We start from the raw sequence: 44,624 nt of genomic DNA on the forward strand, positions 1-44,624 counted from the left end.
AAAGTACCGGCCAAAATATTCAGAACCCCATTCCGGCCGGTTTGCGACTTAGCGGAAAAGTGAACAACAACCTGAGGTTGGGGCTATTGAGTATGCAGGCCGGTGAAAACGATGAGGCAGGCTTGCCTTCATACAATTACTCGGTACTTTCATTGCAGCAAAAAGTTCTGGCAAGGTCCAATGTCTCTTTCTTGTTCGTGAACAAACAAACCTTTGCCGATATTACAGAATACGACCCCAGGTTCTACGCCAAATGGAATCGCACGGTGGGAATGGACTACAACCATGCTTCGGCTGACAACGTGTGGAATGGTAAACTGTTCTACCATCAATCGTTCGAAGAAGCAAAAACAGACGATTCCTTTGCCTCCGGCTTTGAGGTAAACTACGATATACCCAAATGGTCGTGGCGAATGTCAGGTCAAATGGTTGGAGCCAATTACAATCCGGAGGTAGGATTTGTAAGGAGAAGAGACATTCGCCAGCTCAATAGCACCGTTCAATATGCCATATTTCCTAAGAAAGGCCCTGTGCAGCGGCACGGGCCGGGTTTTGATTTTGACATGGTCTGGAACGAAACATATGGGTTTTTAGATTGGGACATGAACATTCTTTATGATGTGAATTGGAAAAGTTCGGCCCGTTTCAGTGCTCGCCTTCGCAGGCAGTACACCTATCTTTTCAATGGTTTCGACCCCAGTGGTTCCGGTGGCCTCAGATTGCCCAGTGGCACGGGGTATCATAACAACATGATCATTGCCAGCTACAATTCTGACCAGCCTAAGGTGCTATCGTTCGACTTGCGTACGCGCTCCGGAGAGTACTTTAACGGAACACGGATTAACCTGGAAGGAGGGATTAACTTTCGCTATCAACCGCTGGGCTTTACCAGCCTGAGTTTTGCCTACAACAATATAAAATTACCCGATCCGTATAATGATGCTGTCTTGTTCCTTATTGGGCCGCGTTTCGATTTCACCTTTACCAAATCTCTTTTTTGGACCACATTTATTCAATACAATACACAGATTGAAAACCTAAACATTAATTCGCGTCTGCAGTGGAGATTTGCTCCGGTTTCCGATTTCTTTTTGGTGTATACCGATAATTACCTGGCTACAGACGATGAGGGATTTATTAATCTGGGGCCTTCTAAAAACCGTGCCTTGGTGTTTAAACTTACTTATTGGCTTAATTTTTAGCCGCGTATATTTTTTAACTGGTCTTTGCCGGAGGTATTAAAAACAAAAGAGAACGGACTGTTTTCAGCCCGTTCTCTTTTGATATATCTATTGAGAAACAAGACTCTCTTTAGTTGCCTTTTTTGGCCGGAGTGTTGTACGGAGGTACGGTTACTTTAGGTGTAGGATTGGCCTCAAGCAAGCGCAAAGCTTCTTGCACGGCTTTTTCCAGTTGAAGGTCTCTACCATCAGTAAGTGCTCTGGCCGTCTGCCTTACATTTATGTCGGCAGGAACTCCTTCGTTTTCTGCTACAAATACATTGTTTATGGGGTCAAACACGGCATTGTCCGGTGCTGTGAGGGAACCTCCGTCAACCATGGCGTAGTGGGTCGATGATTTGACCAAACCACCCCAGGTTCTGGCTCCAATGAGTGGCCCGGCTTTTTGCTGTCGGAACACCCAGGGGAAGAAATCTCCTCCTGAGCCGGCCAGTTCATTAATGAGTAATACCTTAGGGCCTAAAATGCCAGCTGGGAGTCTGAAAGGTCGGCCATTAGGAACCTCGTTGGTAAGCCCTGCTCTTAGCGAGCGGGTCATTAAGTCTACCATATAGTCATCGAGCAGGCCGCCTCCATTAAATCGTTCATCAATTACAGCACCTTCTTTATCTTGTTGAGCAAAGAAATAGCGGTTAAAGTTGACGTAGCCACCACCACCGGTATTGGGAACCCACACATAGGCCAGGCGGCCGTTAGAAAGTTCGTCTACCTTGCGTCTGTTATCTTCAACCCAGGCTCGCTGGCGCAAGGCATTTTCACTTCGAATGGGCTCAACCACTTCGGTCCAGGAGCCTTCAAAGCTTGGTTTGTCATTGATATGAATTATCGTCTGTTTACCGGCTGTGCCATCGAGCAACTGCTGTGGGTCCTGGCTGGCATCTAACTCATTACCGTTAACTCCCACCAGGTAGTAGCCGGTTTGTACTTTAATACCCGGCCTATCTAACGGACTGGTAAGCCCTGGATTCCAGCTTTCGGTGGTGTATATACGTTCTATGCGCCAACGGTTTTTGTCTATGGTAAAATCGGCCCCAAGAAGCCCCATACTCGAGCGTTCAATGTCGGGATAGTCGCCACCGCCAACAAAACTGTGTCCTACAGAGAGCTCGCCATTCATTTGGTCGAGAATATAGTTGAGGTCATCCCGGTGTTTTACGAACGGAATTAGTGGAGCATAGCGGTTGTACACCGTGTTCCAGTCGCGGCCATGCATGTTCGGGTCATAGAAGTAATCTCGCTCATACCTCCAGGCTTCTTCAAAAATCTGCTGCCACTCCTGAGAACGATCGAGTTTCATTTCCAGATTGACCGAAAGAGTCTCACCACCTTTTCCGCTTGGGCCACCGGTATTGGTTACAGACCATCGGCCACCAGAGCGAACCAGCATTTTTTTGCCATCGGCCGAAATGCTGAATTGATTTACCCCGGTAAGGAACTCATCGGCCTTTCTTTTGTCAAGAGAGAACTTGTGCAGTGTGAGGGCAAAGCTGCCTGCGGGCCTTTCGGCCAAAAACACGCTGCCGGAAGGGCCTGCGGCAGTGGCCACATAATTGCCGGTAGGTAGCGGGAGGGCTATGGTACGCCTGGCAATATTTTCGAAATCAATACGAATACCTTTGTCTGCTTCAGTTTTCTCTTCTTCTTTCTTACCTGAATCTTCTTTGGTTTCTTTTTTTACTTCCTCTTCATCGCTTTTCGGTATAAATGGCGACTCCTGATCGTTTTGAAGAACTACCACATAAGCGGCATAGCTTGGGTCGGCTGTCATGGAACTGGTGTTAGCCCACCCGGAGCCGAGGGCTACATCGGTGCTGGCCAGGAAGTAGAAGTGCTTCTGGTCGTTGTCCCAGGCCGGAGAAAAGGCATCGGCAAAATCGTCAGTCAGTTGGTTGATGCTGTTGTCCTCACTGTTCCATACCATTATTCTTCTAAAGTTGTTGTTGCCTGATTTGGCATAGGCCAGTTGCTTGGAATCTGGAGACCAAACAATGCCGGTTGAGCCTCTCTCCAGATTATTTCCACCCACATCAATAGTTTTAATCTCTCCATTCTCCACATTCAATACTCTGATTCTTACGTCATCGTCTACAAATGCAATGTGTTTGCCATCGGGCGACCAGGTAGGCTCCCAGGCTAGTTTAGATTCACCAATACTAAAACTGGTGGGGGTTGAAAGTCCGTCCTGATCTGTAAAATAGATGCGGTAACCTTTTCCGTCCATATCAGAAAACCAAGCAATTTTATCGCCTTTTGGCGACCATATAGGTCTCCTGTCGGCAGCATCTGAAGATTGGGTTAAGTTTCTGGGGTCTCCAAATTCAACCGGAACAGTAAAAATTTCTCCTCGAGCCTCCATAACGGCACGTTTTCCGGTAGGGGAAAGCGATACGCTGGTGGCTCGGTTGGTTACATTTTCCCATTTGGTTTCGGCCCAGGGAAAATCACCTACTACAGTAATGTTGAGTTGAGAGGTATTGCCGCTGGCTGGGTCTACCAGGTGTAGATAACCGTTTTGTTCAATAATCAGCTGGCCATTGGCTCCGGCATTCAGGTATTTTACATCGGTGCCGCTAAAACGGGTGATTTGTTTCAGGGCTTTACTGCGCGTGTCATAGGCCCAAACGTTCATGGTCCAGTCTCGGTCGGAAAGAAAATAGATGGTATTTCCTATCCATAGGGGTTGAATGTCTACTGTTCGCTCTTCGTGGGGCAGTAGCTCTTCCGACTGATTGGCGGGGTTAAGAATAATAAGTGGGGTGTTTTGGCCACCTCTGTAGTTTCTCCATTCAGAGTCCCAACGGCTCATTTTGTCTACCACTAATTGTCTGCCGTTGGGTGAGAAGGAGGCATCGTAGCCCCATTGATGAGAAAGCAGGGTAGAAGGACCACCTTCTACAGGTACCGTCCAGAGTCTGTTGTAAGAGGTGGGGGCACTTTCTCTTGAACTGGCATACAAAATCTTGCTGCCATCGGGAGACCAACCCCTTACATAAGCTGCCGAAGGGTGCCAGGTTATGCGCCTGGGAGTGCCTCCGTTTTTAGACACTATATAAATGGCTGTATTGCCCGACCGATTGGAACTAAAAGCAATCCATTGACCATCTGGCGACAGGTGAGGGTTGCTCTCTATGGCCGGGGTACTGGTTATTCGGTTTACATTTTGGCCATTTGTGTCTGCAATCCACACATCGGAACCATAGGTAAATACTATGTGCTGATTGCTCATGGAGGGTTCTCGCAATAGCCTTGTGCCTTGGGCGACAAGGGCGGGTGCCAGGCAAAGCCACAATAAAAGCAGAGTGGCGATGCGGTAGGTTGAGTTTTTCATGGGCTTTTGTTGTCTTGTTTTGATCGATTCTTTAAAGTAATCAATTCTTGGCTCAGTAACCTTAAGGCTATGGCAAGCGGACAACAGAAGTGATGAGCTCGAACCTTTTAGTGGAAGAAGATATAGGAAATAATAATGGCTGCTATAATTCCTGCAAAGTCGGCTACAAGTCCTGCTCCGGCCGCATAGCGCGTGTTTTTAATTTTTACAGCTCCAAAGTAAACAGCTAGCACATAAAAAGTAGTCTCAGTAGAGCCTTGTAACACTGAAGCTACTTTACCGGCAAACGAATCTACTCCCAGAGCTGGGTTATCAAAGATATCGAGCATAGCGGCTCTTGCTCCGGATCCACTGAGTGGCTTCATCCATGCAACTGGCAATGCATCTACAAAGTCAGTATTGATACCCAAAAATTCAAAGAACAGTCTGAAGCCATTATTGATAAACTCAAGTGCGCCTGAAGTTCTGAACATACCAATGGCCACCAATATGGCAATAAGGTAGGGGATAATTTTGATGGCTACATTAAACCCGTCTTTTCCTCCTTCAATCAGAGCTTCGTATACGTTCACTTTTTTACGTATGGCCATGAGTATGAATACCACTACAATACCCAGTAAAATAATGGCTGCGGCTACTCCTGATATGACAGAGACCTGTTCCTGGGGTATGGAGCTAAAGTACCACAAGGCCGCTGAGATGAGTAAGGTAAGGCTTCCTAAGTAGCCTAGAATAACTTTATTGAATAGGTTGATTTTTTGAATAATGGCTACGGTTATCAGCCCTATAAGTGTAGAAAAATAAGTGGTTAAGAGTATAGGAATGAAAACATCGGCAGGGTTTAGTGCTCCCTCGGTGGCACGATAGGCCATAATGGAAACCGGAATGAGGGTGAGCCCGCTGGTGTTGAGTACCAGAAACATAATCTGGGCATTGGTAGCCGTTTTTTTATTGGGATTGAGCTCTTGCAGGCCTTCCATGGTTTTGAGTCCCATGGGAGTGGCTGCGTTGTCCAGGCCAAGAAAGTTCATGGAAAAATTCATGAGCATGGGGCCAAACACAGGGTGATTCTTAGGTATTTCGGGGAAAATACGGATGAATAGTGGGCTAATGAGTTTAGACATTATAGCCACCACACCGCCTTTTTCGCCTACTTTCATGATGCCCATCCATAGGGTAAGAGCTCCCGTGAGTCCAATGGAAATTTCGAAGCCGGTTTTGGCCGTATCGAAGGTGCTTTGAAGAATGGCAGGAAAAACCGTAGTATCGCCAAAAAATATCAGCTTAATGAGGGCAACAACAAATGCAATAAGAAAAAACGCTATCCAAAAGTAGTTAAGAGCCATAGCACAATCTTAGCCAAATAAATTTAAAATATGTACTGCCGCCAGGCCGGCCGTTTCGGTACGCAGACGACTTTCTCCCAAAGTTACTTTTCGATAGCCTGAGCTTATGGCTTGCTGAAGCTCTTGCTCCGAAAAATCACCCTCGGGACCAATAAGCACTACTGAGTGCTGACCGGGTTCGACCAATTCTCGCAAATGAATGGGATTGTCAAAGTCTACATAGGCAATATAGCGGTGGGGAAGGTCACAATGGCTTAAAAAGCTCTGCAGCTTAACCATTTCATCGATTTGAGGGAGCCTGGCTTTGAGCGATTGCTTCATGGCACTGACCGCTTTTTTTATCAGTCGGTCTGTTTTCAGTACGTTGCGTTCAGCATTTTGGCAGAGTACGAAACTGATTCGATCTACCCCAAACTCTACGGATTTTTCAACAAACCACTCAATCCTATCGAGATTCTTTGTGGGAGCTATGGCTATGTGCCGAAAGCCATCACGCTGTTTTTCTTTTTCGGTTTCAAGAACCTCAAACCGACAGCGTCTGAAATTGGCTTCTGTTATGGTAGCCGTAAAGAAATGCCCTTTTCCGTCTACCAATCGCAGTAAATCACCTTCAGTCTTGCGCAGTACCTTTATGGCGTGGCGTGACTCTTCCGGGTCGAGTTCTGTGACTCCGTTCAGTACATCGGGTTGATAAAACAATTGCATGGGTAGTGCGAAAATAGGAAGAGTATCTCGCTAAACAATTATATTCGTTGCAATGCAGCACAAGAAGTTCTTTAGTGCAAGACATTACCAGTGGTTTGTAGTAACCGCCAATCTGGTAATGATTGCGGTTTGGTTTCTGGCCAACAATGGCCTGGCTTTCTGGGACGATTTTACTTACCTAAATTTTGCCAGGCAAATCAATGAAGGTTCGTTTGAGCTGGGTACTAATCACTTTACCAGCAGGGTGGCTTTGCTTTATCCAACGGCTTGGGTTATTGAGCTATTGGGTATTAATGAATGGACCATTACGCTGTACCCTTTGCTTTGTGGTTTAATCATTCTCAACCTTACGCTATGGCTGGGGCATTTGTATCACCACTGGTTGGGTGTTTTAGCAGCGACAATTCTTGTATGTGACTATCACATCATCACCTTTATTACACACCTTTTTCCGGAAATGCCCATGGCACTGTTCATTTTTATGGCTTTGGTGGCCTATGACAGGGTGAACAGACGGGAGGGAGATCACAGACTAGCTGCGCTGATTACTGCAACTGCTTTATTTCTGGCCTATCTTACCAAAATGACGGTGATTTTGATTGTGCCGCTATTCTTGTACCTCTTTTTCAACGATTATAAAAGAAGACAGACCAATAAGAGCTACTGGATGATTACTCTTGTTTTACTGATCTTTTTTGTAGTAGCCAATGGGTTTTGGTATCAGGAGGTATATGGAGACTTTTTTTATCGCTTCAAAAATATTTCGAACAATCACGAGGCTTCGGCTAAGACCTTCTTCGATAAAGATAACCTCACCCTGCTCAAACGGCTGACCTATTTACCATTACTGGGATTTTTAAGAGGAGGTTTTTTTGTGCCGCTCCTTTTTTGTTTGCCGGCATTACTCACTACTCGGAGGAAACACTGGAGGTTGGAAAGTCCGGAGCATTTGTGGAGGGTTTCTGTCATTATGATTTTAGTTACCTGGTGGTTTATGAGTACCAACTGGAGGTATTATAGCCCCATGCCGGTAGACACCCGGCACATTACATTTCTTATTCCGCTTATGCTGATGGCTGGAGGCTTCTACTGGATTGAGACCCACCTGCTAAGTGCTATTCGTTACACGAGAGCCAAATTTCTTTTGGCCATTCTTTTGGTTATTCCGGCCTATAAAGTCAGTAGTTCAGGGGAAAGGAATTTTAGAGAATTAAAAGAGGCGGTGGAGCACAACCTGCTTCCTGATACAGGGAGAGTTCGGGTCTTTACTGACGGACTGACTTCTTATGGGTATCCTTATTTCTACAATTTTCAGGCAACTGACCATAATTATGTTTGGTTTTCTGAGTTGAATGGCTCTGCTCCATTGGCAGGAGACTACTTGTTGCTTAACCCGGCCTTTTTGAACGATCGCTACCATGACCATGAAAACCTGGAAGCACTAAAGGTGATGGCGCGCGAAAGCGGGTTGGAATTGAAACCGCTAAGGAATGGTAAGGTGCAGCTTTGGCGTTGGGTAGAGGAGTAAAAAAAGAAACTGCCTTAAACAGGCCTGATTTCGGCACTGCCTAAAGCAGTTTTTATACGTTTAAGGTTGTTTTTAACCTATTTTTTTCAATTGTGTTTCGCCAGCTTTCATGATGGCGTATTCTTTCCATTGCTCAAATTCATCGTTGCTCAGCACCTTTTCGGCTGCACCGGCATCGGGCGGAATAAAGGTGAACTCAGATTCCCACCATTTTTGAGCATACTCTCGCGCCTGATTTTTGTCTATTTCAAATTGGTTGACCTGACCGTCTCCAACCAACCAGGGTTTTTCCTGAGAGCTGTATTTTTGAAAAATCATGGTACGCATTTTTGTACCCATCTCGTCTTTGCGCTCAAAGTGCGCTTTGGAGTAAGCCAGAGTTTCCGGCTCTACCATTTTGTTATCCCAAAACCGTTTTGATTTGATGATTTGAGAGGAGGTAAGCAAGTAACCTTCTCCGAACTCAAGAAGCGAGCCTTCAAGGTCGCACGAACGAACCGGTTTCTTTTTTTTCTTACCGAAACTGAATAATCCCATTGTTGTAATATTTGAGTTTTATAACCTTTTGCAATATGCAAAGAAATTTGCAAATGCGGTTTCTAATTTTTTGAATACGTGTCGGACACAGGCCTGCTCAAAAAATATTATTGAGCGGATTTAAGACGCTCTATAAGGTCGATATATTGTGTCATGGCCTCTTCTTTACTCATGCCTTCCAGCTTTTTCCAGGCGTTGTATTTGGCAGCGGCCTTAAAGTCAAAGCCTCCCGGAGGGTCCTCCGTATTGTTGCCTTGAGTGGCTTGTTTGTAGAGACTGTATATTTTTAGCAGGTCTTCGTTAGAAGGTCTTTCGCTTAAATTATTTGCCGATTTTGCAGCATTTTCGAAGTTTTCTTGTAAGCTCATCTGAAATTTTAACTATATCTTGATGCGAATCTAGAAAACATTTCTTTTTGGCCTAATGAAACTCCGAGTACTTTGCCTTACCCTGATTGTGATTTTAATGAGCCAGCAACCATTGTTTGGCCAGGAGAGTTACAGCAGATTCTATCAGGCGGGACCGGTGGCTAAATTGCTTACGGCAAAAATGACGCTGGATAATAGTGAGATAGATCTGGCGGAAGGAGGTTCTGAGATAGGCTATCAGTTTGGTTTTTTCTTTCGGGCCAATGTAGAAAATGTATACGTACAACCGTCTGTACTGCTTTCAAAAATCAAAACCCAATTGGTGTTTCTCAATTATGACAATGTGCCCAATTTTAATCCGAGAGCCGATTTTGAATTCAATACGCTGGAACTTCCTGTAGACATTGGCTATCGAATAGGTAATTTACGTCTGCAAATGGGACCCTCTTTCAGTATTCTGCTTTCGGGCCATCGCTCATTCTTAAATGAGATAGAGAAGGTGAGCGATAGCTACAACCGAACCAGCATGATGTGGCATTTTGGACTTGGGGGCGATTTTGACCGCGTAATGATTGATATCAATTACGAGTTTGGTTTAAGCAAAACCGGGGAGAGCCTTGGGCGTTTGTTGGGGCGCGAGTTCATTCCAAAGCAAAGGCAATGGGTGATTAGCGTAGGCCTCAATTTTCTTAATGATTATTGACTCAGCGTATTGGCGTAGCCGGAGTATAAAAAACCGGAAATAGCGGGATAGAGTCGCTATTTCCGGCTTAACGTAAGTATCTACACTTTACCTGGCGGGTTTCAACCAGTAATCGCGTAGTTTAAGCTGTTCTTCCGATGGGTTTTCCGTAAACTGAAGTCCCAGCGGTATTTGGACTTCTACTTGCTGATTTTTGGCAGAAAGCTTCACTTCTTTACCTTCTCCGTCTACTTCTCTCCAAACCGTCATGGTGAAGGTTTCTAAACCCGGTATTTTTTGCACCTGAGCGCCTAAGAAGGCATTAAGCTCGGGGCCATAGGCCGGAAACTTATCGCCATTCATGGCTAGAATTATGTCGCCTTTCTTAAGCCCTAATGCATTGGCCAGAGCATCGTTGGCGGCTTCATTACCAATAGCCAAACGCTGCTCACCCTTATGTTGCACCAGGGTAATATTGTTTTGGTTAATGGCAAAAGAGTGTTGTTTGGTAGTGCCATTGTCAATAACATCTACTCCCACTTTAGCGAAAATTTCTTTGTAGGGTAGAGGGGTGGTTCCACTCACATAGGTAGTGAGGAAGTTGCGGATTTCCGGATAGGTGAGGTCAACTATTTCATCGAAAAGTTCTTCATCTTTAAATGATTTGCTAGGACCGTATTTCTTGGAGAGGTCGGCCATCATGTTCTGTACTCCATAAGCACCGTCTGATAGTTCGCGCAAGCGAATGTCCAATGCTGCTCCAATGAGTGCGCCTTTCTGGTATACGTTGTAATACTGGTCGGCATGCTCATCGAGAGCACCAAGGCTCAGTTCGGTAAAGGGAAGTTCATCTTTGAACTGCTGTGAGATAATAATTTTCTCCTGTAGCATTTGTAGGTATTGCTCTGGAGTTACAAGGCCATATTTCACTTGTACACTACCGGCAAAATACTCGGTCATGCCTTCATACAACCACAGGTGTCTCGACATTTTCGGGTTGTTGAAGTCGAAACTTCCAATCTCCTCTGAGTGGATATTGAGTGGCGTAACGATATGAAAAAACTCATGAGCCGCGAAGTCGCGCAGCTGTTGCTGCATTTGCTCTATGGTTTGCTCAGGCATATAATACACAGAGCTATACGAATGCTCCAGGGCTCCGTAAGAAGTTACGGGCTGATCGGTAAAGTAGAACAAAAACGCATATTTGTCTACTGGTAGTTTTCCACCAAGAAATTCGTTTTGAGCACTAAGCACCTCTCGAATGCTCTCGGCAATTTGAGCAGCCGTTATGCGCTTGTTGGGGGAGTAGCTGGCAATCAATACGTCTGTATTGGCTACTTTAATAATGGCCGTATCGGCCTTGCTGTACATAAGTGGTGAGTCTACCAGCCGATCGTAGTCTTCCACTTTGAACTGGTCAACAGCCAGATCTTGGTGATTAGCTTCGGGGCTGAGCTTACCGATTAGTGGAGGGTTACTTTCGGCCTTAAGTCCGGTAGCTCCATAAAACTCTTTGGAGCGAATGAAGTTCAATTCGAACTCTTCTTTCTTCATTCCTTCAAAGTAGCCGAAGAAGCCCGAGGTGTTGATAATAAAGTTTTTACCTTCTTCTATGTTGGTACCGGCAGGTTGAAAGATATCTGGGCCGGGTTTGTCGGTATCGTAGGTATCTTCTACCATGTAGGTGATTTTGCGTAGCTTTTTCGCATTGCTAATCTTCCACGAGTTATCGTCCAAACGTTCCACTTCCATTAGTTTGCCCTTTTTATCATAGGCTTTTAAGTCGGACACCATGCGGCCATAGTCGGCAATGGCATAGGTGCCGGGGATAATTTTGGGCATATAGAAAACAATTTCCTTCTCCTTTATTTTTGGTGTTTCCAGCTCTACAAATACTTTGTCGTCAGCCACCCGGGTTAGGTCTACGGTATATTTATAGGGGTCAGCTGCAAATACACTGGTGCTTAAGAGCAGTGCCAGCAGCACAAATTTTAGTTGCTTCATTCTAGATTAGTTTTGGTAATACAGATTGGACGTCAAATAAACAGGATTGTTATGAATGCGATGTTAACAAACGCAAAAAATATTCTCTAGGCCGATGTTGCCTATTTAATGGGGTCTGAGGCTCTGGTAGGAAAATGAAGGGTGAAAACAGTGCCTGTATGAGGCGAAGTATCTAAGGTTAGCTGCCCTTTGTGAAGCCTCATAATTTGTCGGGATAAGGACAGGCCAATGCCGGAGCCTCCTTCTTTGGTGGAGTAGAACGGAACAAAGATGTGTTCCAATACCTCATCGGGAATTCCGGGGCCGTTATCGGCAATTTTCAGAAGTAGTTCGCCTGCTAGTGGTTCGGTAGATATGGTGATTACGGGCGACCTTGAGGCATTGAGGGCTTCTATGGCGTTTTTAATGAGGTTAATAATTACCTGCTCAACAAGGTCGGAATCGGCCTGAATCACTCCGGTGAGATTAGGAGTTTCTACGGTGATTTGCCTTGTTTTAAATTCTGATTCAAAAAGCTTTAGTGTATTGTTTATCAGTGTTTTAATGTTTGTTTGTGCTATTTTTGGTTTAGGTATTTTTGTAAGCCGGTCGTAGGTAGAAACAAAGTGGGCCAATCCTTTGCTACGGCTTTCGATGGTTTCAATTCCACCAATTACATCCTTTATTAATTCATCATCTAGTCTGGAAATGTCTTTGCTTCCGTTCTCTGTTTTCAACATTTGCAAAAGTACTTCAGAAAGGGTGCTGATAGGGATTACCGAGTTTTTGATTTCATGGGTGAGCACACGAATGAGTTTTTGCCAGCTTTCAATTTCCTGGGCATCGAGCTCACTTTTTATGTCTTGAAAAGACACCAGTTTAAAGTTTTCTTCTTTCAAGCGAAACTCTGTAGCCAAAACCGATAGGTGATAGAGCTGACCATTGAGTTGAGCTTTGATAAGAGCCTTTTCGCCATGATTCATTTGGACTATGGTGGTAGCAATGGTAGGTGCAATGCTTTCTATGCCTTTTACCGAAGTAATCTGCTTTTTGCCGAACAACTGCTGTGCTGCCCGATTGTAGAGCTTTATTTTAAGGTCTTTGTCGTAGCAAACTACGGCCACGCGAACGTGTTCTACAATGGTTTGCAAATAGAGCAGATTGGAGGCTTTTTCCTGGCTTAGCTCCTTCAATACTTCGTTAATCTCATGGAAGGCATAATTGAGGTCGCTTTTTTTCTTGAAGTGATAGGTGTTGGTAAAATCGCCCTGTTTGATAGAAAGTAGAAATTGTGCGAGTTCGCGTTTCGATCGTTCTATATATCGGATCAGACTAACTAATACCAGCAGCCATGCCAGAATAAGCCAGAAGGAGACAAGCCAAAAGTGGGTTGAAGTGAGTACATAAATGGAGGAATAACCCAGAGCAAGGAGTAATAGTATTCGAGCGATAATGTGCCAGCGAAAGTACTTATACTCCATTATCGGGCATTTTTATTGACATAAAACACGAGCAATCGCATTTCTGTGTCTAGCATATTTTTGCAGCCCCAACGAATACCGAAGTTAATATTCATCAATGCCCCTTTCTTGTAGGTATAAATGGAAGTTGCTGCTTTATAGCCCTGCAGTTCAGTTTCCAGGCTTATGGGGTCGTTGGTGCCAAACACGTAACTTTCTTTTTGATCGCGCACATCGAAGTACATATAGCAGTCTGTTTTGGCCAGCAGGTACATGCGTACGGTGGTCTGATCGTCTATGCGTAGTTGGGTGGTTGTGGAGTTGTCAATGCCCTTGAGTGTGAACTTATAAGTGCCCCAATAAGCCCAGTCGTTGGTTTCGTCTTTCAATTGGGCTTCCCGAATCGTTTTGGCCACATCATCGATCGATTGTTGGGCATAAGCAGTGCTTACGGCCAATAGTAAGCTAAATATGAAAAAAACACGCATCTATGATTGGTCGAAAATTCTAAAATAGTGAGAAATGGCGAAAGATGTGGGGCTGCTCAGGTGAAAAGAAGGCCATGCGAGAATTATGGGTTTGCAGATGCCTTTCAGAGTTTGTATTTCTCCATTTTTCGATAGAGCGTGCTACGGCCTACTCCCAGGGCTTTGGCAGCCTGTGTAAGGTTGCCATCGGCATTGCGGATGGCGTTTTGTATGGCCTGCTTTTCCATTTCTTCCATGTTGAAAGTGTCAGTGGCAATTACATTTTGATTGGGCCTTTCTACCAGCAAGAAATCTTCCGGAGCAAGGAGGGGAGAATTAGACATTATAATGGCACGCTCTATGGCATGCTGTAGTTCGCGTACGTTGCCGGGCCAGGAGTAGGCTTTGAGTTTGTTTATGGTGGTTTCATTGAGCCTCATTTTCTCCTTCTTATACTTTTTGCCATAGATTTTGAGAAAGTGTCTGGCGAGGGGTTCTATATCCTCTATTCGCTCTCTAAGTGGGGGGAGTTTAATTTCAACTGTGTTGATACGATATAGGAGGTCTTGTCTAAACTCTTTTTCGCTGGCCATTTCATAGAGAGGCATATTGGTGGCGCAAATGAGCCTGGTATCTAGAGGAATAGCTTTATTAGAACCTACCCGGGTAACTTGCTTAAACTGCAGTGTGGTAAGCAATTTGGCCTGCATGGCTAGTGAAAGATTACCAATTTCATCTAGAAACAAGGTGCCATGGTTTGCTATTTCAAAACGGCCGGGTCGGTTTTCATGTGCATCGGTAAAGGCTCCTTTTACATGACCAAAGAGTTCCGATTGAAAGAGCGATTCGGTAACGGCCCCTAGGTCTACCTTTATAAAGTTTTCGTCAACACGCGGAGAGCTGTTATGAATGGCCCTGGCTACTAGTTCTTTTCCGGTACCGTTTTCGCCCAGAATGAGTACATTGGCATCGGTAGCTGCTACTTTCTTAATGGCCTCAAATACAGGCTTCATGGCAGGGCTTACCGAAACTATTTCTTCATAAGCCTTGTGCTGATCTCGTACTACAATTTTTTGGCTGGCCTTAAGGTTTTCGAGTTGCTTTTTGGTTTTACTCAATTCGTAAATAGCTGTAACGGTTGCCAAAAGTTTTTCCTTTTGCCAGGGCTTTACCAAAAAGTCTACAGCACCTTCTTTCATGGCTTCCACAGCAATATCTATATCTCCATAGGCTGTGTTCATGAGCACATGCGCGTCAGGGTCTTTCGCCAGAACTTTGCGCAAGAGTTTAATCCCTTCTTTACCGCTGGTAAGGCCATAAGAGAAGTTCATGTCCAAAACGATCACATCATAACTTCTTTCATTCAAAAGAAAGTCTAACTTCATGGGATCGCTTTCTGTAATTACCGTTTCGAAGTGTTGCTTGAGGATCATTTTTGCGGTGTACAATACACCTTGATCATCATCTAGCACCAATATCTTACCATCGACTTTGGACATGCATTCAGGGAATAGTGAGTTCTTACACGAAAGTAGGAATTGTGTCATTATGAGACAAGCCATCGTTTCAGTATGACACAAAAATAATGATAGTTGGTAGGATGTATTTTATAAGTGCATGATAATGAAGTAATTATGTTATTGGCATGCGATATGGATATTGAGAGATAAAAGAAGATTAATGTTCAAGAATTATTTCAAAACAACACTCAGGTCATTGAAAAAGCAGAAGCTATTCTCAATGATCAATATTTTTGGTTTAGCGGTCAGTCTTACTGCCGCCATTTTTATTTTTCAATATGCCGGATATCAGTTGAGTTTCGATCAGCACTTCAATGATCATCAGCTCATTTACCGAGTAATGAATGATAGATATGAAGGCGACCAGTTGATTCAAAGAGGGCAGATCACCTATTCAGCTGTTGGTCCTCAGTTATCAGAAGATTACCCTGAAGTAGCTTTTAGTACCACTTTAAATTTTTACACGAATCTCCTGATCAGATATGATGAGAATAAGATCGTTCAAGACAGGGTGCCTTTTGCAGACGCCAACTTCTTCAATGTATTTGAACATGAGCTGTTAGCAGGAAATAAAGATGAGTTATTGAAAGAACCTCTGTCTACCGTATTGACTATTTCGGCTGCAGAAAAGTTGATAGGGCCAAAGGATTCTCCCAATGAATACCTCGATGAGGTGATCTATTTTCATGAAGATGGTTTTAAGGTTGTGGGAGTCATCGCTGATATTCCTCAAAATAGTAGTCTTGTTTTCGATATTTTACTGTCTAGAGAAACATTGATCGGGTGGTGGGGAGAAACAGCCAGGTTTTCTTGGACAGGTTCTGATTACTTTCATTACCTCAGATTAGAAAAGGGAGCAGATGCTCAGTTACTGGAATCAAAGTTAGAAGATTTCAGCAACCGGTATTTTAAAGGAAATCAGGTGACCGGAACTTTTGAAAAATTTCACCTTCAACCCTTAGCTGAGGTACATTTAGATGAGACATATGAATATGAAACTCATGCAACCATTAATGGACAACTCATCAATATATTGATGCTCATCGCCTTCTTCATCCTGATCATGGCCTGGGTGAATTACATCAACTTGACTACCTCAAGATCTCTCCAAAGGGCAAAAGAGGTTGGAATGAGAAAGGTAGTCGGGGCTAGTATTTGGCAGCTGCGGTTTCAGTTCTTGCAAGAGGCAGTAATTGTCAATTTACTCGGGCTTGTTTTAGCGGTCACCATAGTTCAAATATTTCAACAACAGTACAATCAATTTACCAATGTTGATTACACATTATTCGATACCGTTTTATTAAAATTCAAAGGTGTTTCAATAATTGTCTGGTTTCTTGGAATATTCTCCGTAGGTACGATTGCTTCAGCTTCTTATCCAGCATTTGTCTTGAGCAAATACATGCCTGTACACATGCTCAAAGGCAATTATTCTCAATCTTCGACTGGAAATTTGTTGAGAAAATCCTTGGTTGTTTTTCAGTTCATTCTTTCAACCTCATTGATTGCCTTTACTGTGGTGGTGACAAATCAGACCAATTTTATCAGGGAATATGATCTAGGATATAATACAAGTCAGGTGCTCAATATCAATGGACCCATGGACACCAACTTGGACACCACATTCGTAACGACAATTCATGCTTTCATCAATGAATTAGAGAGTAATTCGATGATCGAAAAAGTAGGGGTGACCACAGCGGAATTTGGAGAGCAATTGCCTAGAACGTTCAATGTAAGGCGAATTGGGAGCGATGAAGGTGTCATGTTGAATCGCTTGGGTGCTAACTATGGTTTCTTTGAAGTTTATAATATCGATCTACTTGCTGGAAGGAGTTTTAGAATTGAAGACCATAATAGAGACGGTCAGCAAATTGATAAACTCGTTTTGAATGACAAAGCCCGAGAATTGCTCGGTTTTCAAAGTCCAGCAGATGCCGTGAATAAGAAAGTTCAGCTTTTTGGGCGGGAATTCTTCGTGATCGGAGTTACCGATAATTTCCACTTTAGGTCGGTTAAGCAATCAGTAGAACCGATCTTATTCTTACCATTTTATGAGGTAGATGGGGACACATATCATATCCGCTATCAGACCCAGAATACACAAGAAGTGGTAAGCTTTGTTTCTGACAAGTATGATGAGTTTTTTCCAGGAGATCAGTTTGAATATGGCTTTATGGATGCAAAAGTTCAGAGTCAATATGAGCAAGAGGTTCAATTTGGTAAGGTATTCAGTGTTTTTTCATTTGTAGGCATCTCCATTGCCTGTTTGGGATTGGTCGGTTTAGTTGGTTACTCTGCAACAAAGAGAACGAAAGAGATTGGTGTGAGAAAAGTTCTAGGAGCAAGTGTTTTAGATATTCTGAAGGTGATTTCTGTAGACTTTTTATTCCTAATTGGAATAGCTACTCTTTTAGCCTTACCAATCATCTACATTGGTGCAAGAAACTGGCTTAATTCATTTCAGAACAGGATTGAATTATCACCCTGGTTTTTTCTTTTTCCAGTTCTTCTGGTATTTATGATGGCTGTTTTAGTCATCATTAGCCAAACCATGAAAACAGCGCAAGACAACCCGGTTAATTCTTTAAGAGAAGACTAATTCAAATCAAAACTGAAGCCATGCTTAGAAATCATCTTTTCATTGCAATAAGAAACTTCCGAAAGCGCAAAGCCTTCACTTTTATCAATGTGCTGGGTCTGACTGTGGGCATGACGGTATGTCTGCTTATATTAAGCTATGCTAAATACGAGTTGAGTTATGATAGGTATCATCAAAACTCTGAATTGATCTATAGGGTCACCGTTGATCTGTATTCAGGTGAGGTTTTACAGAATCAGGATGCCCAATGCTACCCTTCTGTTGGACCCTTGGCTGTAGAAGTCTTTCCCGAGATCGAGAATTACGGAATGGCTCGACATATTGGTAGAATTCTGATCAAGAATAAACAAGTGGCATTCAATGAAGACAGAGTATACTTTGCTAATCCTGGATGGTTGGAGGTCTTCGACTGGGATGTGATTCAAGGAAATCCAAATGAGGCCCTAGATCAGCCAGATGAGGTAGTATTAACAGAATCCATAGCAAAGAAAATATTTGGTGATCAAGATCCGATCGGACAGACGTTAACTTTGGTGCCAGGAGGGGGTGAGGTTGATATGAAAGTAACAGCAGTTATTAAAGACGTGCCTCAAAATTCCCATCTAAAATTTGACGTGCTTGTTTCATGGCAATCGGGTGTCAAATACCTCGATTGGCAGGAGGAGAATTGGAATGCTAACAATGAATTCATGTATCTTCTTTCCAATTCGCCTTTAGATGGAAGCTTTGATGATAAGCTAAACAGGGCATTAGAAGAACGAGTAAAAGAAGAACGTGAAGAAAGACTAGTTACGCAGCCCCTTGAAGAGATTCATTTGTATTCAAATAAATCCTTTGAGGCGGAAGTCAACGGAGACATCAAGATCGTTAATATTTTACTGATTGTTGCTGGATTTGTATTGCTCGTTGCTTGGGTCAACTACATTAATCTATCCACTGCAAAATCTCTGGAAAGAGCTAAAGAGGTTGGAGTAAGGAAGGTCTTAGGTACTTCTAGAGCTTCATTGATCTTTCAGTTTCTGATGGAGTCATTTCTGATCAATCTTTTCGCTTTGATTCTAACTTTCACCTGTCTACAAGGGGTTTTACCAATGTTCAACAGCTTTGCTGCTCTAGATCTTGGCATCAATGTTTTGGATGATCAACTGTTGTTTTGGCAGGTCATCGGTTTCTATGTTATCGGGTCTTTAGCCTCAGGCCTTTATCCAGCTTTTATATTATCCGGATATAAACCTATGGTGGTTTTACGTGGCAAGCTAAGAGACTCTAAGAGAGGCTCTTATTTACGTAGGGGATTGGTGGTTTTTCAATTCTTGATCACCATGGTTTTACTCGTTGGAACATTAGTTATTTACTTGCAGGTAGACTTTATGAGGAATCAAAAACTTGGTTTTGACAAGGATCAAGTGCTCGTGTTAAGAGCTCCATTACTACCAGATGATGATCAGGTGATCTCTGAAAAGCTGAATTTATTAAGGACCTCTCTTCATACCATTCCTCAGGTTTCCAATGTGGGTTTTTCCGAAACTATGATAGGAAGAGGAACTATTGATTTGAACAGTACCACTGGCTTAACATCGATCGAAACTAATATTGGTGGTAACCTCAATTTCTACATGTACAGGGTTGATACGGCCTATTTAAACACTTTGGGTATTGAGCTTTTGGCTGGAAGAAATTTTGGACCGCAACTTGACGCCCCTGCATTCGCAGATGACTCAAACCTACTAAGTGGAATCATCTTGAATGAAACAGGTAGAGAAATGCTTGGATATGCTACAAATGAACAGGCCATTGAAAGTCGTGTAAAACTATGGGGAAAGGAGAGGAGGATAGTAGGAGTGATTGACGACTACAACCATAATTCGCTCAAGCTTAAAGTTGACCCATTATTCTTGATGTTCGATAAGTATCTCGCTTCTGCAAGTTTTATTTCCATCAAGCTTAATGAAGGTATAGAGAATTATAGCCAAGTGATTACAGCCATAAAGTCGAAGTATGATGAGATATACAGTGAAAGTGATTTTGAATATTACTTTTTAAATGAAGACTTCGATCGACAATACAAAGCCGATCAGCAATTTGGAAGCATATTTACCAGTTTCTCATTGATCACCATTTTTGTTGCTGTATTGGGCTTGTTCGGCTTAGTTCTTTACGAAGTTCAACAAAGAATCAAGGAAATAGGTATACGGAAGGTTTTGGGTGCATCTGTGAGTTCCATCATAAGATTGTTTTCATCAGACTTTTTGAAACTCATTGGTATATCGATCATTGTTTCGATTCCCTTGGCCTACTTGAGTATGCAGCAGTGGTTGGATACCTATGCATATCGCATTGAACTCAATTTGTTTCTTTTCCTTGTCCCGGCTTTGATACTCGTACTAATTGCTTTGTCAACCGTTGTTATTCAGGCATTGAGAGTGGCACGTGCAAACCCTGTTGATGCCCTGAGAAGTGAATAAAAAATAAGCCCTGACAAATTATTGTCAGGGCTTTAGTCAACCAAAACATATTTGCAAACTTAATTGCCTCCACCACGCCTTTGCATCGGTGGGTTTTCCTTTTTCCATGCCTCGTACTTGGTCCACTGGGCCTCTGTGAAAATTTCTTTAAGTTTCTTGTCAAGGGCCTTTTGGTTTTCTTCCATGGCGCTGCGCATGCCCTCTCGGTCTCCTGAGGCCATCAGTTCGCGCATTTTCTCGCGCATTGTGTTTTGATTTTCTAGCAATACATCATAGGTTTTTTTGTATTGCTCATCGGAAAGACCAAACTTTTCCTGCCAGTCTTGAGCACGCTCTTTGGCTACAGTTTCGGGGCTCATTCGGCCACCGCCCTGGCCTCCCTGACCGCGCTGACCACCACGTTGTCCGCCTCCACCACCTTGGGCGTAGGCTGCTGTCAGGCCAAAAGCCACCAGCATGGTAAATAAGAGTGATAACTTTCTCATGAATTGAAATTTGGTGGTTAGACCACCGGGTCATGAGAAGGTTTAACCGAGTGAAGATTGCCTAGGCTATTTCTCCAGAACCAAGCAGTTCATTGCCCTGATACCAAGCCACAAATTGCCCCGGAGCAATACCTTTCTGATGGTCTTTAAAAATGAAATAGACACCCTCGGGCTCACAGTGTAGGGTCACTTGCTCTAAAGGTTGTCGATAACGGATTCGCCCCAGATACTCGGCCGATTCTCCAGGCTGTAATGCCAGATCGGGCCTTACCCAGTGCACATCTTTGTTGGCTACAAAGAGGCCTTTTCGTAGTAAGCCCGGATGATTTTCGCCTTGTCCGGTGTAGATTATATTGTTTTCGGTATCTTTTTCGATTACGAAAAGAGGTTCTGGGGTTCCTCCAACTCCTAGGCCTTTTCGTTGCCCAATGGTGTAGTAGTGCGCTCCATTGTGTTCTCCAACTACCTTACCATCAGTAGGTTGGTATGAGTAGGGCTTTGTGAGTGCAATTAGTTCATCTTTCTTAGTGGAGTAGGTTGCATTTCCGTTCTGACGATAAGCCTCAAAATTTTCGGCTGATGCTTCTAATTCTCTTATTTCACCTTTCTTTGGCTTGAGTTGCTGTTGCAAAAAATCGGGTAAGCGCACTTTTCCAATGAAGCAAAGCCCTTGGGAGTCCTTCTTTTCGGCTGTTATGAGGCCCTGTTCTTTGGCAATTTTTCGTACGTCTGACTTTTGCAAATGCCCTATAGGAAACAATGCTTTAGACAGTTGTTTCTGGTTTAACTGGCAAAGAAAATAGCTCTGGTCTTTATTGGCATCGGCTCCGGCAAGCAAACGGTGTACAGTCTCCCCGTTTACCTCAACGGTCTCCTTTTGTACGTAATGGCCGGTGGCCACATAGTCCGCCTTCAGTTGCATGGCTGCATTGAGAAATATATCGAACTTTACCTCCCGGTTGCAAAGTACATCAGGATTGGGGGTGCGTCCTTTTTCATACTCGCGGAACATATAATCAACTATACGTTCTTTGTATTGCTCGCTCAGGTCTATGACATGAAAAGGAATGCCCAGTTTTTCGGCAACCGCCAGAGCATCGTTGCTGTCTTCTACCCAGGGGCATTCATCGGAGATAATTACAGAATCATCAACCCAGTTGCGCATAAACATGGCAATAACTTCATAGCCCTGTTCAATTAGCAAATGAGCTGTTACACTCGAATCGACACCACCTGATAAACCAACAACAACTCTTTCTTTCATTTTTCTACCAATTAGTAGGCCTAACAATGAATGGACAAAAATAGTTGAATTGTTGGGTAAAAAGTATTGACACCATCATTCTGTGCCTTAGCGCCAGAAACTATCTCATCATAATTGGGGTGGAAATATCTTGCCATAGCCCAAGTCTCACTATATTGACTCTACTTTCAGTAGTGCTTATTAGCACTAAAGCTCTATTTTAACAGGAATATCATGAAGCCATTTTTTGCCGCTATATTGTTTGTTAGCCTTTCCTCGTTTATGGCCAAAGCACAGCCCAAGCCTACGGAAGGATCCTATGAGCTATACCTAACTCAGATAGCCGCTGCGGAGGCTTTTTTACAGCTCAATAAAATAAGCGAAGCAAAGAAATATCTATATCGAACAGACGAGAGTCTAAGAGGTTTGGAGTGGCATTTTCTTAATAAGTTTCTCGACCAAAGTGAAAAGCAAATAACCGGAGAAGGGGTTAAGGCTTTTGCAGATATAAAAGTTAGTCCCAATGGGCAGTATATGGCCGTAGCGGCATCAGACGGCATCATAAGACTATACCGCTTACCCGATTTGTCTGTGACTTTGGAGTTTAAAGGCCATGAGAGTACTGTTTCCAGCTTAGACTTTAGTCCTGATGGTCAGTTTTTGGCCTCAGGTGGTCGTGACCATAAGGTTATACTCTGGAGCCTAAAAACAGGACAACAGGTGTTTGTCAATACTACTGATTTTAGCCAGGGTATCTATCAGGTGAGGTTTAGTCCGGGGGGCAATCTTCTGGGAGTGGTTAGCTGGGAGTTAACAGGTAACAACCCTCCTGTGATGGGCTTCGCCAAGTTGCTAAACGTGGCAACCGGAGAGTTGATACGGAAAATAGAAACGGAGCCTCACCCGGCAGCTGGTCTTGTTTTCACTAAAAACGGGAGCGAAATGATAGTATCGTGCTGGGGGGAGATGGCTATTGCATACAAGGTGGATAGTGGTGAAAAACTGTGGGCCTATGATCTTTCTGATCCGGCAGAGTACAACGCCTTTCATAGCAATGCCCTTAGTCCGGATGGTCATACACTAATGCTGGGCAGCGCAGATCATCGCATTCATATGCTTAATGCTACAACCGGAGAGCTTTTGCGAAAAATTGAATCTTCTGAGGGGCATACAAAAACAGTAAAGGCAATTAGCTATTCGCCCAATGGCAGTTGGGCAGCTTCGGCCGGAGAAGATCAATCTATTTTGGTTTGGAACACCAGTGATATGAGCCGGAAAATCAGACTGATTGGGCATGCGGGTACAGTAAATGCTCTCGCATGGTCTAAAGACAATGCTTTACTTTATTCTGCAGCCAGCGATGGAACACTGAAAGTGTGGAATATTGAGAAACCTTTTGGTCACAGTTTCGAAGTCTGTGACTACGGCCCCTGGCAGTTGACAGCCACACCGGATGCTCGTTGGTTTGGTGCTCCATGCTCTAATACTTTGGGTATTTACTCGGTAGAATCGGGCGGGCAAATTCATGATTTTAAAGACCGGTCCGGACTTGCGGCATCGATGGATGCGAAAGGGCAGCGCTGGGCAACGGCTAGTTTCGATGGTGTTGTAAGGGTTTGGGATGTAGAAGAAGGCAAAGAAATTAAGACGTACGAAGGGCATACTTCTCGAGTTGATGGAGTACTGTATCTAAATAAGGCCAATGCCGTGGCCTCTGTAGGAGATACCACGCTGCGAATTCGGTTCCTGGTCAATGACAGAGAGCTTGTAATACCCATTGGAAAAGGAGCGTTTAGAGTTATTGCCAACCCCACGGAGAGCCAGGCGTTTGTGAGCTTTTCAGACGGCAGGGTAGTGGTATTTAATACTGCCAATTGGCAAATAGATTATACCCTTAATACTGAGGCTTCGATCAATGAGATGGCTATAAGTCCTGATGGCAACTTTCTGGCACTGTTTGGAAGCAAAGGAGCGCAGCTGTGGAACTTGCCTCAAAAATCTATGAAGTATCATTTTACAGACCATGAGCAAACGGGTTATGGTCTCGATTTTTCTCCAGATGGCCGGTATCTCATAACCGGGTCTTACGATCAGACCTTCAGGCTTTGGGATCTAACTACTGGTCAATGTAGCCTTACCTTTCATGGTTATCAGGAAACGGTTTATTCAACTCGCTTCCTGGGGAGTTACAAATTGCTCGTAGGCTCTTCTCAGGGGCAAATGTATTACTACGACTTTACTCCGTCAAAATAAGGAATGACTCTCTTTGGCAGAACTCAGTAATACACAACCGAACAGCACAGAAACTAGGGTTGGTTGTGTATGCCTAAAGGAAATCTGATTTTACGTTTTAAATTAGCTAGGGCAAAACCACAGACATGGTACTGGAGCCTGGTGTTTTAGCATTGGGGTGTACCGTTCCGGCAGCGCCCACATAGGCATTGGTATGGAATGAGTCGCCATATACTCTAAAGTATACGGTTTCACCCGAAGTAAAGCCCATGCTTGCCAGTTCCGAAGCGGTAATGGTCACTTCATTGGTTCCTTGGCCTGAAAAGAAGGCTATGGGGCCTTTTATGCCTTCATTTTCTGTATTGGATACTGTTACTTCAGAGTCGAAGAAAAAGGTTACATAAACAGGGTCGGTGCTAGTACCTACGGGGATAGTTGTAACCCTTACTTTAATATCTCCATTTTTCTGGCTCGGAATGGCGTCATAAATAGCAGTGTTAGAAATCCTGCCCAGAGAAAGCGTGGTAAGGACTGTACCATTCACGCTAAAGCCTTTGTTGTGTTCAACCGTTTTGTAAAAGGTGCCAAAGCCTTCTTTCTTAAATTCCAATTGGTACTCGCCAAAATCTACACTCGAAAAGTTAAACTTTCCACGGTTGTTGGTTTTGGTATTCATGGAGGTGCCTACAATGGTTACCGTCATGTCTTCATAAGCCGTGGGTACACCCTGGCTGTTGTAGAGGTTTACTTCTCCCGATATGGGGCCTTTGGTTTCCGGTTCAACCGGCCCTGAGTCATCACCCGAGTCGCAAGCCCAAGTCAAGGCCAGCATAAACACAAGGAGCAAACTTTTCAGGCTTTTGATTTTTTCGTTCTTCATATTGTACCTGACACCACTAAGGTTATAGAAGTTAAAATTTATGGAATTATTGTGCTTGTCCTTTTAGTTCCTGTTTCTTTTTGGGTAAAAATTGCTCTAAAAGAATAAGACCTGTCCCTACCATGACCGAAACATCGGCCATATTGAAAATGCCGGTATGGGCAAACTGCAGGTCAATGAACAACATATCGGTGACCTCACCATACAAAATCCTGTCGTATAGGTTGCCTACACCTCCGCCAACAATGAATGATAAGGCCCACACACTTATTGGGCTTATGTCTTTGTTGCGGATAAGGTAAACGAAAACGGCCACCATTACAATGGAGGGGAGAATGAGAAGAAGTATGGTTCGCAAGGCAGGAGGCAACGTAGAGCCCATACCCAGAAAGGCTCCCTGATTTTCGACTTTGGTAAGAATGAGGTATTCCCCTAAAACCTCAACCGTTTCGTGGTATTCAAGATTCTTTCTTGCCAGATCTTTGGTAATCTGATCGCAACCAATATTGGCAAAAATAATAACCAGTATGAGGGCTAACCGAGGTATCTTCTTCATGGATTCAACAAATTTCTCCCAAAACTAATTAAAAGGCTTAAAGTGAAAAGCAAGAGCTACAACTTGATGCTAAAAGTGGTGCCATTGGAACCGGTCTGAAAGCTGAGACTGCCGCCATGCAATTGAACAATTTGCCGGGCCAGGCTAAGCCCAATACCTGAACCTTCGGACTTGGTGGTGAAAAAGGGAATGAATATTTGTTCGGCTATTTTCTCGTCAATTCCGGGGCCGTTGTCTGCGACTGTTATTTCTACCTGACCGGTGGCCTCGTGGGGCTTTAGGGCCAGCTGTATTGAACCTGTTTGGGCCGAAACGGCTTCCAGTGCATTTTTTAATAGGTTAATAATTACCTGCTGCATTAAATCAGGGTCTAGTAAAAGTTTCGGGCAATTTTCGTGTACTTCAACTTGAAACCGAATGGTGTCTGCTGGCAGGGTAGACCTGAACAATGTTTCAATTTGTTGTATGAAAGGAGTCGCCTCTATGGTTTCAATGCGTGGAATTGGTATTCGGGTTAGCTTACGGTAGGCTTGTGTGAAATTCATTAAACCCTGGCTTCTGGCTTTTATGGCTCCCATACCTTCTAATAAGGTGCTTTTGTGCTCTGAGGTCTGTGTTGACTTGAGCAGTAGATTCTCTAAACTAGAGGACAATGAGGCTATGGGCGATACGCTGTTCATGATTTCATGGGTGAGTACCCGAATTAACTTTTGCCAGGCCTCCATTTCATTTTGATCGAGTTCAGCGTGAATGTCTTGCAGGGAAACAAGTGTGTATTCTCGTTGCCTCAGTTTGAAGATGCTTGCCGCAACCGAAAACCTATGAATTTGCCCCTGAATGGTTACTCTTACCACCTTTTGTTCGTTGGGTTTCAATTCCAGAATACTCTCGTAGAGTGTGTTTGAAATGGCCTTTACTGAATTAAGTTTGATTACCTCTTTTTGTTCTACCAGAGCTTTAAAGGCTGAGTTGACCACATGCACACGCTCCCTTTCATCGAAGGCCACCACGGCTATTTTTAGCTGGTTAATCATGGTCATGAGGTACTGGTATTGATTGGCCTGGTCTTGAAGGTTCTGCGAAAACTTATCGTTCACCTTGTTGAATTTGTCATAGAGGTCGCTGAGCTGTTTGCTCTCGTGAACGGTGGGGTATTTTATGGTAAAATCGTTGTTTAGAATGGCTTCTAGAAAGTTGCTGGTAATGCGATGGGTACGGTATAGATAGTAAAATAGATTAATGAGCAAGAGCAGGCTAAACAGAGCCAAAAAGAAAATGCGAATCGCATTGTGCTCAATAAAAGCATAGTACAACAGGCCATAACCGAGCAGGGTGAGCCCGGCCAACCGAAGAATAATTTGAAAGCGAAAATCTTTAAATACCATGTTTCTCCATTCTGCGATAAAGGGCTCCACGACTCAAGCCCAACTCTTGGGCTGCATGACTAATATTGCCCTGATGTTTTTTTATGGCCGACTCTATAGCCCATTTTTCCAGATCGTCCAGATTAAAGGAATTGAGGGTACCGCTTTCGGCTTCATTGGTTTCTTTTAGATTAAAGTCGCTTACCTGCAATTGTTTGCCGTCACACATTATAACCGCTCGTTCTATGGCATGCTGCAGCTCTCTGATGTTGCCGGGCCAATCGTATTTTATGAGTCTGTTGATCACATAATCCGGCACATAAAGGCCTGTTTTTTTATATTTCTGCTTATAGCTTTCTAAAAAGTGGTTGGCAAGTAGCGGAATATCTTCTGTTCTTTCTCTAAGTGGGGGCAGCTGAATTTCTATAGTGTTTATTCTAAAGAGCAGGTCTTGTCTGAACTCCTCTGCTTTTACCATATCTTCCAGTTGAGCATTGGTAGCGCAAATCAGGCGTATGTCCAGATCGGTGCTTTTGTTTTCTCCTACACGGGTTACTTTTTGTTCTTGAATAACTCGCAGCAATTTGGCTTGTAAGGGAAGAGAGAGGTTGCCAATTTCATCCAAAAAAAGGGTGCCACCATTGGCTGCTTCAAATTTGCCCATTCTGTCGTTTCGGGCATCGGTAAAGGCTCCTTTCTTATGACCAAAGAGCTCACTTTCAAACAAGGATTCGCTAATGGCTCCCATGTCTACGTTCAGGAAAATCTCTGAGGATCGGTCTGAGGCATTATGAATAGCTCTGGCAACCAGCTCTTTACCTGTGCCATTTTCTCCGGTAATTAACACATTAGCTTTGGTTTTGGCCACCTTGTCGATTTGCCGAAACACCTGTTTAATGGCCGGAGAGTCACCAATAATATTATGAAAAGGGGCATTCAGTTCTTGCAGCAATACCGACTTGCCGGACTCCAACTGTTCAATCTTTCTGGCTGAGGCATTTAATTCAAAGGCCGTTTTAATGGAGGCCAGGAGTTTTTCATTTTCCCATGGCTTCACCAAAAAGTCGAAAGCTCCAAGTCTCATAGCCTCAACCGCCAGGTCTATTTCTGCATAGGCAGTTAATAACAGCACCGAAGTTTTTGGGTTGGCTTCTTTGATTTGTCTGAGGTATTTGAGCCCATCGCGGCCCGAGGTGTCCCCAGCCATAAAGTTCATGTCGAGCACAACCACATCGAAATCATTTTCCTGAAGGGCAGTTTCTAATTGCGCGGGGTTGTTAATGCCCCGAACATCGGTGTAGTGTTGCTCTATGAGTATGCGCAGCGAAAGCAACACGTAGTTGTCGTCATCGAGAATGAGTATTTTGGCCTTTTGCTTCATGGGGAAGAATTGTGGAGACAAGTTATTGAAAAGTGCCCATTTTTGGGCAGTTCTGTTATGATGCTGGACATTGATAAATGGTTGTATTTGTCTTTTTATTCATAACAAATTGATTTACAGAGGGTAGTGGCTTTGGTATTGTGTTGGCATAGAAGTGTCCAGGTCAAATAAATGAACAACGGTATGTTAAAAAATTATCTTCGGCTGGCCATTAGAAACATGTGGAAGAACAAGGTTGTCTCTACCACCAACATTCTTGGGCTCACCATTGGAATTAGTTGCAGTTTGCTACTGCTCCTCTATGTAAAGTATGAGCGCTCTTTCGACAAATCTATAACGGATAGGGAGAAAATCTACTTTCAGGTTTTTGAACAATTGGGAAATAATGCCCGTGTGGTCGGACTTTCGGGCGAAGAAGATTATCAGGACTTAAAGAACAACTACTCGGGTATAGCCGATGTGGTTAAAATTCGTAATAACAGCTATTCTATTATGCCACAGGGAAACGAGAACCGGAAAGTTTCGGTTGACTCGTGGTTTTCCAGCGCCAACTTTTTCGAATTTTTTGGATTTCCCCTTATTGAAGGCGACCCCACCACTGTACTCAAAGATCCTTCGGCCATAGTGCTCACTGAAAGCACTGCGCGAAAACTGTTTGGTAATGCCAATGCAATGGGCAAGACGGTAACCATCAGGGTGTCATCGTTCGATAAAGAATTGGTTGTGAAGGGTATAGCCCAGGATGTTGAAAATACACACATTCCCTTTGAAGCAATTATACCATGGGAAATGACAGATTCAAGGGGCCGCAGTATTCCACACATGTGGTATCAGGCCTCTTTGTATACCTATATAAAACTGGCCGATGGTTACCCTATAGACCTGATCAGGCAAAGCCGAAATGCAAAGATCGCTGAAGAAGATCCGGAGCATGCCGATATGTATCGGTTTGATTATGTGCCTTTAACTGATATGTATTTGGGTACAAGTCATGTACAGTTCATGGCTTTTGAGTCGGGCAACATCAACATAGTCAATACCTTACTCTTTATAGCCATTACCGTATTGTTAGTGGCATGCATAAACCATGTAAATCTGCAAACGGCCAAAGGGTCTAAGCGTGCTTTGGAAGTAGGTGTGCGCAAGGTAATGGGAGCTCACCGTAAACAACTCATTTATCAGTTTCTGGGCGAGTCGGTAGTTGTAACCACTATGGCTGCGGCTTTAGCCGTTTTGGTGATAGATATTGTACTACCCTCGTTCAATCAGTTGTCGGGAAAATCATTTACCACCGGCTCTTTAATAGAGGTAGGTTTATTCCCCTTGTTAATCATTATTACACTGCTCACGGCCTTTTTTAGCGGGGTGTATCCAGCGTTGGTCTTGTCTTCTTTTCAACCTTCGAGAGTGCTTAAAATTTCGGCCAATGCCAATTTAAAAGGAACCAAAGCCAGAAAGGTGCTAATCTTCTTTCAGTTTGCCATATCTCTTTTTCTTATTGCAGTTACGGCCATAGCCTATCAACAAACCCGCTATATCAATAGCAAGGAGCTGGGCTTTAACAAAGATCAGGTATTAACCTTCAGTATTTCTACCAAAAACCTGAGTGGTAAGCTAAGGGCCTTTCAGGCGGAGCTGGAAAGCAATCCTGGCGTTTTATCTACCTCAGCCAGTACAGATATTTTAGGATTGGGCTATACTAATAATTCGGGCGAATTTTACCCCAAGTCTAACCCTGAACAAAGCATTCGTACCACGTTGTTTGGTGTAGATCATGACTTTTTGGATACTTACCAGATTGAGGTAATTGAAGGACGAAACTTCGATAGAACACTTTCTTCCGACTCCATGGCACTAATTGTAAACGAAACATTTGTAAGCCAGCTTGGGGGTACCAATCCGCTCAATGAAAAAGTAGCACTTTTTAATGCTCAAAATGAAGGATTGCCAATTATAGGTGTGGTTAAGGATTTTCATTTCCAGAAATTGCACCAGGAGATTAGCCCGGTGGCTTTTAGAATTGCACCATGGAACATTTGGAACCTTTCCGTATTGGTAGATAAGGAGCGGATTGCAGAAACTCTGTCTTTTTTGGAAACCAAGTGGAACGAATTTGAGCCAGAAGAAGCATTTACCTATTCTTTTGTAGACCAAAAGTTTGAGCGTTTTTATGAGTCGGAAATGCGATTGCTCAAAGCCATTACGGTGTTTTCCATCATCAGTATTGCGCTCACAGCTTTGGGGCTTTTTGGTATGGTCACTTTTGTAATAGAGCGAAAAACCAAAGAAATAGGTATACGCAAAGTACTGGGTGCCTCTGTTCTGCAAATCAACAGTATTATTTTTAGGGAGTTTCTTCTGCTTTTAATTATTGCTGCGGTAGTGGCCAGTCCACTCATTATTTGGGCAGGACAAGACTGGCTCTCGCAGTTTGCCTATCGAATAGATTTTGGAATAGCTCCCATATTTTTAGCGGTGCTGTTAACGCTGGTAGTCATTAGCCTCACGGTAGGTTTGCAGAGCATAAAAGCCGCTCAGCAAGACCCTGTAAAGTCGCTGCGCAATGAGTAAGCCCTTCAATCCAAAGATTGCCCGGAGAGAGAGTCCTTCCCGATTTTCGATGGGACTTCCGGTTTTAATATGGCTGATATTGAGTGCGTGTAACTCTCAGAACCAAGGAATAGTCTCACTTAATGAGCTACCTCAAAATCGGGCCGATTATCAGTCGGTAATGGTAGCCGAACTATCGGGGCATCAGACCTTGCCCGATGGCTCCAAAATGGTTAGCAGGTGGTCGGCAGATGGTAGGGCTCAGGCCAAGGACTACCTAAAGGCCCGACTGGAGGAGTTGGGGCTAACTGCCAGAGAACATAACTATAAAGCGCCAAACCTTTCCCCGGCCATAGACCTGATTCTCAACCCCTTTAAGGGGAGTAATGTGTATGCAGTACTACCTGCCACTGAAGAAAGCAACGAGTATGTGGTGTTGGGAGCCCACTACGATACGGGAAAGAGGGGAGCGCCTGGAGCAATTGATAATGCTACAGGAATAGCTTTAATATATAGTGTGTTGAAAGAATTGACTCAAACAGACCAACGGGCCAGAAATGTTATGGTCGTGTTTTTCGATCAGGAAGAAGAGGAGCTTATTGGTAGTCAGGCTTTTGCAGGTTGGCTGGCCGATACGGATTGGGAGGTCCACTCGGTGCATTGCTTCGATATGGTGGGCTGGGACTCTAACGGAGATTGGGCTATGGAGACTTTCTCGCCCAATGAGCAACTCAGTGAACTTTACCGCCAGGTAGCGCAAAAGCGGGGTATTCCTCTGTTTCAAAAAGCAATTAACCCTGTGGGTTTTGAAGTAGGAGCCACGGACTTCGATGCGTTTGTTCTGCCCGGATTCAGTGTAATAGGAGCCGGGGAGTGCTATTATCATGGAGATTCTAGTCCGTACAAAGACACTCCGGAAGACACCTACGAAACCGTAAATTTTGACTATCTGCTGTCCTGCACTCAGTTGGTAGAGGAGGTCATTAAATCTATAGTGATATGAGAGACAGCGAACAAACTACGATTGAGGATTTTAAGGCGCACTCTTTGCCTGGCCTGGCCCTGCTTTTAACTCTTTTGTTTTTTGCTTACAGGGGAGTAACCTATGCATGGTTGGGCAGTTGGCTGCCATTGGCTCTGGTTGCATTGGTGATTTTCTTATTGTTCTTTTCGCTGCAAAAGTCTGCCAAAGGCTTTGGTCGTGCGCTACGTTTTTGGGCGGTGTTACTCATTATCTGGTCTTCAATTCGACTGCTTCTTAGTACAGTAAATCAGTTTCTTAAACCGGTGCCGGAGGCTCATATTGCCGAACAACTGGGGTTTTTGGGAGCGTTAACCAGCCTGTTGTTTCTCTTTTCGGGCATAATACTTTATCGTTCTTCTTCCCGATTCTTAAAAAAGTCTCAGACATCTTAAGCCAACCGATCGACCATGCTTAAAAACTATCTCATCACTGCATACAGAAGCCTAAAGCGTAATAAAGCCTATACTATACTCAATGTATTGGGACTAACGTTGGGCATTACCTGCTTTGTATTGGTAGGCTTGTATGTGGAAAATGAATGGAGTCACGATCGCTTTATAAGTCATCCGTCTTACCGCTTTTTACTTACCGAACAAACCGGTGATGGGGAAGAGAGAACGTATGGTACGGTGGGAGTAAAAACTTTTAACACCATAGAAGAGCAAATTTCGGGTGTAGAAGATATTCTAATGGCCAGGGATCATGGTGCGGGGCCTTTGTTGGTAGAGCACGATCAGGTTAAGTTCAAGTCAAGGAAGTTCTTTTTCTCCGAACCTGAGTTTTTCGATTATTTCGACATTGAGCTATTGCAAGGGAATGCCAAAACCGCCCTGGCTGAGCCCCAAAATGTAGTAATCAATGCCTCTACTGCCCGTAGAATATTTGGAGAGGCAAACCCTATTGGCGAAATGCTTCATTTTTCCGGAAGCATGAATTTTACAGTTCAGGTGACAGGCGTTATTGAGGATGTGAAGAACTCTCATTTGCAGTTCGATTTTCTCTTCAACTTCAATTTACGTGATGAAAAGGAAGACTATCAAATTATTCGCGAAGGCTTTGCCAATTCTGTGTATGGTTATTTCACCCTGTCGGAAGGAGTAGCTCCCGAAGAAGTGGCCGGTCGAATTAAGGCCTATTACAAGGAGCTCTACAGAGATAATGCTGAGGTATATGCTGCGCTCGATAGGGAGAGCTATGTGCTGCAACCGGTACACGATATCTACTTTGGTTCTAACCATGTGACTTTCGATGAAGGTTTTAAAAAGGGCAATAAAGACAACCTGCTATTGCTGGCTACAATTGGCTTTTTTATACTGACCATCGCCTGCATGAATTACATCAACGCCTCTACGGCCAAAGCTATCAAGCGAGTAAAAGAGATAGGGGTTCGGAAGGTATTTGGCGCTTACCGTATTCAGTTGTTCAGTCAATTTATGGGTGAGGCCCTGCTAGTCACACTTTTGGCAGTGCTCTTTTCCATTTTACTAACCGATCTGGCCTTACCCTATTTCGAAAACTTTATGCAAACCTCCTTTCGGCATCATTTACTGGCCAATCCGGTGTATTGGTGGGGGCTTTTTTTCATTTTAATCTTGGTAACCTTATTGGCCGGGACCTATCCGGCTGTGTTTGTAAGTGGCCTTAAACCCGGAGAGTCGCTGCGTCAGGGGCTCAGGCCGGGCTGGTTGCGTGGCAATGGGCTAAGATCCTTGCTGGTAGGTACACAATTGTTTTTTGCCGCTCTTCTAATGAGTTCTATTTTTCTCATCTTAAAGCAGAATAAATTTTTGATGCTCAGGGAATTAGGTTTTAGTAAAAACGATATTCTCATTGTGCCGAACAATTCTCAGAAGGTGGCCGACCAGCTTACCACCTACAAAAACGAATTGCTCAAAAGCCCTTATATCTATGCTGCAACCACCGGCATGGATGTACTTGGTTTTGGTTCTACTAACAATTCCGGTACGGCAGTACTTGATGGCCAGTCGATAGATACAGCTCCGGTTTCCACCTATTTTACCGTAGGCATGGACTTTCTGGAGATACAGGAAATTGAGGTGGTTGCCGGTCGTTCGTTTGCACCTGGCCATGCCGCAGATAGTTCGGCAGTTTTAGTCAATGAAGCTTTTGTACGAGCCAATGGATTGAGTATAGAACAGGCACTGGAACAAAGACTCCGTTTATATGGTCCGGAGTCGGGGAGAAGGCCGATTATTGGCGTGGTTAAAGACTTTAACTTTCAGTCCTTACACTCCAAGGTGGCTCCGGCTGTTTTTACGGTAAGTGGAAAAACCAATTGGTTCTGGACCATAAAAATTGATCCTAATCGCAAGAAGGAAGCCATTGCTCATGTAAAAAACAGTTGGGAGGCCATTGAAACCAATTACCCCATGGGTTACTGGTTTTTGGAAGACAACATTAATGGCTTTTATGAAGAAGAGACCAAACTTCAGAAGGCCATTCAGGTTTTTGCCATACTCTGCATTGTTATTTCATGCTTGGGCATATATGGCCTGACTGCTTACACCATCGAAAGGAGAATTAAGGAAATTGGTGTACGGAAGGTTTTAGGAGCCGGTGTAAAGCAGTTGGTCTGGTTAGTCAATCAAAAGTTCGTATACCTCTTTGCTATTGCCTTTCTGGCTTCGGTTCCGTTGGTCTATTACTTCATAGACCAATGGTTGCAAAGTTTTGCCTACCGGATCAATATCGGTGTTTCTGCCTTTGCCCTTGCCGGGCTCACGGTACTTGTTGTATTGTTCCTTACGGTGAGTATTCAGGCCGTAAAAGCAGCCTTGTGTAACCCTGCTCAAACTCTTCGCTCCGAATAATCGAAAAACTCAAAATTAAACAATATGCTAAAGAACTATTTTAAAATCGCCTTTCGCACCCTTTGGAAAAACAAGGCCTATGCCTTTATAAATATCATAGGGTTGGCCATTGGTATAGCGGGAGCTACTCTCTTTCTCACCTTTGTTAAGGCTGAGTTGAGTTTTGATAAAATGCATTCCAAATCCGACCGGATTGTAAGGCCGTTGACCATTCAGACCAATCTCGATGAACACCGTTATCATGGGGCCAATCCCATGATTTTGGCTACAACTCTGCTGGAAGAACTTCCCGAAATAGAAGATCAGGTCACCCTCTATCGCTATGGCAACCAAATTAATTACAAGGTCAATGATCAGAATTTTACGGATAGAGATTTCTTTTTTACCACTCCTGAGCTTTTTAGGGTCTTTGATTTTAAACTGCTTCGTGGTGATGCAAGAACTGCTCTTGCCCAACCTAAGTCTGTGGTTATTTCGCGTTCCAAAGCCATCGCTGTTTTTGGAACGGAAGATGTGTTGGGAAAAGTCATTCTTACCCAGGGAGGTAATGTAGAAATTACCGGGGTAATGGAAGACATTCCGGACAATTCGCATCTTTTTGCCGAGCTGTTCTTTAGCGAACTGCTTCCGCCCAACCTCATGGAAAGCGTAAAAAGCTCCTGGACCGATTTTAACTCCACCTCATACCTGGTGCTTCAAGAAGGAATTAGCCATGACGCATTTGAAACCAAAGCATCGGATCTGGCACTTTCTAAAATGCCACAAAACGTAGCTTCTATGGTAAGGTTCGAATTTCAGAATTTAGAAGATATTCATTTTGAGTCTGCCCATATTGAATCGGATATTGCCCGATTTAAAAGTGATAAAACCTACACCACCATTTTTATTTTTATTTCTCTGTTTCTAGTAGTTATTGCCGCTGTTAACTACATGAATCTGGCAACTTCAAAGGCTGTTTTCAGGGCAAAAGAGATTGGAATTCGCAAGGTTGTGGGGGCAGAGCGCAAGCAACTTATAGCTCAAATACTTACTGAGTCGCTGGTTATAGCTTTCATAGGCTTGTTTATTTCTATTGCCATTACCGATATTACCATGCCATTCTTTAACCAGTTAACGGGTAGAAACTTTGAGTTTAGCTGGTATAGCCTGCTCAATTATGCCGATATACTCATAGGCCTTACGGTGATTATCGGGGTGCTGTCAGGTATATATCCTGCTCTCTTCATGACTGGTTTTAAAACGGTAAATATTCTCAAAGGAGAGCAGGTAAAGGGAGGTTCGTTCAACATTCGCAAGGCCCTGGTTATTTTTCAATTCATTTTGTCTACTGTACTCATTATTTCCACTTTGGTGGTCTCTAACCAAATGAGTTTCATAAAAAATAGAAATCTCGGTTTTAACCAGGAAAACCTATTGGTTATAGATATTAATAATGGTGCGGTAAGACCGGTGTTCAAAACCATGAAGAATGAATTTGCCCAGATACCCGGGGTAGAGAGTGTTGGAGTGGCTTCGCGAGTTCCGGGTGAGTGGAAAAACATAAACAGGGTAGAAGTGAGCGCTTTCAATAAGGGTGGAGCTGTAATGGATTCTACTGAGCTGTATTACATGAGTTTTGACCCCGACATGTTGAAAACCTTTGATATTAAGCTGGCCGATGGTACGTTTTTTAGTGGTAATGATGTATCTGACAGTACAAAAATTCTGATCAATGAGGCCGCAGTTAAATCGTTGGGTATTGAAAACCCTATAGGGGCAACGCTACAACTGGAAACGCGCAGCGGAGACGGCAAGTACACAATAATTGGGGTACTCAAAGACTTCAATTATCAATCGTTGCACACCAGTATAGAACCTCTTATTGTGGGTGCCTGGAATAACGAAGCCGCAGTTATCGACTACTTTATTTTAAAAGTTTCAGGACAAAATATCTCCGGTATTATCGATGAAGCCAGAAAGGTGCACGAGAAATTCGACAACCGCACCGTTATGGAATACCATTTCCTCGATCAACAATTGGAAACCTTCTATGAGTCCGACCGTCAGGCTCAGGTTATTTTCACCGTTGGGGCCGGTTTGAGTATTTTCATTGCCTGTTTAGGCCTGTTTGGTTTGGCATCGTTTACCATTCAGAAAAGAGTGAAGGAGTTGGGTATAAGAAAAGTACTTGGCGCTAGTGAATGGAAACTGTTTATGCTGCTTTCAGGCTCTTTTACCCGGCAAATTTTGCTGGCTTTTATTATTGCCTCTCCAATAGCCTACTGGATTATGAACAACTGGCTGCAAAACTTTGAATATAGAGTTAGAGTAGGGGTAGACGTGTTTTTGCTTTCAGGCTTAGGAGTATTGTTCATAGCCATTGTTACAGTGAGCTATAGAGCTTTAAGAGCGGCCAACTCTAATCCTGTCAACTCGCTTCGAAGCGAATAACCTTTTTTGTAAGTAATTGATAACCTGTAGGTTGTTTATGTGATAAGATCGCTGAAAGAATTAAATGTTCGGTAAAAAATTAAAAGCGGAAAATTTTTTTCCGCTTTTTTTCTTTTGGCAGGGTAACCTTTAGGGAGAATTGGAATAAAGGCACAGAATTGATGGTAAACACATGATCAAGGAAAGCCTGAAGTACATTGCCACTGAGCTGGACGACTTCCTAAAGAGAAAATACAACTCTCAGGAAAGCCACATATTCAGGTTGAAAGACAATTCTACCAATAGATGGTTTTATTACATATTGGTGTTGGTTTCCTCTGTCGCAGTTTTGCTGGTTAACCTCAAGGTTAAGGTCATTATTTCCTAAACTATGCTGGCTACGGTTCGCTACACAAATCTGCCGATTCATACCCAAGACCAGGTTAACAAGTGTTAATTACTTGTACAAATATGAAAGATATATTTGTTTTATATTTGTGTAACTAATATTACACGCTTATGAAAGGTACATATCTAGGTGAATTCGAAGAACTGGTCTTACTTACCGTTGGGGCCCTTTACCCCGAAGCCTACGGAGTGGCTGTAATGGACGAAATAAAGAAGGAGACTGGCCGAACTGTGAACATAAGCGCCATTCACTCGGCCTTGAGGAGGCTGGACGATAAAGGTTTTGTGAAGAGCAAAATGGGTGGTGCCACCAACGAAAGAGGCGGGAGGCGTAAGCGCTATTTCGAGCTTACTTCCCAAGGCAAGAAGGCCTTGGACGAGGCCCAGTCTTTGCGATTGAAGCTTTATAACCGAATAACAGATATCTCATTGGGAAGTTCTTGAGTAAGCAACAACACATATCGCCCCCAAGATTGGCTCAGCGTTTTTTGCGACTCTACTGCCGGCAGGAATTTCTGGAAGAAATAGAAGGAGACATTTATGAACTCTTCGATAGGCGGGTTTCTCAAAAGCCCAGGCGCGCCCGGTGGCTCTTCTGTTGGGATGTGCTTCGCTTCTTCCGCCCAATGAACATCAAGCGAATCAAAACAACAAACTCAAATATCATCAACATGACAAGAAACAATTTTAAGGTTGCAGCCCGGGTTTTGTGGAAACAGAAAACCAACACGGTGTTAAATATAGGCAGCATTGCTGTTGGCATGGCATGCTTTATACTCATAGGCTTATATGTGAGGCAAGAACTTAGTTTCGACAAATTTCACGATAAGGGAGACCGGATATACCGAACCTGGACCAAAGAAGATTATGGTCAGGGCCAGCAGTTTTTCTACACCTCCTCGCCATTGCCACTAGCCCCCACTTTAGAAGCTAATATTCCTGAGGTAGAGGCCACTGTGCTGGTAGACTACAGCAATTTTTTGGTAGGAGATGGAGAAAACAGACTTAATGAACGAGTGGCATTTGTAAGCCCCAACTTCTTCGATGTTTTTAGTTTTAAGCTACTAAAGGGCAATGTGCAAAAGCCACTAGAGCGTAACACCATTGTGCTTTCGGAAGACTATGCCTTGAAATATTTTGGATCGGAAGAAGCTGTGGGTAAGCACATAACGCTGCAGGTCAACGACAATAAGGTGAGTTATGAGGTATCGGCCATAATGGCCAATATGCCCTCTAACACCGGGTTTCAGATGAATATGATCGTTTCTAATGAAGATAAGGAACGATTTTATAACCCCAGGGCTTTGCAGGCTTGGTTCAATATTGCACCGGAGACTTTTGTATTACTTCGTGAAAATACTTCGGCACAAGAAGTGGTTGAAAAGTTTCCTGAAATGATTAACAGCGTTTTAGGCGACCGAATAGAAGAAGGTCAATACGAGTTAGGCTTGCAACCATTGGAAGACATACATTTAAACCCCGACTTCCCTGCAGCTTCCATGCCCGTGGGTAACCCCAGGTATGTCTATGTGCTGGCCACTATTGGCATGCTGGTGTTAGTAATGGCTTGCATTAACTACACTACTTTGTCTACCGGTCAGTCCATTAGAAGGTCTAAAGAAGTAGGCATCAGAAAGGTAGTTGGGGCGCAGAAAGGCGGCCTTATCTGGCAGTATCTGTCAGAAAGCATCCTTATCACCGCTTTTGCCACTTTGGCTGGTGTAGCTTTGGCTCTGTTTCTATTGCCCACCTTCAACCATCTGGCCGGCACTCAAATAGCTATCATTTTTGATTTACAGAACCTATTACTTCTTATCTCTATCATTTTATTGGTAGGTATTGCCACGGGCTTATATCCCGCCTTTGTGCTTTCAAACCTCAAGCTCATTAATATTTTGAGAGGAGGAAAGAGCGGAGGTCGCGGAGCTGGTATATTTCGAAAGTCGTTGGTGGTGTTTCAACTATTGCTCACCATTTTTCTTATTTCAGGTTCCTTAATTATGCGTCAGCAGCTTAATTTCTTACAAAGCAGCGATGTTGGCTATGAAAAAGACGCCATGGTTTATGTGAATCTGTATCCGAAAGAAGGTGCCAATGGAATGCTCAATGGGATAGTTTCAGGCTTCGAAAATGCCGAATTATTGAAGGCACGATTGAGCCAGTATCCGGAAGTATCGGGTCTTGGAGCGGCCAACCATATGTTTGGATCTACCGGCTGGACTCAGGTGGGCTTCAACGATGTGAATGGACAGTTCAGACAGTTTTATGTATTGGCTACAGACGCTCATTTTGTTGACGGCTTTAACATTGCCATGAAAGAAGGGAGAGCCTTTGACGAAGACATGGAAGTGGATAAGCGGGAGTCAATTATCATTAATCAGGCGGCAGTTGACTATTTTGGTTTAGAAGACCCAGTTGGTAAGAAGCTTCCGGGCAACGACTTTGGTAACCATCGAATTATTGGGGTTACGGAAAACTTCAACTTTCAATCGCTACATACAGATGTAGAACCCCTGATTATAGTGCAAAACCTGTCACCCATATTTGCCGGAATAAGCGATGTTACTATCAATGATAACCCCATACCCAAGGTGTTTTTCAAGTATACCGGTCAGAATTTGCTCGCGGTTAGAGATATTTTGGATGAGGCATGGTCTGAGTTATTTCCAAATGAAGAGTTAAACTTTAGCTTTATCGATGAACGGTTGCGACTTCTTTATGAAAACGAAGCAAGGGTAAATAAGATAGCGGGCGTTGCCACCGTAATAAGCATACTGATTGCTGCTTTTGGCCTTTTGGGCTTAACCATACTTGTAGTCAACACCAAGGTTAAGGAAATTGGCATTCGAAAAGTGTTAGGAGCCTCGCCAATAACCATTATGAATATATTACTCCGGCAGTTCAGCATTCAACTTGGATTGGCGTTCTTGATTTCCATTCCCGTTACCTGGTATTTAATGAATCAGTGGTTGAGCGATTTTGCTTACCGGGTAGACATTGGTTTGCTGGTGTTTGTGGCCAGTGGTTTTCTATCTTTCTTAATTATGCTGTCCGTTATAGTGTATCATGCCGTGCGGGCTTCCAGAATTAATCCTGTAAATGCTCTTAGAGTAGAGTAGGGTACAAGCAAAAAAATGAAGGTCATGTATAGAACTTAAGAAGCTCATACATGACCTTTTTCAATTCTGTATTACAAGTTGAAAATAGTTGGCTAGTTCTTATCGGTTAGTTCTACTCCGTGAAATGGACAGTAAATCCAGGTTCCTTTCATTTTCTTTCCATCGGTAGGGCAATATTTCGGTGGTAGGAGCGAGGCAAGCGGAAGTTCAAAAGAGAAAACCTCATCGCCCAAATGTACTTTAAACGAATGTTGTTTAAAGGGATCGATAAGCCGATCTTCCTTACCCTTAGATTTGAACATGAAAAACTGCATGTTTTTCCCCATATCGCCCATCATATTGGCTAGCATGGGTTGCATGAAAGACATTAGCGTACTGGCATCATTGCTTATTTCGGAGTCATCTAGTGGCAGATGTTTTTTACCATCAGATGTTTCTAGGCGAATCATGGCTCTTACCTCAGATATTGGTGTGTATTTTATGTTACCAAAAACACCAAACTCTCCATCAATCACGGCTATCAGTTCAAAATCATCAAAAATATCAATCATTTCTTCCAACTCATCGGCCGATATGCTCTCGTCAGCAGCAAAAGAAGCTTCCCAGTACTCTAAAGGAATGTACCAAACCAACCGCATCAGGTTCTGGTCTTCGGACATTAGCTGTGTTTCATTGATGAGCTCATTGATATCTATAGCTCTTTTTTGAGCTTGTGCTGAAAAAGTAAAAATCAAAGAGGCGATTGCGGATAAAATTACAGAGCGCAAGAGAAATGGTGAATGTTTCATTGGTTAGGTTTTACTTGCTAAACTTAAGTGGAAAAATGAAAAAACTAAAGCCCGGGCATAAGTTGAACGTTGGTTTTGGTACTAATTCAATTTATTGAATACAAAATCTTTCTTCCTGGACGCACCATCTGATATAGATGCAATGAGCTTGTTTTGTTCGAGTTTGTAGCTGATAACTTTCGGGAAATCGTGTTCCGGATTTTCGCAAATAAACCCATCAGCATTAGTATAGGTAAGCCTAAAGCGTACCGGATTATCATTTTCAGCCACTTTGGCAATATAAAAGAGCGCATTGTCTTCTTGGAGTAGTTGCAGGTGTTCTACAAATACCGTATCCGTATCTTTCAGTGTAAAGCCAATTCCTTTATACTCTGTATCTGTTTGTTTTTCCCAAAACTCAAAAGCGGTAGTGCCGGGGGGAGCATTTAAGCGTTGCCATTGACCTAGTAACCAGCTTAGCTCGTCTATACCTTGTGGTTTCTGATGGCTTGAATGCGGAGCAACTAAAGCAGCGAGTGTTAAAAACAAAGGCAACAACTTTTTCATAACAATTAACACTTAAGAAAGATAAGCTTTTTTATGGGTTACTCGGCAATTTGAGGGATTACCCAAAGGTAACTGAACCAGTGCCAACGGCCTTCACTATCGGGCACGGTAATGGTAAATAGTGTCCTCCTTCGTTTTAGGTCCCGGTCTGGCCTAATGCTTAGCTTAACCAACCCTTCTTTTACAACCTGTATGGATTTACGACATTCGGCTCCCTGAACAAAGCACTGCAATTGCTCTAGTTTTAGTTTGTTTTCTGTAAACTCCAGCTCAATTCGCGGAAGACTTTTGCTACCCGAAAAACCATTGGTATTGACTTCCTGACGGCTTACTACCAGAGCATGCATGTTAGCTTTCTGTTTAAATTCATTGAGATTGGCATAGAACTCCGACATGGGAAAGCGAGGCAAATAAAACTGGCTTTGCTGGCTATGCATTACTCCTGAGTTTTGAGCAGCAGCTCCTTTATAACCTCTTTTTTTTAGGGTATTGGCCATAAAAGCATTCCACTCTCCATAGGGATAGGCATAAATGGTAGGTTTAGTACCCAGGTGTTCTATAAAAGCATCTTCACTTGTTTGTAAATCCTCTTCAAAGAAGGCGTCTGTTTTGTTGAGAAAGTAGGCATGTGAATGTGAGTGATTGCCTATTTCTATACCGGCCTCTTGTACCTTTTTCAGTTCAGACCAGTTCATATAGTCTTTTCCTCCAACCGTTTCAGTGTTTACAAACAATGTGGCTTTAAAGCCATATTTCTGTAATAGAGGAAGGCCTTTTTCGTAAAAGCTAGAGTAGCCATCGTCTATAGTCAGAACCACTGCTTTTTGGCCTTTCTTGGGTCTCTTTAAACGATCTATGGCTTCAGAAAAGGTGAGCACTTCATAGCCTCCATCCTTTAAAAATTTTAGGTGCGCCTCAAACTTATCGAGCGATACGTTGGTACTGGGGAACCTGTCATCTCCAAAACGATGATATACAAAGGCACTTATTCCGCCTTCCTGGGCACTTAGCTGCGTGCCAATTGCTAATAGAAAGATTATCAAACTGCGCATTACTTAAGCGGGTATCTTAGATATGTTGTGTCCAAGCGATGATGATCGTACTGTTCAAACCTATTGTAGCGAATCATTCCAAATACCTGCTCCACATATTCGTCTCCTCGCTCCGAGTATTTATCCAGCAAGGGAACCAGGGCCCTGATGTCTGAAGTTTCGGCCCTTTTTCTACGGAACCGGGCATATGCAGGGGTTCTGGCTATGGTTTGAAAATAGTCCATCACCGATTCTTCAATATGATCATATTTTCGCAGATATACCTGGTAATCTTCTCGCCTTACACTAGCGGCAATACGAGGCTCATTGGGATCGAATGACCAAACCCCGAAGACATTGTTGGCTTCTCTGAAAAAGCGAGATTTGCCCCAGCCCGATTCAATGGCAGCTTGCGCCAATACGATGCTGTTGGGGTGGGTGAGCAGCCTTCTTTTAAGCAACAGAATATCGTCTGTTTTATAGGTTTCTGTTAGTTGTAGAAAAAACAGGCTGTCTTCAGCATTCAATTTCTTTTTAATCTGAATGCTTTCCAGTCGTTTTAGGTCTATTTCCAGTCGTTTTTTAGCCACCAGTATGGCCGGCAACATTACGGCAATAAAACGCTGTTTGGCTTCGTCTGAATCGAGTGAATCCAGAAAGGTAACGTTGCTATAAAGGATTGGTCGTACAACAACGGAATCAATTAACTGGATTTCTTCGGGGCTAAGTACCTCTCTGTATTCGGTAATAATTTCGGGCCATTCTGCTCTTTCGACTTCCTTTGTGGTTCTAAACCAGCGGGTCGAAAGAATAATCAGGAAAATAAAGGTGAGAATGACAATGACCTTCCGTTCATCAGACATGAGGCAAATATAACCATCCTTATGGAATCTTTTGTAATTCGTAGATAACCGGCTCTGCCTCTATGCGGCTTCTGCCCACTCAACTGTAGGCGTTACGCTTCTCTCGCACCAGTTCGGCAAAGTCCCTGCCCTCAATTTTAGAGTCAATCCAACTCATCAGGTCAAAATAGAGCAGTGTTTTTTGGGAGAAGTCTCCTTCATTCACTTTTTCAATTTCTGCCTTTAGGCTCATAAATCCCTTTTTGAGGTCTTGTGGAAAAATAGAACCTATTTTGCTCATAAATTCCAGAAAGACTTGCTGTACCTTTCCCAGGTTTTCTTCGAAAACAATATAGTCGCGGGCGGCTTGTAGTTTTTGTTCCATATAATCTTCTTCTCCGGTGTCGTAATCTATGAGTATGCTCAATATACGGGCATAGCCTTTGAGATCACTGCGCAGTCTGTCTCCATCGTTTAGCAACCGGTTCAGGTAGAGCCTTGCCTGGCTGTAGTGTTTTAGGGCAAAATAATAGACTGAGGCTTTATAGTAGATTACAATAAGGTTGTGCTTGTCAATGTATTTCCTGTTAGCCTCCACCTCTTGCATTATGGTTTTTATTTCGGGCAGCTTGCCTTCAAAGTCGGTGGTAAGAAACACGTGATTGAAAGCCTGAATAGCCTTATACTTCACCAATAATACCTG

Annotated in this window: 33 protein-coding genes and 1 pseudogene; 14 read left to right on the forward strand and 20 right to left on the reverse strand. The window is 43.4% G+C overall.

Features of this window, described 5'->3' with window-relative positions:
* Window positions 1-1,202: pseudogene (locus B3763_RS11845) on the forward strand (DUF5916 domain-containing protein); the annotation flags it as partial.
* Between the two features lie 109 nt (window positions 1,203-1,311).
* Here the strand turns inward: B3763_RS11845 and B3763_RS11850 are convergent.
* The 3 genes from B3763_RS11850 to B3763_RS11860 all read right to left on the reverse strand — a co-directional run bounded on the left by B3763_RS11850 (window position 1,312) and on the right by B3763_RS11860 (window position 6,620).
* Window positions 1,312-4,569, reverse strand: a complete 3,258-nt coding sequence (locus B3763_RS11850; RefSeq protein ID WP_286746711.1) for a S41 family peptidase — start codon at window positions 4,567-4,569, stop codon at window positions 1,312-1,314.
* 107 nt (window positions 4,570-4,676) lie between these two features.
* Window positions 4,677-5,915, reverse strand: a complete 1,239-nt coding sequence (locus B3763_RS11855; protein WP_286746713.1) for a nucleoside recognition domain-containing protein — start codon at window positions 5,913-5,915, stop codon at window positions 4,677-4,679.
* Window positions 5,916-5,924: 9 nt separating this feature from the next.
* Complete coding sequence (locus tag B3763_RS11860; RefSeq protein ID WP_189629948.1) at window positions 5,925-6,620, reverse strand: 16S rRNA (uracil(1498)-N(3))-methyltransferase; 696 nt, start codon at window positions 6,618-6,620, stop codon at window positions 5,925-5,927.
* A 52-nt stretch (window positions 6,621-6,672) separates the two neighbouring features.
* On the opposite strand from B3763_RS11860, the gene B3763_RS11865 reads away from it, so the two are divergent.
* Entirely contained in the window at window positions 6,673-8,148 is a 1,476-nt protein-coding gene (locus B3763_RS11865; RefSeq protein ID WP_286746714.1) for an ArnT family glycosyltransferase, read from the forward strand.
* Between the two features lie 72 nt (window positions 8,149-8,220).
* Here B3763_RS11865 and B3763_RS11870 read toward each other — a convergent pair whose 3' ends face one another.
* Window positions 8,221-8,685 (reverse strand): hypothetical protein, encoded by a 465-nt coding sequence (locus B3763_RS11870; protein WP_189629950.1) that lies wholly within the window; start codon window positions 8,683-8,685, stop codon window positions 8,221-8,223.
* A gap of 107 nt (window positions 8,686-8,792) precedes the next feature.
* On the reverse strand, window positions 8,793-9,053 hold the full coding sequence (locus tag B3763_RS11875) for an acyl-CoA-binding protein (RefSeq protein ID WP_189629951.1): 261 nt from the start codon (window positions 9,051-9,053) through the stop codon (window positions 8,793-8,795).
* A gap of 55 nt (window positions 9,054-9,108) precedes the next feature.
* Between B3763_RS11875 and B3763_RS11880 the strand changes: the two genes are divergently transcribed.
* Window positions 9,109-9,756 carry an outer membrane beta-barrel protein gene (locus B3763_RS11880; RefSeq protein WP_286746718.1) on the forward strand — a complete coding sequence of 216 codons (648 nt, stop codon included), beginning with the start codon at window positions 9,109-9,111 and terminating at the stop codon, window positions 9,754-9,756.
* An 87-nt stretch (window positions 9,757-9,843) separates the two neighbouring features.
* Here B3763_RS11880 and B3763_RS11885 read toward each other — a convergent pair whose 3' ends face one another.
* The 4 genes from B3763_RS11885 to B3763_RS11900 form a co-directional block, all read right to left on the reverse strand.
* Window positions 9,844-11,739, reverse strand: a complete 1,896-nt coding sequence (locus tag B3763_RS11885; protein ID WP_286746721.1) for a peptidase M61 — start codon at window positions 11,737-11,739, stop codon at window positions 9,844-9,846.
* A 101-nt stretch (window positions 11,740-11,840) separates the two neighbouring features.
* Complete coding sequence (locus tag B3763_RS11890) at window positions 11,841-13,199, reverse strand: sensor histidine kinase (protein ID WP_286746723.1); 1,359 nt, start codon at window positions 13,197-13,199, stop codon at window positions 11,841-11,843.
* Window positions 13,199-13,666, reverse strand: a complete 468-nt coding sequence (locus tag B3763_RS11895; RefSeq protein WP_286746726.1) for a hypothetical protein — start codon at window positions 13,664-13,666, stop codon at window positions 13,199-13,201. Before B3763_RS11895 ends, B3763_RS11890 begins: the two co-directional genes overlap by 1 nt.
* Before the next feature lie 104 nt (window positions 13,667-13,770).
* Window positions 13,771-15,144, reverse strand: coding sequence for a sigma-54-dependent transcriptional regulator (locus B3763_RS11900; RefSeq protein ID WP_286746728.1), 1,374 nt, complete (start codon window positions 15,142-15,144; stop codon window positions 13,771-13,773).
* Between the two features lie 217 nt (window positions 15,145-15,361).
* Here B3763_RS11900 and B3763_RS11905 point away from each other — a divergent pair, with 217 nt between their 5' ends.
* The gene (locus B3763_RS11905; RefSeq protein ID WP_286746730.1) at window positions 15,362-17,767 is read left to right on the forward strand and encodes an ABC transporter permease; all 2,406 of its coding nucleotides are present in this window, start codon (window positions 15,362-15,364) and stop codon (window positions 17,765-17,767) included.
* A 20-nt stretch (window positions 17,768-17,787) separates the two neighbouring features.
* Window positions 17,788-20,232: an ABC transporter permease gene (locus B3763_RS11910; RefSeq protein WP_286746731.1), complete on the forward strand. Its 2,445-nt coding sequence runs from the start codon at window positions 17,788-17,790 to the stop codon at window positions 20,230-20,232.
* 59 nt (window positions 20,233-20,291) lie between these two features.
* Here the strand turns inward: B3763_RS11910 and B3763_RS11915 are convergent, their stop codons facing one another.
* Together B3763_RS11915 and mnmA are read right to left on the reverse strand one after the other, a co-directional pair.
* The gene (locus B3763_RS11915) at window positions 20,292-20,717 is read right to left on the reverse strand and encodes a hypothetical protein (protein WP_286746733.1); all 426 of its coding nucleotides are present in this window, start codon (window positions 20,715-20,717) and stop codon (window positions 20,292-20,294) included.
* A gap of 61 nt (window positions 20,718-20,778) precedes the next feature.
* Window positions 20,779-21,981, reverse strand: a complete 1,203-nt coding sequence (gene mnmA, locus B3763_RS11920; RefSeq protein WP_286746735.1) for a tRNA 2-thiouridine(34) synthase MnmA — start codon at window positions 21,979-21,981, stop codon at window positions 20,779-20,781.
* Window positions 21,982-22,194: 213 nt separating this feature from the next.
* On the opposite strand from mnmA, the gene B3763_RS11925 reads away from it, so the two are divergent.
* Window positions 22,195-24,213, forward strand: a complete 2,019-nt coding sequence (locus tag B3763_RS11925; RefSeq protein ID WP_286746737.1) for a WD40 repeat domain-containing protein — start codon at window positions 22,195-22,197, stop codon at window positions 24,211-24,213.
* Window positions 24,214-24,319: 106 nt separating this feature from the next.
* On the opposite strand, the gene B3763_RS11930 is transcribed toward B3763_RS11925, so the two are convergent.
* Genes B3763_RS11930 through B3763_RS11945 form a run of 4 tightly spaced genes read right to left on the reverse strand, consistent with a single transcriptional unit; the run spans window position 24,320 to window position 28,373 of the window.
* Window positions 24,320-25,072 carry a carboxypeptidase-like regulatory domain-containing protein gene (locus B3763_RS11930; RefSeq protein ID WP_286746739.1) on the reverse strand — a complete coding sequence of 251 codons (753 nt, stop codon included), beginning with the start codon at window positions 25,070-25,072 and terminating at the stop codon, window positions 24,320-24,322.
* 46 nt (window positions 25,073-25,118) lie between these two features.
* Complete coding sequence (lspA, locus tag B3763_RS11935; protein WP_189629964.1) at window positions 25,119-25,628, reverse strand: signal peptidase II; 510 nt, start codon at window positions 25,626-25,628, stop codon at window positions 25,119-25,121.
* A gap of 56 nt (window positions 25,629-25,684) precedes the next feature.
* Window positions 25,685-27,013, reverse strand: a complete 1,329-nt coding sequence (locus tag B3763_RS11940) for a sensor histidine kinase (protein WP_286746741.1) — start codon at window positions 27,011-27,013, stop codon at window positions 25,685-25,687.
* The gene (locus tag B3763_RS11945) at window positions 27,003-28,373 is read right to left on the reverse strand and encodes a sigma-54-dependent transcriptional regulator (RefSeq protein WP_286746743.1); all 1,371 of its coding nucleotides are present in this window, start codon (window positions 28,371-28,373) and stop codon (window positions 27,003-27,005) included. Before B3763_RS11945 ends, B3763_RS11940 begins: the two co-directional genes overlap by 11 nt.
* Before the next feature lie 183 nt (window positions 28,374-28,556).
* Here B3763_RS11945 and B3763_RS11950 point away from each other — a divergent pair, with 183 nt between their 5' ends.
* From B3763_RS11950 to B3763_RS11985, 8 genes are all read left to right on the forward strand, one after another.
* Entirely contained in the window at window positions 28,557-30,944 is a 2,388-nt protein-coding gene (locus B3763_RS11950) for an ABC transporter permease (RefSeq protein ID WP_286746745.1), read from the forward strand.
* Window positions 30,937-31,926: a M28 family metallopeptidase gene (locus B3763_RS11955; RefSeq protein WP_286746747.1), complete on the forward strand. Its 990-nt coding sequence runs from the start codon at window positions 30,937-30,939 to the stop codon at window positions 31,924-31,926. Before B3763_RS11950 ends, B3763_RS11955 begins: the two co-directional genes overlap by 8 nt.
* Window positions 31,923-32,339 carry a hypothetical protein gene (locus B3763_RS11960; RefSeq protein WP_286746749.1) on the forward strand — a complete coding sequence of 139 codons (417 nt, stop codon included), beginning with the start codon at window positions 31,923-31,925 and terminating at the stop codon, window positions 32,337-32,339. Before B3763_RS11955 ends, B3763_RS11960 begins: the two co-directional genes overlap by 4 nt.
* 15 nt (window positions 32,340-32,354) lie before the next feature.
* Entirely contained in the window at window positions 32,355-34,778 is a 2,424-nt protein-coding gene (locus B3763_RS11965; RefSeq protein WP_286746751.1) for an ABC transporter permease, read from the forward strand.
* Between the two features lie 24 nt (window positions 34,779-34,802).
* A complete protein-coding gene (locus tag B3763_RS11970; RefSeq protein WP_286746754.1) occupies window positions 34,803-37,208 on the forward strand; it encodes an ABC transporter permease in 2,406 nt (801 codons plus the stop codon).
* Window positions 37,209-37,380: 172 nt separating this feature from the next.
* Window positions 37,381-37,575 carry a hypothetical protein gene (locus B3763_RS11975; RefSeq protein WP_286746755.1) on the forward strand — a complete coding sequence of 65 codons (195 nt, stop codon included), beginning with the start codon at window positions 37,381-37,383 and terminating at the stop codon, window positions 37,573-37,575.
* A gap of 131 nt (window positions 37,576-37,706) precedes the next feature.
* Window positions 37,707-38,039, forward strand: coding sequence for a PadR family transcriptional regulator (locus B3763_RS11980; protein WP_286746757.1), 333 nt, complete (start codon window positions 37,707-37,709; stop codon window positions 38,037-38,039).
* Window positions 38,036-40,714, forward strand: coding sequence for an ABC transporter permease (locus B3763_RS11985; protein ID WP_286746759.1), 2,679 nt, complete (start codon window positions 38,036-38,038; stop codon window positions 40,712-40,714). Before B3763_RS11980 ends, B3763_RS11985 begins: the two co-directional genes overlap by 4 nt.
* Window positions 40,715-40,806: 92 nt before the next feature.
* On the opposite strand, the gene B3763_RS11990 is transcribed toward B3763_RS11985, so the two are convergent.
* From B3763_RS11990 to B3763_RS12010, 5 genes are all read right to left on the reverse strand, one after another.
* On the reverse strand, window positions 40,807-41,502 hold the full coding sequence (locus B3763_RS11990) for a hypothetical protein (RefSeq protein ID WP_286746761.1): 696 nt from the start codon (window positions 41,500-41,502) through the stop codon (window positions 40,807-40,809).
* 81 nt (window positions 41,503-41,583) lie between these two features.
* A complete protein-coding gene (locus tag B3763_RS11995) occupies window positions 41,584-42,048 on the reverse strand; it encodes a DUF6265 family protein (protein ID WP_189629995.1) in 465 nt (154 codons plus the stop codon).
* Window positions 42,049-42,086: 38 nt separating this feature from the next.
* Entirely contained in the window at window positions 42,087-43,100 is a 1,014-nt protein-coding gene (locus tag B3763_RS12000) for a polysaccharide deacetylase family protein (protein WP_286746763.1), read from the reverse strand.
* Window positions 43,100-43,942 (reverse strand): glucosaminidase domain-containing protein, encoded by an 843-nt coding sequence (locus tag B3763_RS12005; protein WP_286746766.1) that lies wholly within the window; start codon window positions 43,940-43,942, stop codon window positions 43,100-43,102. The genes B3763_RS12000 and B3763_RS12005 overlap by 1 nt, the downstream gene beginning before the upstream one ends.
* Window positions 43,943-44,021: 79 nt before the next feature.
* The coding region (locus B3763_RS12010) for a hypothetical protein (protein WP_286746768.1) at window positions 44,022-44,624 on the reverse strand (603 nt) is incomplete at its 5' end.

Source organism: Roseivirga sp. UBA1976 (assembly GCF_002336325.1).
Lineage (GTDB): Bacteria > Bacteroidota > Bacteroidia > Cytophagales > Cyclobacteriaceae > Roseivirga > Roseivirga thermotolerans.

Bases quoted from the DNA above. Each gene is read 5' to 3' on its own strand.
- B3763_RS11850 (WP_286746711.1), bottom strand. From the start codon at position 4,569: ATGAAAAACTCAACCTACCGCATCGCCACTCTGCTTTTATTGTGGCTT.
- B3763_RS11855 (WP_286746713.1), bottom strand. From the start codon at position 5,915: ATGGCTCTTAACTACTTTTGGATAGCGTTTTTTCTTATTGCATTTGTT.
- B3763_RS11860 (WP_189629948.1), bottom strand. From the start codon at position 6,620: ATGCAATTGTTTTATCAACCCGATGTACTGAACGGAGTCACAGAACTC.
- B3763_RS11865 (WP_286746714.1), top strand. From the start codon at position 6,673: ATGCAGCACAAGAAGTTCTTTAGTGCAAGACATTACCAGTGGTTTGTA.
- B3763_RS11870 (WP_189629950.1), bottom strand. From the start codon at position 8,685: ATGGGATTATTCAGTTTCGGTAAGAAAAAAAAGAAACCGGTTCGTTCG.
- B3763_RS11875 (WP_189629951.1), bottom strand. From the start codon at position 9,053: ATGAGCTTACAAGAAAACTTCGAAAATGCTGCAAAATCGGCAAATAAT.
- B3763_RS11880 (WP_286746718.1), top strand. From the start codon at position 9,109: ATGAAACTCCGAGTACTTTGCCTTACCCTGATTGTGATTTTAATGAGC.
- B3763_RS11885 (WP_286746721.1), bottom strand. From the start codon at position 11,739: ATGAAGCAACTAAAATTTGTGCTGCTGGCACTGCTCTTAAGCACCAGT.
- B3763_RS11890 (WP_286746723.1), bottom strand. From the start codon at position 13,199: ATGGAGTATAAGTACTTTCGCTGGCACATTATCGCTCGAATACTATTA.
- B3763_RS11895 (WP_286746726.1), bottom strand. From the start codon at position 13,666: ATGCGTGTTTTTTTCATATTTAGCTTACTATTGGCCGTAAGCACTGCT.
- B3763_RS11900 (WP_286746728.1), bottom strand. From the start codon at position 15,144: ATGTCCAAAGTCGATGGTAAGATATTGGTGCTAGATGATGATCAAGGT.
- B3763_RS11910 (WP_286746731.1), top strand. From the start codon at position 17,788: ATGCTTAGAAATCATCTTTTCATTGCAATAAGAAACTTCCGAAAGCGC.
- B3763_RS11915 (WP_286746733.1), bottom strand. From the start codon at position 20,717: ATGAGAAAGTTATCACTCTTATTTACCATGCTGGTGGCTTTTGGCCTG.
- mnmA (WP_286746735.1), bottom strand. From the start codon at position 21,981: ATGAAAGAAAGAGTTGTTGTTGGTTTATCAGGTGGTGTCGATTCGAGT.
- B3763_RS11925 (WP_286746737.1), top strand. From the start codon at position 22,195: ATGAAGCCATTTTTTGCCGCTATATTGTTTGTTAGCCTTTCCTCGTTT.
- B3763_RS11930 (WP_286746739.1), bottom strand. From the start codon at position 25,072: ATGAAGAACGAAAAAATCAAAAGCCTGAAAAGTTTGCTCCTTGTGTTT.
- lspA (WP_189629964.1), bottom strand. From the start codon at position 25,628: ATGAAGAAGATACCTCGGTTAGCCCTCATACTGGTTATTATTTTTGCC.
- B3763_RS11940 (WP_286746741.1), bottom strand. From the start codon at position 27,013: ATGGTATTTAAAGATTTTCGCTTTCAAATTATTCTTCGGTTGGCCGGG.
- B3763_RS11945 (WP_286746743.1), bottom strand. From the start codon at position 28,373: ATGAAGCAAAAGGCCAAAATACTCATTCTCGATGACGACAACTACGTG.
- B3763_RS11950 (WP_286746745.1), top strand. From the start codon at position 28,557: ATGTTAAAAAATTATCTTCGGCTGGCCATTAGAAACATGTGGAAGAAC.
- B3763_RS11955 (WP_286746747.1), top strand. From the start codon at position 30,937: ATGAGTAAGCCCTTCAATCCAAAGATTGCCCGGAGAGAGAGTCCTTCC.
- B3763_RS11960 (WP_286746749.1), top strand. From the start codon at position 31,923: ATGAGAGACAGCGAACAAACTACGATTGAGGATTTTAAGGCGCACTCT.
- B3763_RS11965 (WP_286746751.1), top strand. From the start codon at position 32,355: ATGCTTAAAAACTATCTCATCACTGCATACAGAAGCCTAAAGCGTAAT.
- B3763_RS11970 (WP_286746754.1), top strand. From the start codon at position 34,803: ATGCTAAAGAACTATTTTAAAATCGCCTTTCGCACCCTTTGGAAAAAC.
- B3763_RS11975 (WP_286746755.1), top strand. From the start codon at position 37,381: ATGATCAAGGAAAGCCTGAAGTACATTGCCACTGAGCTGGACGACTTC.
- B3763_RS11980 (WP_286746757.1), top strand. From the start codon at position 37,707: ATGAAAGGTACATATCTAGGTGAATTCGAAGAACTGGTCTTACTTACC.
- B3763_RS11990 (WP_286746761.1), bottom strand. From the start codon at position 41,502: ATGAAACATTCACCATTTCTCTTGCGCTCTGTAATTTTATCCGCAATC.
- B3763_RS11995 (WP_189629995.1), bottom strand. From the start codon at position 42,048: ATGAAAAAGTTGTTGCCTTTGTTTTTAACACTCGCTGCTTTAGTTGCT.
- B3763_RS12000 (WP_286746763.1), bottom strand. From the start codon at position 43,100: ATGCGCAGTTTGATAATCTTTCTATTAGCAATTGGCACGCAGCTAAGT.
- B3763_RS12005 (WP_286746766.1), bottom strand. From the start codon at position 43,942: ATGTCTGATGAACGGAAGGTCATTGTCATTCTCACCTTTATTTTCCTG.